The 57,671-nt window shown below is 71.4% G+C and carries 47 protein-coding genes and 3 pseudogenes (1 of these 50 running past the window's edge); 27 read left to right on the top strand and 23 right to left on the bottom strand.

The window, feature by feature from the left end; genetic code table 11:
* The 5 genes from ABT245_RS26850 to tkt all read right to left on the bottom strand — a co-directional run.
* Window positions 1-291: phosphoglucose isomerase-related protein (locus ABT245_RS26850; protein ID WP_502982198.1), on the bottom strand; the 291-nt coding region annotated here is incomplete at its 3' end.
* Window position 292: 1 nt separating this feature from the next.
* Complete coding sequence (opcA, locus tag ABT245_RS26855) at window positions 293-1,219, bottom strand: glucose-6-phosphate dehydrogenase assembly protein OpcA (RefSeq protein ID WP_351737825.1); 927 nt, start codon at window positions 1,217-1,219, stop codon at window positions 293-295.
* Entirely contained in the window at window positions 1,216-2,817 is a 1,602-nt protein-coding gene (gene zwf / locus ABT245_RS26860; protein ID WP_351737827.1) for a glucose-6-phosphate dehydrogenase, read from the bottom strand. Before zwf ends, opcA begins: the two co-directional genes overlap by 4 nt.
* Window positions 2,814-3,995 carry a transaldolase gene (tal, locus tag ABT245_RS26865; protein ID WP_351737829.1) on the bottom strand — a complete coding sequence of 394 codons (1,182 nt, stop codon included), beginning with the start codon at window positions 3,993-3,995 and terminating at the stop codon, window positions 2,814-2,816. Before tal ends, zwf begins: the two co-directional genes overlap by 4 nt.
* A gap of 19 nt (window positions 3,996-4,014) precedes the next feature.
* Window positions 4,015-6,090, bottom strand: coding sequence for a transketolase (tkt, locus tag ABT245_RS26870; RefSeq protein ID WP_351737832.1), 2,076 nt, complete (start codon window positions 6,088-6,090; stop codon window positions 4,015-4,017).
* Window positions 6,091-6,236: 146 nt separating this feature from the next.
* Here tkt and ABT245_RS26875 point away from each other — a divergent pair, with 146 nt between their 5' ends.
* Window positions 6,237-7,163, top strand: coding sequence for a helix-turn-helix domain-containing protein (locus ABT245_RS26875; RefSeq protein ID WP_351737835.1), 927 nt, complete (start codon window positions 6,237-6,239; stop codon window positions 7,161-7,163).
* Window position 7,164: 1 nt separating this feature from the next.
* On the opposite strand, the pseudogene ABT245_RS26880 reads toward ABT245_RS26875, so the two are convergent.
* Together ABT245_RS26880 and ABT245_RS26885 are read right to left on the bottom strand one after the other, a co-directional pair.
* A pseudogene (locus ABT245_RS26880) lies at window positions 7,165-7,392 on the bottom strand (carbohydrate-binding protein); the annotation flags it as partial.
* 65 nt (window positions 7,393-7,457) lie between these two features.
* Window positions 7,458-8,210: an IclR family transcriptional regulator gene (locus ABT245_RS26885; protein WP_351737838.1), complete on the bottom strand. Its 753-nt coding sequence runs from the start codon at window positions 8,208-8,210 to the stop codon at window positions 7,458-7,460.
* A 156-nt stretch (window positions 8,211-8,366) separates the two neighbouring features.
* Here ABT245_RS26885 and ABT245_RS26890 point away from each other — a divergent pair, with 156 nt between their 5' ends.
* The 9 genes from ABT245_RS26890 to ABT245_RS26930 all read left to right on the top strand — a co-directional run bounded on the left by ABT245_RS26890 (window position 8,367) and on the right by ABT245_RS26930 (window position 19,328).
* The gene (locus tag ABT245_RS26890) at window positions 8,367-9,527 is read left to right on the top strand and encodes a M24 family metallopeptidase (RefSeq protein WP_351737841.1); all 1,161 of its coding nucleotides are present in this window, start codon (window positions 8,367-8,369) and stop codon (window positions 9,525-9,527) included.
* 118 nt (window positions 9,528-9,645) lie between these two features.
* Entirely contained in the window at window positions 9,646-11,082 is a 1,437-nt protein-coding gene (locus ABT245_RS26895; protein ID WP_351737843.1) for an MFS transporter, read from the top strand.
* Window positions 11,070-12,344 carry an NAD(P)/FAD-dependent oxidoreductase gene (locus ABT245_RS26900; protein WP_351737846.1) on the top strand — a complete coding sequence of 425 codons (1,275 nt, stop codon included), beginning with the start codon at window positions 11,070-11,072 and terminating at the stop codon, window positions 12,342-12,344. Before ABT245_RS26895 ends, ABT245_RS26900 begins: the two co-directional genes overlap by 13 nt.
* Window positions 12,345-12,387: 43 nt before the next feature.
* Window positions 12,388-13,425: a C45 family autoproteolytic acyltransferase/hydrolase gene (locus ABT245_RS26905; protein WP_351737848.1), complete on the top strand. Its 1,038-nt coding sequence runs from the start codon at window positions 12,388-12,390 to the stop codon at window positions 13,423-13,425.
* Window positions 13,426-13,510: 85 nt separating this feature from the next.
* Window positions 13,511-13,912, top strand: coding sequence for a RidA family protein (locus tag ABT245_RS26910; RefSeq protein ID WP_351737850.1), 402 nt, complete (start codon window positions 13,511-13,513; stop codon window positions 13,910-13,912).
* Window positions 13,913-13,934: 22 nt separating this feature from the next.
* The gene (alr, locus tag ABT245_RS26915; protein WP_351737852.1) at window positions 13,935-15,095 is read left to right on the top strand and encodes an alanine racemase; all 1,161 of its coding nucleotides are present in this window, start codon (window positions 13,935-13,937) and stop codon (window positions 15,093-15,095) included.
* A 169-nt stretch (window positions 15,096-15,264) separates the two neighbouring features.
* Window positions 15,265-17,100 (top strand): CocE/NonD family hydrolase, encoded by a 1,836-nt coding sequence (locus tag ABT245_RS26920; RefSeq protein WP_351737855.1) that lies wholly within the window; start codon window positions 15,265-15,267, stop codon window positions 17,098-17,100.
* 234 nt (window positions 17,101-17,334) lie between these two features.
* Entirely contained in the window at window positions 17,335-17,994 is a 660-nt protein-coding gene (locus tag ABT245_RS26925; protein ID WP_502982199.1) for a DeoR/GlpR family DNA-binding transcription regulator, read from the top strand.
* A complete protein-coding gene (locus ABT245_RS26930; protein ID WP_351737860.1) occupies window positions 17,991-19,328 on the top strand; it encodes a 6-phospho-beta-glucosidase in 1,338 nt (445 codons plus the stop codon). The genes ABT245_RS26925 and ABT245_RS26930 overlap by 4 nt, the downstream gene beginning before the upstream one ends.
* Window positions 19,329-19,539: 211 nt before the next feature.
* Here ABT245_RS26930 and ABT245_RS26935 read toward each other — a convergent pair whose 3' ends face one another.
* The 4 genes from ABT245_RS26935 to ABT245_RS26950 form a co-directional block, all read right to left on the bottom strand.
* Window positions 19,540-20,643, bottom strand: coding sequence for an ATP-grasp domain-containing protein (locus ABT245_RS26935; RefSeq protein WP_351737863.1), 1,104 nt, complete (start codon window positions 20,641-20,643; stop codon window positions 19,540-19,542).
* 311 nt (window positions 20,644-20,954) lie between these two features.
* The gene (locus ABT245_RS26940) at window positions 20,955-21,182 is read right to left on the bottom strand and encodes a hypothetical protein (protein WP_351737865.1); all 228 of its coding nucleotides are present in this window, start codon (window positions 21,180-21,182) and stop codon (window positions 20,955-20,957) included.
* 185 nt (window positions 21,183-21,367) lie between these two features.
* Window positions 21,368-21,922, bottom strand: a complete 555-nt coding sequence (locus ABT245_RS26945) for a toxin-antitoxin system, toxin component (protein WP_351737994.1) — start codon at window positions 21,920-21,922, stop codon at window positions 21,368-21,370.
* 32 nt (window positions 21,923-21,954) lie between these two features.
* Entirely contained in the window at window positions 21,955-22,611 is a 657-nt protein-coding gene (locus tag ABT245_RS26950) for a helix-turn-helix domain-containing protein (protein ID WP_351737868.1), read from the bottom strand.
* Window positions 22,612-22,843: 232 nt separating this feature from the next.
* Between ABT245_RS26950 and ABT245_RS26955 the strand changes: the two genes are divergently transcribed.
* Window positions 22,844-23,515 (top strand): MmyB family transcriptional regulator, encoded by a 672-nt coding sequence (locus ABT245_RS26955; protein ID WP_351737870.1) that lies wholly within the window; start codon window positions 22,844-22,846, stop codon window positions 23,513-23,515.
* A gap of 113 nt (window positions 23,516-23,628) precedes the next feature.
* Here the strand turns inward: ABT245_RS26955 and ABT245_RS26960 are convergent, their stop codons facing one another.
* Window positions 23,629-24,042 carry a PDC sensor domain-containing protein gene (locus ABT245_RS26960; protein WP_502982200.1) on the bottom strand — a complete coding sequence of 138 codons (414 nt, stop codon included), beginning with the start codon at window positions 24,040-24,042 and terminating at the stop codon, window positions 23,629-23,631.
* A gap of 210 nt (window positions 24,043-24,252) precedes the next feature.
* On the opposite strand from ABT245_RS26960, the gene ABT245_RS26965 reads away from it, so the two are divergent.
* The 5 genes and pseudogenes from ABT245_RS26965 to ABT245_RS26985 all read left to right on the top strand — a co-directional run bounded on the left by ABT245_RS26965 (window position 24,253) and on the right by ABT245_RS26985 (window position 30,704).
* Entirely contained in the window at window positions 24,253-25,251 is a 999-nt protein-coding gene (locus ABT245_RS26965) for a LacI family DNA-binding transcriptional regulator (protein WP_351737873.1), read from the top strand.
* A 250-nt stretch (window positions 25,252-25,501) separates the two neighbouring features.
* Window positions 25,502-25,603, top strand: a pseudogene (locus ABT245_RS46185) (carbohydrate ABC transporter permease); the annotation flags it as partial.
* A gap of 30 nt (window positions 25,604-25,633) precedes the next feature.
* Window positions 25,634-27,241, top strand: coding sequence for a glycoside hydrolase family 13 protein (locus ABT245_RS26975; RefSeq protein WP_351737876.1), 1,608 nt, complete (start codon window positions 25,634-25,636; stop codon window positions 27,239-27,241).
* Between the two features lie 511 nt (window positions 27,242-27,752).
* Window positions 27,753-29,804: a phosphocholine-specific phospholipase C gene (locus tag ABT245_RS26980; protein ID WP_351737879.1), complete on the top strand. Its 2,052-nt coding sequence runs from the start codon at window positions 27,753-27,755 to the stop codon at window positions 29,802-29,804.
* 66 nt (window positions 29,805-29,870) lie between these two features.
* Complete coding sequence (locus ABT245_RS26985; RefSeq protein ID WP_351737882.1) at window positions 29,871-30,704, top strand: LURP-one-related family protein; 834 nt, start codon at window positions 29,871-29,873, stop codon at window positions 30,702-30,704.
* On the opposite strand, the gene ABT245_RS26990 is transcribed toward ABT245_RS26985, so the two are convergent.
* Both ABT245_RS26990 and ABT245_RS26995 read right to left on the bottom strand, forming a co-directional pair.
* Window positions 30,687-31,652, bottom strand: a complete 966-nt coding sequence (locus tag ABT245_RS26990; protein WP_351737884.1) for a DMT family protein — start codon at window positions 31,650-31,652, stop codon at window positions 30,687-30,689. The two genes, ABT245_RS26985 and ABT245_RS26990, sit on opposite strands and share 18 nt — an antisense overlap.
* Window positions 31,649-32,443 carry a phosphatase PAP2 family protein gene (locus ABT245_RS26995; protein ID WP_351737886.1) on the bottom strand — a complete coding sequence of 265 codons (795 nt, stop codon included), beginning with the start codon at window positions 32,441-32,443 and terminating at the stop codon, window positions 31,649-31,651. The genes ABT245_RS26990 and ABT245_RS26995 overlap by 4 nt, the downstream gene beginning before the upstream one ends.
* A 223-nt stretch (window positions 32,444-32,666) precedes the next feature.
* On the opposite strand from ABT245_RS26995, the gene ABT245_RS27000 reads away from it, so the two are divergent.
* Window positions 32,667-33,281, top strand: coding sequence for a TetR/AcrR family transcriptional regulator (locus ABT245_RS27000; protein WP_351737889.1), 615 nt, complete (start codon window positions 32,667-32,669; stop codon window positions 33,279-33,281).
* Window positions 33,282-34,171: 890 nt separating this feature from the next.
* Here the strand turns inward: ABT245_RS27000 and ABT245_RS27005 are convergent.
* Complete coding sequence (locus tag ABT245_RS27005) at window positions 34,172-35,185, bottom strand: DUF2510 domain-containing protein (protein WP_351737891.1); 1,014 nt, start codon at window positions 35,183-35,185, stop codon at window positions 34,172-34,174.
* A 250-nt stretch (window positions 35,186-35,435) separates the two neighbouring features.
* Between ABT245_RS27005 and ABT245_RS27010 the strand changes: the two genes are divergently transcribed.
* Window positions 35,436-38,117, top strand: coding sequence for an ATP-binding protein (locus tag ABT245_RS27010; RefSeq protein ID WP_351737894.1), 2,682 nt, complete (start codon window positions 35,436-35,438; stop codon window positions 38,115-38,117).
* Between the two features lie 248 nt (window positions 38,118-38,365).
* Here ABT245_RS27010 and ABT245_RS27015 read toward each other — a convergent pair whose 3' ends face one another.
* Complete coding sequence (locus tag ABT245_RS27015; protein WP_351737897.1) at window positions 38,366-39,436, bottom strand: ATP-dependent DNA ligase; 1,071 nt, start codon at window positions 39,434-39,436, stop codon at window positions 38,366-38,368.
* A gap of 89 nt (window positions 39,437-39,525) precedes the next feature.
* On the opposite strand from ABT245_RS27015, the gene ligD reads away from it, so the two are divergent.
* Window positions 39,526-40,551, top strand: a complete 1,026-nt coding sequence (gene ligD / locus ABT245_RS27020; protein WP_351737900.1) for a non-homologous end-joining DNA ligase — start codon at window positions 39,526-39,528, stop codon at window positions 40,549-40,551.
* 214 nt (window positions 40,552-40,765) lie between these two features.
* On the opposite strand, the gene ABT245_RS27030 is transcribed toward ligD, so the two are convergent.
* Complete coding sequence (locus tag ABT245_RS27030) at window positions 40,766-42,913, bottom strand: OmpL47-type beta-barrel domain-containing protein (protein ID WP_351737997.1); 2,148 nt, start codon at window positions 42,911-42,913, stop codon at window positions 40,766-40,768.
* A gap of 47 nt (window positions 42,914-42,960) precedes the next feature.
* Window positions 42,961-45,441, bottom strand: a complete 2,481-nt coding sequence (locus tag ABT245_RS27035; RefSeq protein WP_351737903.1) for a ThuA domain-containing protein — start codon at window positions 45,439-45,441, stop codon at window positions 42,961-42,963.
* 189 nt (window positions 45,442-45,630) lie between these two features.
* Here ABT245_RS27035 and ABT245_RS27040 point away from each other — a divergent pair, with 189 nt between their 5' ends.
* Together ABT245_RS27040 and ABT245_RS27045 are read left to right on the top strand one after the other, a co-directional pair.
* Entirely contained in the window at window positions 45,631-46,677 is a 1,047-nt protein-coding gene (locus ABT245_RS27040; protein WP_351737905.1) for a multicopper oxidase domain-containing protein, read from the top strand.
* 179 nt (window positions 46,678-46,856) lie between these two features.
* Window positions 46,857-47,894, top strand: a complete 1,038-nt coding sequence (locus tag ABT245_RS27045) for a LacI family DNA-binding transcriptional regulator (protein WP_351737908.1) — start codon at window positions 46,857-46,859, stop codon at window positions 47,892-47,894.
* Window positions 47,895-47,932: 38 nt separating this feature from the next.
* On the opposite strand, the gene ABT245_RS27050 is transcribed toward ABT245_RS27045, so the two are convergent.
* On the bottom strand, window positions 47,933-48,724 hold the full coding sequence (locus tag ABT245_RS27050; protein ID WP_351737999.1) for a VOC family protein: 792 nt from the start codon (window positions 48,722-48,724) through the stop codon (window positions 47,933-47,935).
* Between the two features lie 230 nt (window positions 48,725-48,954).
* Between ABT245_RS27050 and ABT245_RS27055 the strand changes: the two genes are divergently transcribed.
* Together ABT245_RS27055 and ABT245_RS27060 are read left to right on the top strand one after the other, a co-directional pair.
* Complete coding sequence (locus ABT245_RS27055) at window positions 48,955-49,239, top strand: WhiB family transcriptional regulator (RefSeq protein WP_351737911.1); 285 nt, start codon at window positions 48,955-48,957, stop codon at window positions 49,237-49,239.
* A 60-nt stretch (window positions 49,240-49,299) separates the two neighbouring features.
* Window positions 49,300-49,791, top strand: a complete 492-nt coding sequence (locus ABT245_RS27060; protein ID WP_351737913.1) for a peptidylprolyl isomerase — start codon at window positions 49,300-49,302, stop codon at window positions 49,789-49,791.
* 69 nt (window positions 49,792-49,860) lie between these two features.
* On the opposite strand, the gene ABT245_RS27065 is transcribed toward ABT245_RS27060, so the two are convergent.
* From ABT245_RS27065 to ssgD, 4 genes and pseudogenes are all read right to left on the bottom strand, one after another.
* Window positions 49,861-50,835, bottom strand: coding sequence for an acyl-ACP desaturase (locus ABT245_RS27065; protein WP_351737915.1), 975 nt, complete (start codon window positions 50,833-50,835; stop codon window positions 49,861-49,863).
* A 188-nt stretch (window positions 50,836-51,023) separates the two neighbouring features.
* Window positions 51,024-51,588 (bottom strand): annotated as a pseudogene (locus ABT245_RS27070) (N(G),N(G)-dimethylarginine dimethylaminohydrolase); the annotation flags it as partial.
* Between the two features lie 98 nt (window positions 51,589-51,686).
* Window positions 51,687-53,303 (bottom strand): ABC-F family ATP-binding cassette domain-containing protein, encoded by a 1,617-nt coding sequence (locus tag ABT245_RS27075; RefSeq protein WP_351737918.1) that lies wholly within the window; start codon window positions 53,301-53,303, stop codon window positions 51,687-51,689.
* Window positions 53,304-53,608: 305 nt separating this feature from the next.
* The gene (gene ssgD, locus ABT245_RS27080) at window positions 53,609-54,022 is read right to left on the bottom strand and encodes a spore wall synthesis regulator SsgD (RefSeq protein ID WP_351737921.1); all 414 of its coding nucleotides are present in this window, start codon (window positions 54,020-54,022) and stop codon (window positions 53,609-53,611) included.
* Window positions 54,023-54,621: 599 nt separating this feature from the next.
* Between ssgD and ABT245_RS27085 the strand changes: the two genes are divergently transcribed.
* The 4 genes from ABT245_RS27085 to ABT245_RS27100 all read left to right on the top strand — a co-directional run.
* Window positions 54,622-55,344 carry an endonuclease V gene (locus tag ABT245_RS27085; RefSeq protein ID WP_351737923.1) on the top strand — a complete coding sequence of 241 codons (723 nt, stop codon included), beginning with the start codon at window positions 54,622-54,624 and terminating at the stop codon, window positions 55,342-55,344.
* 135 nt (window positions 55,345-55,479) lie between these two features.
* Complete coding sequence (gene mmpA, locus ABT245_RS27090) at window positions 55,480-55,626, top strand: morphogenic membrane protein MmpA (RefSeq protein ID WP_351737925.1); 147 nt, start codon at window positions 55,480-55,482, stop codon at window positions 55,624-55,626.
* A 225-nt stretch (window positions 55,627-55,851) separates the two neighbouring features.
* Complete coding sequence (locus ABT245_RS27095) at window positions 55,852-57,006, top strand: CaiB/BaiF CoA transferase family protein (protein WP_351737927.1); 1,155 nt, start codon at window positions 55,852-55,854, stop codon at window positions 57,004-57,006.
* A 131-nt stretch (window positions 57,007-57,137) separates the two neighbouring features.
* A protein-coding gene (locus ABT245_RS27100) for an acetyl-CoA C-acetyltransferase (protein ID WP_351737930.1) crosses the window boundary here: on the top strand, window positions 57,138-57,671 show its start. Its footprint extends 681 nt past the window's final position; the window shows 534 of its 1,215 coding nt (coding positions 1-534); the start codon lies at window positions 57,138-57,140; the stop codon falls past the right edge of the window.

A 57,671-nucleotide genomic window follows, 5' to 3' on the forward strand; every position in this document is an offset into this window, starting at 1 on the left:
CACCGCCCGGTCCTCCGTGACATTGATCTTCTCCCCACGGAACATCGCGTCCCGCAGCCCGAACACATCACACGCCACGGCCAGTTCCTGGAGCAGCGCCAGGGTCTCGTCGGTGATCAGGTGTTTGCTGTAGTCGATCAGCAGGTCGCCGACGCGTACGGCATACCGCTCGGCCCGTCCGGGGTCGGCCGCGAACAGGTCGCGCAACTGCGGTTGCCACGCGGCGCGGTGGTCGGCGAGCGCGGCCCACTCGGGCCGCCGGGTGAGCACGGGGTGAGGGGACTTGGGCATGTCAGACGTTCTCCTTGGTGCCCTCGCCGCGCAGGGCGATGGCGTACATCTCGTCGGCGTCGAGGCGGCGCAGCTCCTCGGCGATGAGTTCCGAGGTGGGCCGGACCTTCAGGGCGAGGGTGCGCGGCGGCTGCCCGGGCAGGGTCAGCGTGGCGAGCGGGCCCTCCGGCCGGTCGATGACGATCTCGCCGTCCGTGGTGCCCAGGCGGACGGCCGTGACGACCGGCCCGGCCGTGACGATCCGTTCGGCCGGGACCCCGAGGCGTGCCTCCATCCAGCGGGCGAGCAGTTCGGCGCTCGGGTTCTCCGCCTCGCTCTCCACAACGGCCGAGGTGATCTTCACCCGGGCCTGGTCCAGGGCCGCGGCCAGCATCGAGCGCCAGGGGGTGAGCCGGGTCCAGGCCAGGTCGGTGTCGCCGGGCGCGTAGGAGCGGACCCGGGCCTCCAGCGCGTCCAGCGGATGCTCGACGGCGTACATGTCGGTGATCCGGCGCTGGGCGAGTGTGCCCAGCGGGTCCTTCGCCGGGTTGTCGGGGGCGTCCACCGGCCACCACACGACGACCGGGGCGTCCGGCAGCAGCAGCGGCAGCACCACGGAGTCGGCGTGGTCGGAGACCTCGCCGAACGTGCGCAGCACCACTGTCTCGCCGGTGCCCGCCTCGGAGCCGACCCGGATCTCCGCGTCCAGCCGCGACCGGGTGCGCTCGCGGGGGGTGCGGGCGTGCCGCTTGATCACGACGAGGGTGCGCGAGGGGTGCTCGCGCGAGGCGTCCTCGGCCGCCTTGACGGAGTCGTAGGCGTTCTCCTCGTCCGTGACGATCACCATCGTCAGGACCATGCCCACCGCCGGGGTGCCGATGGCACGGCGGCCCTGTACAAGGGCCTTGTTGATCTTGCTTGCCGTGGTGTCGGTCAGGTCGATCTTCATGGCCTGCGCCAGCTCCGTCCGTCTCGTGCGAGCATCTCGTCGGCTTCCTCGGGTCCCCAGCCGCCCGACGCGTACTGGGCCGGCCTGCCGTGCGCCGCCCAGTACTCCTCGATCGGGTCGAGGATCTTCCAGGACTCTTCCACTTCCTCGGTCCGGGGGAAGAGGTTGGCGTCGCCGAGCAGTACGTCCAGGATGAGCCGTTCGTACGCCTCCGGGCTGGACTCCGTGAACGACTCGCCGTAGGCGAAGTCCATGGACACGTCCCGGATCTCCATCGAGGTGCCCGGCACCTTCGAGCCGAACCGGACGGTCATGCCCTCGTCGGGCTGGACGCGGATGACGACCGCGTTCTGGCCCAGTTCCTCGGTCGCGGTGTGGTCGAAGGGGGAGTGCGGGGCCCGCTGGAAGACCACCGCGATCTCGGTGACCCGGCGGCCGAGCCGCTTGCCGGTGCGCAGATAGAAGGGGACCCCCGCCCAGCGGCGGTTGTCGATCTCCAGCTTGATCGCGGCGTAGGTGTCGGTCTTCGACCTGGAGTCGATGCCGTCCTCCTGGACGTAGCCGACGACCTCCTCGCCGCCCTGCCAGCCCGCCGCGTACTGCGCGCGGACGGTGTGCGCGCCGAGATCGTCGGGCAGCCGCACCGACCTGAGCACCTTCAGCTTCTCGGTGAGCAGCGACTCCGCGTCGAAGGCGATGGGCTCCTCCATGGCGGTGAGCGCCATCAGCTGGAGCAGATGGTTCTGGATGACGTCACGGGCGGCGCCGATCCCGTCGTAGTAGCCCGCCCGGCCGCCGATGCCGATGTCCTCGGCCATGGTGATCTGCACATGGTCGACGTACGAGCGGTTCCAGACGGGTTCGTACATCTGGTTGGCGAAGCGCAGCGCCAGGATGTTCTGGACGGTCTCCTTGCCCAGGTAGTGGTCGATCCGGAACACCTGGTCCGGTTCGAACACCTCGTGCACGACCTTGTTCAGCTCCTCGGCCGACTTCAGGTCGTGGCCGAACGGCTTCTCGATGACGGCGCGCCGCCAGGAGCCCTCCGGGGGGTCCGCCAGTCCGTGCTTCTTCAGCTGCCGCACGACCTTCGGGAAGAACTTGGGCGGCACGGAGAGGTAGAAGGCGAAGTTGCCGCCGGTGCCGCGGGAGGCGTTCAGTTCCTCGACGGCCTCGCGCAGCTGCTTGAACGCCGTGTCGTCGTCGAAGTCACCGGGCACGAACCGCATTCCCTCGGCGAGCTGCTGCCAGACCTCCTCGCGGAACGGCGTGCGGGCGTGCTCGCGGACGGCGTCGTGCACCTCCTGTGCGAAGTCCTGGTCCGCCCAGTCCCGGCGGGCGAAGCCCACCAGGGAGAAGCCCGGCGGCAGCAGACCCCGGTTGGCCAGGTCGTAGACGGCCGGCATCAGCTTCTTGCGGGACAGGTCGCCGGTCACACCGAAGATCACCAGGCCGGAGGGGCCGGCGATCCGGGGGAGCCGGCGGTCACGCGGGTCGCGCAGCGGGTTCACCCAGTCGGTGGTCGGTGGGGCATCGGCGGCCCGTGCGGCCGGGACGCGGGCAGCGGCCGGCGCCGGTTCCTGCTCGGGGGTGCTCATCGGGCGTCAACTCCCTTGCTGTCCAGTGACTTCGCGACGGCGGTCAGCAGCTCCTGCCAGGCCGCTTGGAACTTGGCGACGCCCTCGTTCTCCAGTTGGCGGACGACGTCGTCGTAGGAGATGCCGAGCCGTTCCACGGCCGCGAGATCGGCCCGGGCCTGTGCGTAGCCGCCGGTCACCGTGTCGCCGGTGATGTCGCCGTGGTCGGCGGTGGCGTCGAGCGTCGCCTCCGGCACGGTGTTGACGGTGCCGGGCGCGACCAGACCGTCCACATACAGGGTGTCCTTGTAGGCCGGGTCCTTCACGCCGGTGGACGCCCACAGCGGGCGCTGCTTGTTGGCCCGGGTCCCGGCGAGCGCGGTCCAGCGCGGGCCGCCGAACACTTCCTCGTAGGCCTCGTAGGCCAGCCGCGCGTTCGCCAGCGCCGCCCTGCCCTTGAGGGCGCGCGCCCGGTCGGTGCCGAGGAGCGTCAGCCGCTTGTCGATCTCGCTGTCGACCCGGGAGACGAAGAAGGAGGCCACGGAGTGTATGGCGGACAGGTCGAGGCCCGCCGCGCGGGCCTGCTCCAGACCGGCCAGATAGGCGTCCATGACCTGCCGGTGGCGCTCCAGCGAGAAGATCAGCGTGACGTTGACGCTGATGCCGAGGCCGATCACCTCGGTGACGGCCGGCAGGCCCGCCTCGGTGGCCGGAATCTTGATCATCACGTTGGGGCGGTCGACGAGCCAGGCGAGCTGCTTGGCCTCGGCGACCGTCGCCGCGGTGTCATGGGCGAGACGCGGGTCGACCTCGATGGAGACCCGGCCGTCCCGGCCGCCGGTCGCGTCGTACACCGGCCGCAGCACATCGGCCGCGGCGCGGACGTCGGCGGTGGTCATCATCCGTACGGCCTCGTCGACCGTGACACCGCGCACGGCCAGGTCGGCCAGCTGCTCCTCGTACCCCGCTCCGTCGTCGCTCCCGCCGGTGTCGGGGGACCCGCCCACGGAGCCGATGGCGGCCTGGAAGATGGACGGGTTGGTGGTGACACCCACGACATGCCTGTGGGCGACGAGTCCGGCCAGGTTGCCGCTGCTGATCCGGCCTCGCGACAGATCGTCGAGCCAGATCGACACGCCCTCCTCGGTCAGGCGCTGGAGTGCTCCCGCGGTCGCGGTTGCTTCGGTCACTGTGATCATCTTCTTTCTGGCGATCGGATCAACCGCGGGCGGCGGCCAGGGATTCCCGGGCCTTGGCGGCGACGTTCTCCGGGGTGAAACCGAACTCGGCGAACAGGGTCCGCGCGGCGGCGGAGGCACCGAAGTGCTCCAGCGAGACGATGCGTCCGGCGTCGCCGACGTAGCGGTGCCAGGTCAGTCCGACGCCGGCCTCGACGGCGACCCGGGCCCGGACGGCGGGCGGCAGGACGCTGTCCCGCCAGGCCCGGTCCTGCTCCTCGAACCACTCCACGGACGGCATGGACACCACACGGGTGCCGATGCCCTCGGCCTCCAGCAGGCCCCGTGCGGCGACGGCGAGCTGCACCTCGGAACCGGTGGCGATCAGGATCACCTCCGGAGTCTGGGTGGACGAGTCGTGCAGGACGTAGCCGCCCTTGGCCGCGTCCGGGTTGCGCGCGTACGTCGGCACGCCCTGACGGGTCAGCGCGAGTCCGTGCGGGGCGGGCTTGGTGGTGTGCCTCTTCAGGATCTCGGCCCAGACGGTCACGGTCTCGTTGGCGTCCGCCGGGCGGACGACGTTCAGGCCCGGGATGGCGCGCAGCGAGGCGAGGTGTTCGACGGGCTGGTGGGTGGGGCCGTCCTCGCCCAGGCCGATGGAGTCGTGCGTCCACACATGGACGACGGGCAGTTGCATGAGGGCGGCCATGCGGACGGCGTTGCGCATGTAGTCGGAGAACACCAGGAAGGTGCCGCCGTAGATGCGGGTGTTGCCGTGCAGGGCGATGCCGTTCATCTCCGCGGCCATGGAGAACTCGCGGATGCCGAAGTGGACGGTGCGGCCGTACGGGTCGGCCCCCGGCAGCGGGTTGCCCTTCGGCAGGAACGAGGAGGACGCGTCGATGGTGGTGTTGTTGGAGCCGGCGAGGTCGGCGGAGCCACCCCACAGTTCGGGCATCACCGGGCCGAGGGCCTGGAGCACCTTGCCGGAGGCGGCGCGGGTGGCGACGGACTTGCCGGGCTCGAAGACGGGCAGGGCGTCCTGCCAGCCGCCCGGGAGCTGACCGGCGACGACACGGTCGAACAGGCGGGCGCGCTCGGGCAGGGCGGTGCGCCACTCGGCGATCCTCTTGTCCCAGGCGGCATGGGCCTCGGCACCCCGGTCCAGGGCCCGCTGGGTGTGCGCGAGGACGTCGTCGGAGACGGCGAAGCGCTGCTCGGGGTCGAAGCCGAGCACCCGCTTGGTGGCGGCGACCTCCTCGGCACCCAGCGCGGAGCCGTGGGCGGCCTCGGTGTTCTGGGCGTGGGGGGCGGGCCAGGCGATGATCGTGCGCAGCGCGACGATCGACGGGCGCCCGGTCTCGGCCCGGGCCGCGTCCAGCGCCGCGTACAGGGCGGCCACGTCGACATCGCCGTTGTCCGCGGGCCGCACGCGCTGCACATGCCAGCCGTACGCCGCGTAGCACCCGAGCACGTCCTCGGAGAAGGCCGTGGCGGTGTCGCCCTCGATGGAGATGTGGTTGTCGTCGTAGAGGAAGACCAGGTTGCCGAGCCGCTGGTGGCCGGCGAGCGAGGACGCCTCGGCGCAGACGCCCTCCTCCAGGTCGCCGTCCGAGACGATCGCCCAGATGGTGTGGTCGAAGGGTGAGGTGCCCTCGGGGGCGTCGGGGTCGAACAGACCGCGCTCGTAGCGGGCGGCCATCGCCATGCCGACGGCGTTCGCGACGCCCTGGCCGAGCGGTCCTGTGGTGGTCTCCACGCCCGCGGTGTGCCCGTACTCGGGGTGGCCGGGCGTCTTCGAGCCGTGGGTGCGGAACGCCTTCAGATCCTCCAGCTCCACCTCGTAGCCGGCGAGGAAGAGCTGGGTGTAGAGGGTCAGCGAGGTGTGGCCGGGGGACAGGACGAAGCGGTCCCGGCCGGTCCACTCCGGATCGGCCGGGTCGTGGCGCATCAGCTTCTGAAAGATCGTGTACGCGGCAGGGGCGAGGCTCATCGCCGTGCCCGGGTGCCCGTTCCCGACCTGCTGTACGGCATCGGCCGCCAGGATGCGGGCGGTGTCCACGGCGCGCCGGTCGAGGTCGGTCCACTCGAAGCCGTCGGTTGGCTGCCTGCTCATCTTCAAGAAGTCCTCGATCCAGGCGAAGTTTGTGGCTGAACGCGTTCAAAAGTAAAAGTCTGACTTTTAAGGAGGAAGGTCGGGGTGTGTCAGCCTGTGGTGAAAATGGGACACCGGCGGCGGCGCAGAGGCAGCACAAGAGGGACATGGCGGGCAGAACAGTGCAAGGCGATGGCGGTCGCGAGGGCGGCGACGGGATCAGTGAGGGCGGCGACGGGATCAGAACCTTCCCCTTCCCGGTCGACCTGAGCGTCGGCGGCGTCGGCATCCAGGTGGGCCCGATGGGAACCGGCCGCACCTGGCACGCACACGCCCCGCTGCACCGCGTCCACCGCATCGACTTCCATGTGGTCATGCTCTTCGGCGACGGCCCCGTCCACCACATGATCGACTTCGCCGAGTACGAGGCGACGGCGGGCGATGTGCTGTGGATCCGGCCCGGACAGGTCCACCGCTTCTCCCGGGCGAGCGAGTACCGCGGAACCGTCCTCGCCATGCAGCCCGGTTTCCTGCCCCGCGCCACCGTCGAGGCCACCGGCCTGTACCGCTACGACCTGCCGCCCCTGCTGCGCCCCGACCCGGCGCGGCTCGACGCCCTGCGCGCCGCGCTCGACCAGCTGCGACGCGAGTACGAGGACACGGAAACCCTTCCGTTCAGCCTGCACACCGCGGTGCTGCGGCACTCCCTGACGGCGTTTCTGCTGCGCCTCGCCCATCTCGCGGCCAGCTCCGCGGAGGCGGCACGGCAGCAGGACGACACGACCTTCACCCTCTTTCGTGACGCGGTCGAGCAGGGCTTTTCCACCAACCACAGCGTCAGCGCCTACGCCGACGCCCTCGGTTACTCCCGCCGCACCCTCGTCCGCGCGGTCCGCGCCGCCACCGGGGAGACCCCCAAGGGCTTCATCGACAAGCGGGTGGTTCTGGAGGCCAAGCGGCTGCTGGCGCACACGGATCTGCCCATCGGCCGGGTCGGCGCCGCCGTCGGCTTCCCCGACGCGGCGAACTTCTCCAAGTTCTTCCAGCTGCGCACCGGCCGGACCCCGGCGGCATTCCGGGCCGAGCTGGGCTGAGGGAGCCGGTCACCGGGCCGATGCCGGCCGGGACCGTCCGCCAGGACTGCCGGCCGCCCGTGCCGGCTGGCGCGAAGCTGCGTATCGGGGCGCTCCTGCGGCTGTCCAGGCGCGCCTCCACCAGACCGCGCACCCCGCCCCGCTCACCGGCGCTCACCCCGCGCACCCCGCCCCGCTCACCGGCGCTCACCCCGCTCGCGGCACCGCTCGCCACCCGGGCGTAGAACCGGCCGGGCGACGAAGGTGCATCGGGCCGACCGGAGCGGCGTGGCACGGCCACTGTCCAGGCCATGTCTAGGCCGTGCTTCCCAGTCGCTCGGAGAGTTCGGCGGCAGTGCGTGCCACCAGTTGTCCGAGTTCCACAATCCGCTCGGCTGGTGCCCGGAACCGTGGTGCTGTCACCGACACCACCGCGTCCAGGCTGTTGTGCAGGCCGTAGACGGGGGCGGCGATTCCCACCGCGTCATCTGTGTCCTCGCCGTCATTGACCGCGTAGCCGCACTCGCGCACCTTCGCCAGCTCCGCGAGAAGAGGGCCCGGCTCGACGATGGTCCTGGCGGTCTTGCGAGGCAAACCCCTGCTCAGTATCCGCTCGCGTTCGGCATCGGAGGCGAACGCGAGGAAGACCTTGCCCGACGCGGTGGAATGGGCGGCCATGCGCGCGCCGACGGTGGCCATATGCATGACGGCGCCCGGGCCCAGGACCTGGTCGAGGTTGACCGCCTCTTCCTGGTTCCACACCGCGAGGCCCGCGGTCTCCCTGGCCGTCTTGGCGAGTTCCTCCAGATAGGGCCGCGCGCTGTTTCGAATGTCGGAGTTGGCGAGCAGGGGCCAGGCCAGTGCGACGACTCCGGCCGCCAGCCTGTACCGGCCGCTGAGTGGTTCCTTCTCGACCAGACCTTCGTGCTCAAGTGTCGCCACGAGCCGCGAGACGGTGCTCTTGTGTGTGCCGATGCGTCGTGCGACCTCGTTGACGCCGAGCAACGGATCGTCGGCGCTGGCCAGCGCGCGTAGTACGCGGATCCCCTGCTGAAGTGTCGATGACAAACGCGGGCCTGCCAAGCCGTCCGTGGAACCCCCACCGTTTGGCACCGCTACCACCGCCCTTTCTATTGACAGCCCATTATGCCCGTCGTAACGTTCGCAATAGTAAGACAGTGTTTCACATATGGCAACTGTCAAAGATGGCGACTAGGAGCTCCGGTGGCGAACATCGAACGACGAACTGCCCCTGAGACCCTCGCGTTCTCGCTCGCCGAGTACGACGAGCGGCTGGCGAAGGTCCGGGCCGGTATGGACCGGGCGAATCTCCCGGTCCTGGTGCTGCACCTGCCGGACACCCTCTGCCACCTGTCAGGGCTCGACCTCGGCCACAGCGGATACTTCGCGTATCACGCGCTGATCGTTCCGCTGGAGGGCGAGCCGGTGCTCGTGTTCCGGGAGATGGAGCGTCCGCCCGTGGAGGCGACGGTCTGGACGGCCCGGGTGTCGTACGCGGACACGGACGAACAGCCCATCGGGACAACCAAGAAGGTCCTCGACGCCATGGGGTTGGCCGGTGGCCGGATCGGTGTCGATCAGCATGCCTGGAACCTGACCGTCGACAGGTTCCAGACCCTCCAGCGTCTGCTTCCCGACGCGACGTTGGTCAAGGAACCGCTCATCGCCGAGCACGTACGACTGGTCAAGTCCGCGCAGGAGATCGAGTACATCCGTCGCGGCGCTCGTGCGGCGGAGGCGGGCATGCGGGCCGGCATCGATGCGATTGCCGCCGGAGTCCCGGAGCTCCACCTCGCGGCCGCCATCGCCGGTGGCCAGGCCCGAGGCGGCAGCGAGGACCACCTCGCCGGTGTGGTCGGCTCCGGCGAGAAGGCCGCCTGGTTGCACAGCACCTGGACCGATCGACGGCTCGAAGTCGGCGATCCCGTCAAGTTCGAACTCAGCGGTGTCGAGAAGCACTACTGGGGCAGGCTGATGCGGACCACGATCGTCGGCGAGCCCACCGACGACCAGAAGCGCATCGCCGACGTGCTCAGGAACGCCCAGGACGACGGCATTTCGCGCATGGCCCCGGGCGTGACGGCTTCGCAGATCGACGATGCCTGCCGCCTCCCGGTCATGAAAGAGGGCATCCTCGACAACTACCAGAACCGCGTGGGCTACGGGCTCGGTGTGCTCTTCAGGCCGATGGCAGGCGAGTTCACCCGCGAGTTCATGCCCGGCGCCGGCTGGACCCTGGAGTCGGGGATGGTCTTCCACATGCTGACCCAGGCCCATGGGCTGGCCTTCAGTGAGACCGTGCTCGTGACCGAGAACGGTCACGAGATCATCACCGACTTCGACCGGGAGCTCTTCGTCCGGTGACGTGCGTGCCGCTGTGGCGTCGGGACGCATCCACAGCCGAGCCGGCACTCCATGACACGTGTGTCGGCAGAGCTGAACAAGCAACTACGAAGCAACCAGATCGAAGGAGGGTACAGCGATGAGAAACGGTGCGGAGGTGACGGCCGAGACGGATCGCTCGATGCTGAGAAGAGTTGTCGCCGGAGGCGGAATCGGCAACTTCGTCGAGTGGTTCGACTACGGGGTCTACGGGTATCTCGCGACGACGCTCGCCACGGTGTTCTTCCCCTCGGACAACCGCGCCCTGTCCCTGCTGGCGACGTTCGGCGCTTTCGGCGTGTCGTTCCTGCTGCGGCCGCTGGGCGGGCTGTTCTTCGGCAAGCTGGGCGACCGGGCCGGCCGGCAGCGCACGCTGGTCACGGTCATCGTCATCATGTCCGCGTCGACGTTCGTGATCGGCCTGCTGCCGACACACGAGCAGATCGGCTTGCTCGCTCCGACACTGCTCGTTCTGGTGCGCTGCGTCCAGGGCTTCTCAGCGGGTGGCGAGTACGCGGGGGCCTCCTCCTTCGTGATCGAGCACGCTCCCGCCAACAAGCGCGCCACCTACGCGAGCGCGCTGCCGATGAGTACCACGCTGGCGTTCATCGCCGCGGCGGGCCTCACCGCCCTGCTGTCGGCCTCGCTTTCCGCGTCGGACTTCGAGTCCTGGGGCTGGCGTGTGCCCTTCCTGATCGCCGGGCCGCTCGGACTGATCGGTCTCTTCGTCCGGCGCAATGTGGAGGACACCCCCGCGTTCCGCAAGGTGCAGGCCGAGGGCAAGGTGGCCGCTGCCCCTCTGCGGGAGAGCCTGCGGACCCAGGGCAAGCCGATTCTGCTGCTGCTCGGCTTTCTGATGACGAACAGTGTCGGGTACTACATGCTCGCCACGTATCTGCCGTCGTACTTCCAGGAACAGGTCGAGCTGAGCAAGGGCACCGCGCTCCTGACGAACATGGCCGCCCTGTTGCTGCTCGTGGTGTTCATCGCGGTCTTCGCAGTCCTGGCGGACCGTGTGGGACGCAAGCCGATCATGCTCGGTTCCTGTCTCGCGTTCGCCGCGCTCACCATCCCGGCCTTCCTTCTGGCACAGCAGGGGACGGTCGGTGCGCTCCTCGGGGCTCAGGCGATCATCGCCGTCGCACAGGCCGGCACGTCCGCGGTGACCAGCCTGCTGCTCGTGGAGATGTTCCCGACCCGGGTGCGGTACACCTCGGCCTCGGTGAGCTACAACCTCGCGTACATGCTCTTCGGCGGGACCGCGCCCTTCGTGGCGACCTGGCTCGTGTCCCAGAGCGGCAGCGGGCTGGCACCCGCCGTGTACATCACCGTCATCGCCGTGATCTCCGTGATCGCCGTCCTGCAGATCAGGGAGACCAAGAACGTCTCTCTGCTGGCTGACACAGACGAGCAGGAGCCGGCGCGCTCAGCCGCACTCGTCGTCGAGCAGATCGATCAGCCGGACGCTCCCGCGCATCCCGGCGGACGATCGGCAGTCCGGCAGATCAATGACAACCAGGCAAGGTGGGAACACTGAAGATCACCGTTATCGGAGCGGGAGTCATCGGGCTCTCCTGCGCCTACGAGCTGACCGACGTCGGACACGAGGTCACCGTCGTGGACGCCGGAGCCGTCGGCGCCGGCGGCTCCGCGGGGAACGCGGGATGGGTCACCCCGTTTCTGTCGACTCCCCGAGCGGCCCCCGGTGCCGTACGGGACGCGGTGCGCAGCTTCACCAGCGCCGAGGGCCCGGCCCGTATGCGACCCCACGCCGAACCCGGGTTCGCCACATGGGTGTTCCAGTTCCTTCGCGCCAGCTCCAAGGCACGCAGCGAGCAGGCCACCGCTTCCCTACAGGCGTTCTCCCGTCGAGCCATCCGGCACTTCGACTCTCTGGCTGAACGAGGCGTCGGTTTCGATCAGTACACCGCCGGCCTCGCGGTGGTTTTCAAGCAGCCGCACAACCTCGACCACTACGCGCAACTGCTGGCCAGGATACGGTCGTTGGGCTACGACGGTGAGGTCAGCGTGCACCGCGGCTCGGACGCAGCTGACTTCGACCCCGCCATCCGTCGCGACATGGCCGGCGTGATGCACCTGGAAAGTGAGCGCCATGTACGCCCCGAGACGCTGACCGACGGTCTCGCGAAGGCGATCCTGGCGGGGGGCGGGCAGATCGTCGAGCATGAGCGAGTCGTCCGGCTCGCTTCCTCCGGACGGGGCCGGTGGACGGTCGTCACGGCCGATGGCCGGGCGATCCCTTGCGACCAGGTCGTCGTGGCGGCCGGCTACCCCTCACGGGCGTTGCTACGGCCGCTGGGGGTGACGGTCCCGCTGGAAGCCGCCAAGGGCACCAGCATGACCGCCCGCGGCGAAGGCACGGTCCCGTCACACCCGCTCAAGCTCTACGAGAACATGGTGGCCTGCTCGCCCTTCGGAAAGACAGTGCGGCTGTCCGGAACGTTCGACCTCGGGCGTCGCGACAGCACACTCGACCGCAAGCGGCTCGACATGGTCGTACGCCAAGGGCTTGGCTACCTCCAGGACTGGCGCCCGACCGACATCGACATCGAATGGGCCGGCCACCGTCCCACCTCAGTCGACGATCTGCCGGTCATCGGACCGGCCCCCGGCCACGAGGGCCTCTACCTCGCGACAGGGCACGGAACCCTGGGCATCACCTTGGGCCCCCTCACAGGAGCACTCGCGGCCCAGGAAATCGCCCACCGGCAGCACCAGCCCTGCCTCGATCCCTTCCGCCTGACGCGCTTCGCGAACCGGACGAAGCGCAGAGTGTGAACCGGCGAAACTGCCCGCACGCCCGCACAGATACAGGACTGCAGTGAACGACATACTGGAACTCACCGGAACGGCTCGAGAGCGGGGCCGCGCCCACGGAGAAGCACTGCGTGACGTCATCCAAGAGCGCATCGCGACAACGCTGAACGGCGTCACCGAAGACGACGTCGCCCCGTGGTGGCAGGCCACGCGGACCGCCGCGCCGGCGATCGCCGAGGAACTGTCCGGCATCGCGGAGGGAGCCGACTGCCGACTCGCCGAAGTCGTCCAGATCAACGTCTTCGAGGCCCTCGACTTCGCGAAGCAGGCCGCCGTGGGCGCCGGCGGTTGCACAGTCGTCGGCATTTCCCGCCCCGGCCGTGGCCCGGTCGTCGCGCAGAACTGGGACTCCAACCTCTCCTCGTCAAGCGCCCTGCGCACCCAGATGCACCGTGCCCTCCGGCCCCACCTGCACCACGGACCGGACACCCTGAGGACGCTGGTCCTGGCCTCGCCCGGCGGCATCGGATGGAACGGCATGAACGAGGCCGGCGTGGCCCTCGTCAACGCCGACCTGTTCACCCGCCGCCTGCGCATCGGCGTTCCCAGCAAGGTGATGCGGCGCATCATCCTGGCCGAGTGCAGCCGGGCCGACGGGCTCCGCAAGCTGACGGAGCACGGTGGCGTCGGTGGCCGGACCTACCTGGTGGGCGACCCTGCGGGCGCCGACCTGATCGAGGTGTCCGCCGACCGACCGCAGCCCGTTCACCTCCCGCGGACCGGCCGGGGATGGGTACACACCAATCACGCGGTGAACAGCCGAATCGCAGGCGAGGAAGACCTGCCGAACGTGCCCGTCTCGTCGCATGCCCGGTACACGCGCGCCGGCGAACTCCTGGAACACCTCGAAGGCGACTCTCTCGACGAGATCGCCGCGCTGCTTGCCGACCACCGCGGTGACCCGTACTCGGTCTGCTGCCATGTGAACGACCGGCAGCCGTCGATCACTGCCGCGTCCGTGGTCTTCGACTGCGAGGAACGCCGCGCTCATGTGGCGATCGGCAATCCGTGCACCGCGGACTTCCGCACCTACCAGCTCTGAACACCGAGCCGACACCATCCGATCCGTCAACGGACCGGCAGGCCAGGGCATAGGGCCCAAGCCGATACGAAAGGGCAATTGAACGATGACGGCTGAACCCGGGCTCGTGCGCGAGCTCATCCAACTGGACTCCACCCCCCAGAACGCCCCCTACTCGGCCGGGGTCGCACTCGGCGAGTTGGTCTGGACGAGCGGTGCCCTGCCGATCGAGTCCGACGGCAGTGTGGCGGACGACTTCGCAACCCAGGTCCGCGCTGCATTGCGCAATCTCGAAACGTATCTCGAAGCGGCGGGCGCCGACTGGTCGACGGTGGTGAAGGTCAACGGCTACGTCGCGGACATCGATCAGCTGCCGACGCTCAACGAGGTCTACACCGAAGTGGTGTGCCGCGACGGTGCACCGGCGCGAACGACCGTCGAAGTGAGCAGGTTCCGTGGCGCGGTCAAGGTCGAGTTCGACGCTGTCGCCCATCGCCGACAGCGATGAGACGGAACAGGCACTGACGTCGATGAGAACCCGGCGGAAGACCCTCCACAGCACGCCGCAGACCGATGAGCGGCCTCCTCGCGCCGAGGCCGTCATCGACTTGGCCGCAATCCGGCACAACGTCGCCCTGCTCTCCGCGCTCGCCAGGAGAAACGGGGCAGCCACCATGGCCGTCGTGAAGGCGGACGCGTACGGTCACGGGCTGCTGCCGGTGGCGGAGGCAGCCTTGGCCGCAGGCGCCACCTGGCTGGGCACGTGCGATCTGGCCGGCGCCTTCGAACTGCGCGAACACGGGGTCTCCGCACGCCTGTTCAGCTGGCTGGAGACCTCCACCGCCGACATCGGCCGAGCGATAGCCGAAGACATCGACGTATCCGTCAGCTCACTCGACGAACTCGAGGTCATCGCGCGCGCCGCGCGCCGGTCGAATCTCACCGCGCGCATCCATCTGAAGGTCGACACCGGACTGTGGCGCAACGGATGCCCGCCCGAACAGTGGCCGCAGCTCACCAGAGCGGCCGCGGCGGAACCAGCGGTGCAGACCGTGGCCATCTGGTCCCACCTGGCCTGCGCTGACGAGACCGACCACCCGGTCACCCACCTCCAGGCCCGGCGGTTCGAAGAGGCGTACCAAGTGGCCCGTGCCGCCGGCCTCGACCCGAAACGGCACATCGCGAACTCGGCGGCAACCCTCACCCGGCCAGACCTCCACTTCGATGTCGTCCGGGTCGGCATCGCGGTCTACGGACTCGACCCGATCGTGCGCGGACACACCGCCGCCCTGCGGCCCGCAATGACATTCCGGTCGAGCGTCGTGCTGACCAAGACGATCCCACCGGGTGAATCCGTCTCCTACGGGAGCACATGGACCGCCGAGCGCGAGACCACCCTGGCCCTGGTCCCTGTGGGCTACGCGGACGGCGTACCGCGCGCGCTCTCGGGCCGTATGTCGGTGTGGCTCGACGGCGAGTTGAGGAACGTGGTCGGACGCGTGTGCATGGACCAGCTGGTCGTCGACTGCGGCGACGACCGTCCGCCGATCGGCAGCGAAGTTGTCCTCTTCGGCAGCGCGAAGGGAGTGCCTACCGCTCATGACTGGGCGGATGCGGCGGGCACCATCGACTACGAGATCGTCACCGGAATGTATCGTCCGCGCGTTCACCGCCGCTACGTCAACAGCTAGTCCAATCAGTGCCCCCATTCCCGGACATTGCAAACCGGAATGGAATTCCTCACGTCAACCGGCGTGGGCATTTACCACCGAATCAACGGCTCTGGAGCGCGACAAGTCCCCATCGGCACAGCAGGGGCTCCACCGTCACGGCAATCCCGTCTCAACCTAGGAGAACCGTATGAGCATCTCTCGCCGCTGGCTGCTTCGAGGCAGCGCGGTCGCCGCGTCCGGCACGCTCCTTGTGCCGAGGAATGTCGCCCACGCGGCAGACGCGCCAAACACAGCGACACCCACGCCAGACTCCATTTTCCGATTCGATCTCCGTGGCGAAGCTACGTTGCCGCATAAAGTCGGCCCTCTGGAATCGGTTTATGTGACGATGGGCGACGGCGTGAAGATCGCCTTGGATATCGTCCGCCCAGCGGGTGACGACGCCAACACCAAGCGCGGCACCATTCTGGTGATGACGCGCTACTGGCGCGGCAGAAAGGGTCAGCCGTCAAACTCGATGGCCGAACTGTTCGTTCCACACGGGTATGCCGTGGTGGTGGGAGACTGTCGCGGCACCGGCGCTTCATTCGGGGTGTCGCTCCATGAGCGTTCACTCGCTCAAGTAAAGGACTTCAGCGAAGTGCTGGACTGGATCGCCGCACAGCCCTGGTCCACGGGCAGCGTGGTCGGCTACGGCCATTCCTCCCCCGGCAACATGGCGGAATTCATGGCGGTGCACGGCAATCCGGCATTGAAAGGCATCATCCCGGAGTCTGACGACTACGACGGTTATGAAACCATCTTCCCCAACGGAGTGCCCAGCACCGTCACTTGGCCGGCCTGGAGCAAAGGAATCTACGACCAGGACCACAATATCGGCTCCCCGGGAGTTCGTCCCGTCGGAGCGGACGGCGAGGCGGACCTCGAGGCAGCCGTGCGTGAGCACACAGCAGCCCCTCTCTGGGAGGGTTTGAAGCAGATAACGTTCCGAGACGATCGGCCCACAACCTGGGCAGGAGCCTCCCTGCTTGAGGGGTACATCCAGGAATTCGCGGACAAGGCCTCTCGCTCCGGCACCCCAACCCAGTACTGGGCCGGCTGGTTCGATGCCGCCACGCCGGAAGGGGCGGCCCGCCGCTTCGTGCAGATGTCAAATCCGATGAGCGTGATCATCGGCCCGTGGCCCCATGGCTACGACAAGCCGTATGACCCCCTCCGTCCTGACAACGAGGCGATCCTTCCAACAGTGGCGACACAGAAGGCAAATGTCATGCACTTCGCGGACTTGTGCCTCAACGGCCAGGCCGCCCGTGAGCAAGGCAAGGTCCTCCATTACTACACTCTCGGGGAGGGCGCGTGGAAATGGACCCGCTCGTGGCCGCCTCCGGCCATCCGCCGCCGCTGGTACATGGCAAGCGGCTTCCGCCTGACTTCCTCGCCTGGCAAGACGGGCTTCGACTCGTTCCAGGTCGACCCCGAACTGGGGGATGTCCCCGCCGACCGATGGACCAGCACCAGCAGTACAAAAGTGAACTATGGAGATCGGCGACAGTTCGACGCCGCTCGGCTTGCGTACACCAGCGAGCCGCTGACGCGTGACCTTGAGATCACCGGACATCCCGTCGTCCACCTGAACATCACCTCCACCCGCGAGGACGGAAACTTCTTCGTGTACCTCGAAGCCGTGAGGCCGGACGGAGTGTCCTGTTATCTCACCGAAGGCCAGCTGCGCGCCCTGCACCGGAAGGTGTGGGCCGACTCCCCCTTCGACGCGCTGGGACCTCAGCACAGTTGTTTGGAACGCGACGCCGAACCACTCACTCCGGGCAAGCCCGCCACCTTGGATTTCGCCTTGCAGCCCATCTCCGCTCGGCTCCCGAAGGGGTACCGCCTGAGGGTATGTCTCGCCGGGAGCAACAAGACCAGGTTCGCCCATGTGCCCGCCGACGGCGCGCCGCCTCTCCTCAACTTTCGTCGTGGCCTCGCCGGTTGCTATATCGACCTGCCCGTTGTTCGGGCCTGAACTCCGAACGCCGAGGGGGCGGAGGAAGAGCTGAGAGGCGTGGCGTGACACATGACGAGCGGAGTGCACCTCTGACAGAGCGTGTGCTTGTCTGCCTTCCAGCCACGTAGTCCCGTCCCGGGGCGCGCCGCGGCACGACGCCCCGGGACGCCGGGGAAGGCCGGGCCGGGCGGGGCCACGCGCAGGGCGACGTGCTCGATGTCCGAGCAGCACTGCGCGTGGAAACGATTGAAGATGACGAGTACTGTGCGCGTCGTGCCGGCAGAACGACGACGTCAACGCGGCCTGCGGGCCCTGCGCTCCGGCGGTCCCGCGGCCGTGACCGATCTGTCCGAGCAGCTGGGCGTGAGCCCCGCCACCATCCGGCGCGACCTGCTCAAACCGGACGAGGACGGCCTGCTCACCCGGGTGCACGGCGGCGCCGTCGCCGAGGCGGGCGAGAAGCCCTTCGCCGAGGTCGCCGAGGTGCGCCTGCCCGCCAAGGACGCCATGGCCGAGCGCGCCGCGGCGCTCGTCCGGGACGGCCGGTCGGTGCTGCTCGGCGGCATGGCGCGCCGCGAGTACCGCTCCCTGGTCGGCATCCTCACCGAGGACAACCTGCGCCGACTGCACGCCGGCCGGCTCTTCCTCGGGACCAGCGGAATCCGGCCGGGCGGCCAGGTGATGGACACGACGCTGGTCGAGGTGCCGGTCAAGCGGGCCATGATCGGGGCGGGTGACAAGATCGTGCTGCTCGCCGACGCGGCGAAGTTCCCCGGCACGGGAACGGCGAAGGTCTGCGGCGCGGAGGACCTGGACCTGGTGGTGACCGACGCGCCGGTGGACACGGTGACCCGCTCCGCGTTGCAGGATGCCGGGGTCGAGGTGCTGATGGCGAAAGAGGTGACGGTGTGAGACTCACGATTCTCGGCGGCGGAGGATTCCGGGTGCCGCTCGTGTACGGGGCGCTGCTGACGGACCGCGCACCGGGCCGGGTCACCCGTGTCGTACTGCACGACCTGGACGCCGCACGGTTGTCCGCGGTGACCCGGGTGCTCGCCGAACAGGCCGCCGGGGTGCCCGGCGCACCCGAGGTGAGCGCCACCACCGACCTCGACGAGGCGCTGCGCGGCGCCGACTTCGTCTTCTCCGCGATCCGCGTCGGCGGCCTCGCGGGCCGGGCGGACGACGAGCGGGTGGCCCTCGCCGAGGGCGTCCTCGGCCAGGAGACGGTCGGCGCGGGCGGCATCGCCTACGGCCTGCGCACCGTCCCCGTCGCCGTGGACATCGCGCGCCGGGTGGCCCGGCTGGCCCCGGACGCCTGGGTCATCAACTTCACCAACCCGGCCGGCCTGGTCACCGAGGCGATGTCCCGCCACCTCGGCGACCGCGTCATCGGCATCTGCGACTCACCGGTCGGCCTCGGCCGGCGCATCGCCCGTGTGCTCGGCGCCGACCCGCGGCAGGCGTGGATCGACTACGTCGGCCTCAATCACCTCGGCTGGGTGCGCGGCCTGCGCGTCGCCGGACGCGACGAACTCCCGCGCCTGCTCGCCGACCCCCGGCTGCTCGGCTCGTTCGAGGAGGGCAAGCTGTTCGGCGCCGACTGGCTCAGGTCGCTGGGCGCGATCCCCAACGAGTACCTGCACTACTACTACTTCAACCGGGAGACCGTCCGCGCCTACCAGGAGGCCCGGCAGACCCGCGGCGCCTTCCTCCGCGACCAGCAGGCCCGCTTCTACGCACGGGCGAAGGACCCGGCCACCGCGGCCCTCGCGGCCTGGGAACACACCCGGGCCGAGCGCGAGGCGACGTACATGGCCGAGAACCGGGAGACGGCGGGCGCGGGCGAGCGCGACGCCGACGATCTGTCCGGCGGGTACGAGAAGGTGGCCCTCGCCCTGATGCGGGCCATCGCCCGGGACGAACGCACCACCCTGATCCTCAACGTCCGCAACCGCGCCACCCTGTCCGTGCTGGACGCCGAGGCCGTCATCGAGGTGCCCTGCCTGGTCGACGCGAACGGCGCCCACCCGGTCGCCGTCGACCCGCTGCCCACGCACGCCACCGGCCTGGTCTGCGCCGTCAAGGCGGTCGAGCGCGAAGTACTGTCCGCCGCCGAGTCCGGCTCCCGGGCGCGGGCCGTGACGGCGTTCGCGCTGCATCCGCTGGTCGACTCGGTCAACGTGGCCCGCAGGCTGGTGGAGGGATACACCGAGGTCCATCCCGGCCTGGCCTACCTCAAGTAAGCGCCGTCCGGCCCCGCTCTCCGGAGACTTCCCATCTCCGGAGACTTCCCACAACCACCCACTACGCCCCGCACCCCACCAGGATCGGGCGGGCCCCGTCAGGGGGCGCGGGGAACTGCGCGAGCAACCACAACCCAGCCGCACCCGCCGGACCCCGCTGACACCCCCACCGCCGGAGCGCTACCGCCCCGCCCCGCAGGGAACCGCGTGCTCAGCCCAGCGGCAGTGCCACGGCCGCGGAAACCGCCGGAGGCAACGGCTCGGTCTCCTCAGGCCGTTGCCGGTCGACCGGAACGGCCCGCACCGGACGCGGCCCCGACATAACCGTGTAGTCCTGCCCGAGGAACGGCGGCACGATCTGGCCGGGATCCTCCCCGAGCGCCAACTGCACCGCCGCCCAAGGGGCGTTGATGCCGCACAGGGACAGCTGGTACAGGCCGCCCGCGGGCCGGGTGTTGACGTCGAGCAGCACCGGCCGGTCGCCGTACATCCGGAACTGGATGTTGGACAGATGGTGCAGCCCGAAGCCCTCGGCGATCAGCCGGGCCGGCTCAAGCCACTGCTCCTGGAGCGTGAACCCGCGACGGCGGCCGTTCTTGGTGCGGCCGACGGCCAGCCGGACCCGGTTGTCCGGCCCGGTCAGGCAGTCCACGGACACCTCCGGCTGCTCCAGGCGCGGCATCACCAGCCAGTCCACCGGCTGGTCGGCCCGGCGGAGCGCCGAGACGACCAGGTCCAACTGGATGTAGGGCCCGGGGAACCCGCCGAGGTGCAGCAGCGAGAAGGGGCTGCGGGTGATCACACGGAAGCCCACCCCGCCGGCGCCGGCGGCCGGTTTGAAGCAGGCCGTGTGCCCGCCCGCCTCCAACTCCTCGACGGCGGCGATGAGTTCGTCGGCCGTCCGGACCCGCTGGAACGGGGGCACCGGCACCCCCACCGAGCGGACCGCCTCGTAGGCGGTCGCCTTGTCCTCGAAGACGGCGATCGCCTGCGGGGTCGGCGCCAGCAGCGCCGTACCGGCCGCCTCGAACTCGGCGCGGTGCGCCACGATCGCCGCCTGGTGCAGCCGGGGCACGAACACGTCGATGCCGCGCCGGGCGCACTGGTCCAGCGCGTACTCGACGTACCCGGCCGGGGACAGGCCCTCGGGTTCCAGGTCGGCGGTGTCGGCGGCGGCGAGCACGGGGGAGTCGGCGTCCCCGTGCGTGGCATGGATCTCGACCGCGCGGTCGCTCGGATTTCTGCGCAGCTGATCCACGAAGAACACGTTCTCCGCGTACGTGCGGTTGAGCCAGACGCGTACGCGAGAGAGCATGCAGGCCGCCTTTCGGGGTTTTCGGGCAGGGCGCAGCGGCCCGTGCCCGGGCAAGGTGGTGGGAGGGACACCGAACCGCCCGTGCCGAGGGAGATCGGGACGGTGATGTTGGGGCGATCATACGGCTTTCCGGAGGCCCGTCTGCAACGCGCGTGTTACGGATTCCCCCATGCCGGGTGTCGGTTCTTGCACAACCCGCAACCCGCAACCCGCCGTCCGGACGCCCGCCGTCGACGCCGGTCCGGACGGCGGGCGGTGTCACCGAGACGCCCGGCGGGCCGCGACCCGCGCGGCGCGGGCGCCGCCGCTCCTCAGGGCCGCGGGCACCAGGTGTGCAGCAGCCGGAAGAACGCCTCCTCGTTGCCGGCGAGCCCCGCGTCCGTCATCGCCTGTTCCGCCTCGGCGAGCACATGGGGTGGGACCAGGAACGGCAGGCCGCCGTCCGGTGGGCCGTCGAAGGCCGCGCGCACCGTATGGAGCAGCCGGAGATAGGCCTGTACGGCGGTGCGCTCGCGGTCGGTCAGTACGGCGGTGGGCATCGGTCGGCTCTCCCCGGGTCGGCTCTGCGGTCCCGCGCCAGGACGGCGCGTACGCCGCGCGTGGCGGCGGCGCCCCTCCAGCTTGCCGTCCACCACTGACAACGCCGTCCGGCCACACCCGTTGTCGCCCGCTCGGCCGAGCCGGAACCTCGGTGGGACCCGCCGCGGGCCGTGCGGCGGTGGGGTCAGCCCTGCGGGCCGCGGTAGCCCAGGGACGCCTCGATCCGGCCCGCCAGGTGGTCGCGTTGCACGGGGCCGCGCAGCGCCGAACCCGTCAGCCACGTACGGCACTTGCTGGCGAGGAGCAGGCCGAAGGTCTCGGCCTCGCGCTCGTCGTGGAGGTCGAAACGGGTGCGTGCGGCGACCCGGTGCACCGCCGCCTGGAGGGCGGCCCGGCCGGCGTCGCCGAGGCTGTCGCCGTCGCCGAGCAGCCGTGCGGTCACGGCCGCGCCGCCGACCACGTGGCCGCGGTGTCCGGCCTGCATGTGCCACAGCTCATGGCCGAGGATCACCAACTGGTGGCCGGGCGCGGTGCGTTCCTCGATCACGATGAGGTCCTGGTCCGTCATGTCCAGCCACAGCCCGCTGGCCGTCCCGGCCGGGAAGACGGCCGTACGGAAGTGGACGGGGCGGCCGCGGCGGCGGCTCATCGCATCGCACAGCGCGGTGTAAAGGTCCTGCGGACGGGCAGGCGCGGGCAGTGTCAGTTCTCCGATCAGCGCCCCGCACAGCCGCCGCATGTCCTTGCCGATGCCCACGTTCCTCCCCCGGCTCACGACTCGGGCCGCTTGACGCTCTCCAGGAGCATGTCCAGCCACTCGGCGACCTTGTCCCGGTGCTGGTCGGTGGGCAGCTGCGCGGCGCGCCAGGCGATGCCCCGCACGCCGTGGTCCTGCAGCAGCCGTTCCAGCGGGTCCGCGGCGGCCTCGGCCGCCTGCCGCTCGCGGTCGGCGAGCTTTTGCAGCAGTTCCTGCTCGGCGCGCTGGAGGGCGCCCGCGACGGCCTCGGGGTCCTCCGCGGTGAGGAATCCGGCGTGCACGCGGAAGAAGCGCTGGAGGGCGTCGCAGTGCTCCATGGTGGGCCGGCGGTCGCCGTTGATGAGGGCGCCGGCCTGCTGCCGGGACATGCCCGCGCCGTCGGCGATCTCCTGCTGGGTGTACTTGCGTCCGTTGGGTTTGAGCCGGGTGCGGCGCAACAGGTCCAGGCGTTGCAGGAAGCGGGCCTGCACATCGGGTTCGCCCGCGCACCGGCCGCTCAGCAGGGCCCTGACGACGGGCTCGGGGACGCCGCAGGCGACGGAGAGCCGCCCGACGTCGAAGACTTCGGGGTGCGGCACGCCGAGCCGGTCGGCGAGCGCGGTGACGCGGGCGACGACGGCCGGCAGCTGGGCGGTCGCCGCGGCGCCCGGATCCTCGTAGCCATCCGTCACCGACAGAACTCCTACGTCTCTCAAGGGATTCAGTGCCCTGTCACCAGAGATTGCCGTGAACTTCCCGGAGGGTAGCCCGTGCCTCGAACCCACATCCAGGTCTCGCCACAACTGTGGCCAATTTCAGCCGTCAATGGCCCCGAAATGCCACGATAGTTGACATGGCTGTCGTCGGGGCAGCAGGATCACATCGCCGCGTGAAGGCCGCATAGGCAAGAGGGGTGACCTCCCGATGGCATATCAGGCAGGTGGGAAGCGGCCGACGCCGCGGCCGGTCCCCGAGAGCCGCGAGGCCCAGGCGTACCTCCAGGACTACGCCACACTCCTCGAATCGGTCCCGTTCCCGTCCCTCGTCGTGGACCGCCGCTGGGACGTGGTCCTCACCAACGGCGCATTCGAGACGCTTTTCCGCGGGATCGGCCCGCATCCCACGGCCATGCCCGGTGACAACTTCCTCCGCTTCGTCCTGTTCCACCCCGACGCGGGCACGGTCCTCAGGGAGCACGAGTCGAGCTGGGGCCTGCCGATGCTGGCCCAGTTCAAGTGCGCCCTGGAGCGGTACGCCCATGACCACGGACTCCAGGCGATCCGCCGGGAGATCGCCCAGGACCCGATCATGGAGGCGGCCTTCCGGCAGGGCCTGCCGCACTGGATCCGCGCGGTCGGCGAGGGGGCCGCCGAGCACGACGGCGCGATCCGCCCGCTGCTGCACCCGGACCCGCGCTGGGGCGCCACCGACTGCCGGATCGTGAACGACACCCCGAAGACCCTCCGGGAACTGGGCTACACCCGTCTCACGCTCGTGCTGCGCGACTCCCGCCGCCCGGCGGTCACCGCGCGCCGCCCGCGCCGCGCCCCCCGCACGGCCACCCATCTGACCGTCGTACCCACCCCGGAGCCCTGACCCGGCACCGCCGGCGTTCAGGTCGCCGACGGCGCCGGGCGGGTCTACCAGGCGCCGGCCCAACCCACCCTCACGCCGTCCGGCGGCTCAACCCATCCTCACGCCGTCCGCCGTCACGGCCGGCACCAGTGGCACGTCACGGCAGGGCACCAGCCGTGTCGCGACGTACCGCTCGGCCCGCGCCCGCTCCAGGGCGGCCGCGAAGTCGAGCCCCCTGATGAGGGGTCCGCCCAGATGGGCCGGGTCCGCGGAGGCCGGCGCAGCAGGGGGAGCGCGGCGGCCTCGACGTCGCGCGGGCACACGTCGGCCGCGGCCACGCCCGCCAACCGGTCGGCCACCGGCGCGGACAGGGTGAGGACGTACTCGTCGGAGCAGAGGTGGTCGACGTACGGCCCGACCACGGCCCACAGCCCGGTGTCCCGGGGCAGCGCGAACCAGTACCCGTGTGTGTGGTCCGTGTACGCCGACCGCTCCGGGTCGAGCAACAACGCGAGCGGCCGTACCTCCCCCTCGGTGGTCGTCTGCACCACTCCAGCCAGGCGGGTACGTCGTCCGGCAGGCCGGGCGCGGCGATGAAGCCGACACCGGAGACCAACTCCTTTCCGGCAACCCGCAGTTGTAGTCCCGGCCGGAGCGCGGCCTGCTCGGCGGCCGCGCTGCACACCCGCGGCGGGGCGGGGCGTTCGCGTGGGACTCCTATGAAAGCGGCTTGCGTGACTTGCGTTAGCCTTGCGGGCATGGCGCGACGACTTGCGGAAGTGGCCAAGAAGGTCGGGGTCAGCGAGGCCACGGTCAGCCGGGTGCTCAACGGCAAGCCCGGAGTCTCCGAGGCCACCCGGCAGGCGGTGCTGTCCGCCCTCGACGTCCTCGGCTACGAGCGGCCCACCCAGCTGCGCGGTGAACGGGCCCGGCTCGTCGGCCTCGTCCTGCCCGAGCTGCAGAACCCCATCTTCCCGGCGTTCGCCGAGACCATCGGGGGCGCGCTGGCCCAGCTCGGGCTCACCCCGGTGCTGTGCACCCAGACCAAGGGCGGGGTCTCCGAGGCGGACTACGTCGACCTGCTGCTGCAACAGCAGGTCTCCGGCGTCGTGTTCGCCGGCGGCCTGTACGCTCAGGCGGACGCGCCGCACGACCACTACCGGCGGCTCGCCGACCGCAACATCCCGGTGGTGCTCGTCAACGGGGCCATCGACGACCTCGGTTTCCCCGGCGTGTCGTGCGACGACGCGGTCGCCGTGGAGCAGGCCTGGCGGCACCTGGCCTCCCTCGGGCACGAGCGGATCGGCCTGGTGCTCGGGCCGGGCGACCACGTTCCGTCGGCGCGCAAGCTAGCGGCCGTCCGCGCCCTCGTGGGCGAACTGCCCGACGCACACGTGGCCCGGGCGATCTTCTCCATCGAGGGCGGTCACGCGGCCGGGGCCAAGCTGATCGACCGCGGGGTCACCGGCTTCATCTGCGCCAGCGACCCGCTCGCGCTGGGTGTCGTACGGGCCGCACGGCGCAAGGGGCTCGACGTGCCCAGGCAGGTCTCCGTCGTGGGCTACGACGACTCCGCGCTGATGAACTGCACGGAACCGCCGCTCACCACGGTCCGCCAGCCCATCGAGTCGATGGGCCGGGCCGCGGTCGAATTGCTCAACGCGCAGATCGGCGGCACCTCCGTACCGGCCGACGAGCTGCTGTTCGAACCGGAACTGGTGGTCCGCGGCTCCACCGCGCAAGCACCGCGTGCCTGAGATCCAACAGATCCTGTCGTGCTGTCGAGTAATTACAGATTCTGCGCAATCTCTTGCGAAGATCTGTCACCGGTGATTGAGTGTGCGGCGGCCACAACTCCTGTCCAGAGGGTCCACCGATGTCAAGCACCGGCTTCCGCCGCGCCTGCCCCGCTACGGTCGCCGATCTGCCGCTGATCCACACGAGCCTGCTCAACGACCCCCTCGCGATCCGGCTGCCGGTCCTCGCGTGGCCTCGATCTGCGCGCCGGTCGCCGCCATGGTGATCGCCGGCATTCCCACGGTCGCCCTGTTCCTCGTCTTCCAGCGGCACATCACCGCCGGGATCAGCGCCGGCAGCACCAACGGCTGACACGGCCCCCTCGACAGAAAGGCACGTACTGTGGGACAGCCCGCCCAGGCCCGCGAACAGACCGACTGGTGGCGCTCCGCCGTCATCTACCAGGTCTATGTGCGCAGTTTCGCCGACGGCGACGGGGACGGCACCGGGGACCTCGCGGGAGTCCGCGCGAAGCTCCCCTATCTCGCCGAACTCGGCGTGGACGCACTGTGGTTCAACCCGTGGTACCTGTCGCCGTTGAAGGACGGCGGCTACGACGTCGCCGACTACCGTGCCATCGACCCGGCCTTCGGGACCCTCGCGGAGGCGGAGAAGCTGATCGCGGAGGCCCGGGAACTGGGCATCCGCACCATCGTCGACGTCGTACCGAACCACGTATCCGACCAGCATCCCTGGTTCCTTGCCGCGCGCGCCGCGCCACCGGGCAGCCCCGAGCGCGAACTGTTCCACTTCCGGCCCGGGCGCGGCGAAGACGGCGAACTGCCGCCCAACGACTGGCCGTCCCAGTTCGCCGGCTCCACCGGACCGGTGTGGACCCGGCTGCCCGACGGCGACTGGTACCTGCACCTGTTCACGCCCGAGCAGCCCGACCTCAACTGGGCCCACCCGGCGGTCCGTCAGGAACACGAGGACATCCTGCGGTTCTGGTTCGAGCGGGGCGTCGCGGGTGTCCGCATCGACTCGGCGGCCCTGCTCGCCAAGGACCCCGCGCTGCCCGACCTCACCGAGGGGCAGGACCCGCACCCGTTCGTCGACCGCGACGAACTCCATGACATCTACCGCTCCTGGCGGTCCGTCGCCGACGCCTACGACGGCGTCTTCGTCGGCGAGGTGTGGCTGCCCGACCCCGAGCGCTTCGCCCGCTACCTGCGGCCCGACGAACTCCACACCGCCTTCAACTTCTCCTTCCTGGCCTGCCCCTGGGACGCCGGGCGGCTGCGGGACTCGATCGACACGACGCTCGCCGAGCACGCCCCGGTGGGTGCCCCGGCCACCTGGGTGCTGTGCAACCACGACGTGACCCGCACCGTCACCCGTTACGGCCGTGCCGACACCGGCTTCGACTTCGCCGCCAAGGCGTTCGGCACCCCGACCGACCTCGCCCTGGGCACCCGGCGCGCCCGGGCCGCCGCGCTGCTGTCCCTGGCCCTGCCCGGCGCGGTCTACCTCTACCAGGGCGAGGAACTGGGCCTGCCCGAGGCGGACATACCGGTCGACCGCATCGACGACCCGATGTACTTCCGCTCCGGCGGCACCGCCCCGGGCCGCGACGGCTGCCGGGTGCCGCTGCCCTGGGCGGCCGAGGCGCCGTACGCGGGCTTCGGATCCCGGCAGGAGCCGTGGCTGCCGCAGCCGGCCGGCTGGGCCGGCCACGCCGCGGACCGGCAGCAGCGGGACCCCGCCTCGATGCTCGCCCTCTACCGTGCGTCGATCCGGCTGCGCGCCGCCTTCGGGCACGGCCCGCTGACCTGGCTGCCCGCCCCCGAGGGCGTCCTCGCCTTCACCCGCGCGCAGGGCGCCACCTGTGTGGTGAACCTCGCCGCGGCCCCCGCCGACCTGCCCGCGCACAGCGAACTCCTGCTCACCAGCGGCCCGTTGGACGAGGAGGGCCGACTGCCCCAGGACACGACGGCCTGGCTGCACACCTGAGCCACCGGTCGCACGGGCCGCGCACCAGCACCGTGCGGCCCGGCCCCAAACCGTCGCACACCCGGTCCGACCCCGCCCCGTCCGATCCGCCCCGACCCCCGGCTCCCGCAGCACCGCGATCCGCCGGGTCAGCCGCCCGGCGAGTACGGCCGCTCCGGCCCCGGACCCAGACGACACCGATGAGTGCGCTCGGCTCCCGGACCGCGGCGGCTCGCCGACCCGGGGCGTGACACCCACAGCGGCGGGGCAAGCCGGCTGCTGCCCGGCGCAAGCGCACCGCGGCCGGGCCGACGCCTCGTCGGCCCGGCCATGACGGCCCACAGGGGCGCTGGCTGGTCCGGGCTGTGGGCCGGTTGGAGGCGTCGGGGGACCGCTCTCGCCTGTACCGCCGACTTTCACGTCGACGCCATCACGCCCTTCCCTGACGTTCGCCGCTCTTGGAACACTCGCACCGCGCACCTTCCGTCACGCCCCTGACGTCCCGTGCGCCAGAGATGAGAGGTTCCTTCCCATGCCTGAAGTCAACCGGCGCAGATTCCTCCAACTCGCGGGCGCCACCTCGGCCTTCACCGCACTGTCCGGCAGCATCCAGCGGGCCGCCGCACTGCCCGCGAACCACCGCACGGGCTCGGTCGAGGACGTGGAGCACATCGTCGTCCTCATGCAGGAGAACCGCTCCTTCGACCACTACTTCGGCTCGCTCAGCGGCGTGCGCGGCTTCGGCGACCCGCGCCCGGTGGCGCGGCCCGACGGCAGGCCCGTCTGGTACCAGTCGGACGGCAAGAAGGACCTCCTGCCCTTCCATCCCGACGCCGACGACCTGGGACTCGCCTTCATCCAGGACCTGCCGCACGGCTGGAACGACACACAGGCCGCCCTCGCCCAGGGCAGGTACGACCAGTGGGTGCCGGCCAAGGGCACCACGACCATGGCGTACCTCACCCGGGACGACATCCCCTTCCACTACGCACTCGCGGACGCGTTCACCGTCTGCGACGCCTACCACTGCTCGTTCATCGGCTCGACCGACCCGAACCGCTACTACATGTGGACGGGCCACACGGGCAACGACGGCCGTGGCGGCGGCCCGGTCCTCGGCAACGACGAGGCGGGCTACTCCTGGACGACGTACCCCGAACGCCTGGAGCGGGCCGGGATCTCCTGGAAGATCTACCAGGACATCGGTGACGGCCTCGACGCGAAGGGCGGCTGGGGCTGGATAGAGGACGCCTACCGCGGCAACTACGGCGACAACTCGCTGCTGTACTTCAAGCAGTACCAGAACGCCGAGCCCGGCGACCCGCTGTACGACAAGGCCCGCACCGGCACCGACGCCCGTAAGGGCGAGGGCTTCTTCGACCGGCTGCGGGCGGACGTGGCGTCCGGCGGCCTGCCGCAGATCTCCTGGATCGTCGCCCCCGAGGCGTTCACCGAGCACCCCAACTGGCCCGCGAACTACGGCGCCTGGTACATCGCCCAGGTCCTCGACGCCCTCACCTCGAACCCCGAGGTGTGGTCGAAGACCGCCCTGTTCCTCACCTACGACGAGAACGACGGCTTCTTCGACCACCTGGTCCCGCCGTTCCCGCCGGCCTCCGCCGCGCAGGGCAAGTCGACCGTCGACGCCGGCCTCGACCTGTTCAAGGGCGACGGCGGCCATGTCGCCGGACCCTACGGGCTGGGCCAGCGGGTGCCGATGCTGGTCGTCTCCCCGTGGAGCAAGGGCGGCTTCGTCTGCTCCCAGACCCTGGACCACACCTCGATCATCCGGTTCATGGAGCGCCGCTTCGGCGTGCACGAGCCGAACATCTCGCCCTGGCGGCGCGCGGTCTGCGGCGACCTGACCGCCGCCTTCGACTTCTCCCGCAGGGACACCCGGCCGGTCGCCCTGCCCGCCACCGACGGCTATCTGCCGCCCGACCGCGACCGGCACCCCGACTATGTGCCGACCCCGCCCGCCGACCAGGCGCTGCCGCGACAGGAGCGCGGCCTGCGCCCCACCCGCCCGCTCGGCTACGCCCCCGTGGTGGACGGCTCGGCCGATCCGGCGGCCGGGAAGTTCACGCTTCGCTTCGCCTCCGGCGCGCGGGCCGGCGCCGCCTTCCTCGTCACCTCCGGCAACCGCACCGACGGACCCTGGACCTACACCACCGGGACGGGCACGTCCGTCGCCGACACCTGGAACTCGGCGTACTCTAAGGGCTCGTACGATCTGACCGTGCACGGCCCGAACGGCTTCCTGCGCGTGTTCAAGGGCCCCGGCAGGAGCGCGGGATGCGAGGTCACCGTGCGGCCCCTCGGTGACGACGTACAGCTCACCTTCACCAACAAGGGCTCCGGCACGGTGCGGCTGAAGGTCGCCGACGGGTACGGCGGCAAGCCGTGGACGGTGACGGTGCGGGCCGGGGCCACCGTCCGGCGCACCGTGGACCTCTCGGCGAGCCGGCGCTGGTACGACCTGACCGTGACGTCCGAGGCCGCCCCGGGCTTCCTGCGCGGGTTCGCCGGACATGTCGAGAACGGACGCCCCGGGGTCAGCGATCCGGCGATCGGCGCGAAGTGACGCCCGGATGACGGCCGCGACGGACGGACCGGCCGGGTACCGGTGGGATCGGGGTAGTGTGCCCCGGTGACCACGCAATCGAACACACCCGCGGGCTGGTACCCCGATCCGCACGGAGCGCCCCAGACGCTCCGTTACTGGGACGGCGCGCAATGGACCGACCACACCAATCCGGACCAGCGGGGCGTCCAGCAGGCGGTCGCCCCGCAGTCCTCGGTGCCGCAGCAGCCCGCCGCCGACCCGCGCGTCCAGCAGCAGGTGCAGCAGCAGGCCGGGGTCGCGGGCGGCGCCGCCGGCGGCGGGACGCTGTTCACCGAGCCGGTGCTGGTGGTGAACCAGAAGGCCAAGCTGATCGAGCTGACCAACGAGTACAAGGTCATGGACCAGCACGGCCGCGACCTCGGCGCCGTGGTCGAGGTCGGGCAGAGCGCCCTCAAGAAGGTCCTGCGCTTCGTCTCCAGTCTCGACCAGTTCATGACGCACCGGCTGGAGATCCGCGACCCCCACGGGCAGCCCCAGCTGGTGCTCACCCGGCCCGCGAAGGTCTTCAAGTCCCGGGTGGTCGTGACCCGCCCGGACGGCTCACCGGTCGGTGAGATCGTCCAGCAGAACATGATCGGGAAGATCAACTTCGCGATGACCGCGGACGGCCGGCAGGTCGGCGCGATCAAGGCGGAGAACTGGCGGGCCTGGAACTTCGCGATCGTCGACCACGCGGACAACGAGGTGGCCCGGATCACCAAGACCTGGGAAGGGCTCGCCAAGACGATGTTCACGACCGCGGACAACTACGTCCTGCAGATCCACTACCAGCTCCCCGAGCCCCTGCTGAGCCTTGTGGTGGCCACGGCCCTGACCGTCGACACCGCGCTCAAGCAGGACTCACGGGGCTTCGGCTGACCCTCCCGACAGGGGGGTGAGGTGTCCGGGATCCGGGCGACCGGCTGCGAGGGGCGGTTCGGCCGAGCCGGTCCGCGGCTCCAGAGCCAGCACCACGGCCACCGGGTGCGCCCCGGCCTGGGCGGCGACGGGCCGCGGCACCCGGGTCAGTACCACCACGCCCCAGGACGCCACCGCCGCCCCGGCCAGCGCCAGCAGCACACCGCCGACGCCGCCCCTGAGGCCCTGCCCGAGCAGGGCGAGGCCGATCACCGCGGCGGCCACCGGATTGGCCAGCGTCACCACGGCGAGCGGCGCGCCCAGGCCGTCCCGGTAGGCGGTCTGCGAGAGCAGCAGCCCGCCGGTGGCGAACGCGGCCACCAGCAGCGCCACCACGATCACCGGCGGGCTCAGCACCGGTCCCGTGCGGTCCGTCGCCGCCACCGTCACCGTCTGGGTGAGCGCCGAGGCCACGCCCGAGGCGACGCCGGAGGCCGTCGCGTGCCGCAGGCCCGGCCGGGCGCCGGGCCTGGCCAGCACGCCGACCAGGGCGGCCGTCGAACCGGTCACCGCCAGCGCCTCGGTCAGGGACAGCACCCGGTGCGGCGCCGGTCCGGACGCCGTGACCAGCAGCGCCGCGAGTCCGAGCAGCGTCAGGGCGGTGCCCCGCCACTCGGCGGCGCCGACCCGCCGCCCCGCCAGCCGGGCCCCCATCGGCACCGCGGCCACCAGGGTGAGCGCGCCGAGCGGCTGCACGACGGTCAGCGGACCGTATGTGAGGGCCGCCACGTGCAGCGCCGCGGCGCCCCCGTTCAGCCCGACCGACATCCACCACGCGCCGGTGCCCAGCAGCCGCAGCAGGCCGGCACCGGAGCCGCGGGCGGCCAGCCGTTCCTGCGCGACCGCGGCGGCCGCGTACGCGACGGCGGAGACCAGGGAGAGGGCGACGGCGACCAGGGCGGAACTCATCGGTCCGCTCCCGCCAGGACCCGCTCCTTCGGCACGGAGCGCCGGATGACGCGGCCCGCCGTCCCGGTGCCGCGCCGTGGGCGAGGGATCACGGCGAGGGCGAGGCCGAGCATGGCCGCGGCGACGATCGCGTCCAGCCAGTAGTGGTTGGCCGTCGCGACGATCACGAAGAGGGTGATCAGCGGGTGCAGCAGCCACAGCCGACGCCAGGGCGAGCGGGTCGCCGCGATCAGCCCGATCGCCACCATCAGGGCCCAGCCGAAGTGCAGCGACGGCATCGCCGCGAACTGGTTGGACAGGTGGTCGCTCGACGGCGGGCCGTACACCGACGGTCCGTAGAGGCGGGCGGTGTCCACCAGGCCGGTTGCGGCCAGCATGCGCGGCGGGGCGAGCGGGAACGTGAAGGGCAGCACCAGGGCGGCGGCGGTGACCGCGGCGAGCACCCGGCGGGCCCAGAGGTAGTGCGCCGGACGCCGCAGATACAGCCAGACCAGGAAGGCCAGCGTGGCCGGGAAGTGGACCGTCGCGTAATAGGCGTTCGCCAGGTGGACGAGCGGGGCGCCGTGCAGCAGTGCGGACTGCACGGCGCCCTCGCCGGGCAGGCGCAGTGTCCGTTCCAGGTCCCAGACGCGGTGGGCGTTGTGGAAGGCCTCGCCCGTGTGGCCCGTGGCCAGTCGCCGGCCGACCTTGTACACGAGGAAGAGCCCCGCGACGAGCAGGAACTCACGGACGAGCGGGGGCCGGGCTATGGAGTCCGGCTCCGCTTCTGCAGGCTCGGTTCGGGCATTCATCCCCCGGCCCTTTCGCTGACGGTCGTGCGTGTGGCGGTGCGAAGCCCCGGACCCCCGGCCAGGACTCATCGATACGTACGCGTACCGAAACGACAGTGTACCGATACGCCCGTGTACCGGTACACTGACGTATCGATTGATGTGCGACACACTGGGAACAGATGGTGGACCCGCCCTTCGAGCGCAGCCCCGGGAGCGGGCCGAGGAGTGAGGAGAGCAGCGCATGACGTCGCAGGCCGCGGACGGACCGGAGACGGTCGCCGCCTCGCGCCGCTCCAAGATCACGCCCGAGCGTGAGCGGGAGTTCTTCGACGCCGTGCTCGAACAGATCCGCGAATGCGGCTATGACTCCGTCACCATGGAGGGCGTCGCCGCCAGCACACGGTGCAGCAAGTCCACGCTCTACCGGCAGTGGAAGACGAAACCCCGGTTCGTGGCGGCGGCGCTGCGTGCGAACAGCCGGGTGCGGTTCGGCGGGATCGACACCGGATCGCTCGCGGACGACCTGCGCGAGGCCGCGCACGCCGCGGGCGACTGGTCCGGCAAGGACACCCGGCTGCTGCAGTCGCTCGGCCATGCCATCACGGCCGACCACGAACTGAAGGGCGTGCTGCGGGAGGCACTGGTCGACCCCGAGATCGCCGCGCTCCGGGAGATGCTGCGGCGCGGGGTCGAACGCGGCGAGGTACGCGCGGACAACCCGGCGCTGGAGTACGTGCCCGCCATGATGTTCGGCGTGCTGCGCATCCGGCCCGTGCTGACCGGCCAGTACGCCGACTCCGCCTATCTCGTCGGGTTCGTGGAGGCCGCCGTGCTGCCCGCGTTGGGCCTGACCTGAGACTCAGGCCACCGTCCTCGGGATGACGGGACGGTGGCCTGTGCGCGCCGCACCGTGGGGACGGGGGCGGCGCACCCCGGCCGGGTGGGGCACCCCTTGAGCGGAGGGCCCCCACCCGGCCGGCCACTTCCCCGCGTCCCCCACCGACCCGCCAGCGAGGCACCCCCGGACGGCCGTCCCGCGTGGCGCGCGCGAGCCGCCCCGGATCGTCGTCCCGCGTGGGCGGCAGACCGGGATGGTCGTCCCGCGCGGGCGAGGCCCCTTCGACGGTCCCTCCGCGAACAGGGCGCTCTGGACGGCCGTCCCGCGCCCCGGCGGGCTGTCCGCGCGCGTGGTGTTCCGGCCGGCGCGTCCCGCGCGGGTGAAGGCCCCCGAGACGATCGTCCGGCGTGAGCAGCGGGCCCGGGACGATCGTCGGGTGTGAGCACCAGGCTGGGGATGGTCGCCGGCCGGGAGCGATGTGTCCGGGGCGGCCGTCCCGCGTGGCGAGCTGCACCGGACGGCCGTCCCGCGCGGGCGAGAGGTCCGGGACGGTTTCACGCGCGCGGTACCCCCGGACGGCCGTCCCGCGTGGCGAAGGGCCAGGAGGGTCGCCCCGCCTCGATCACCACGTACGCCCCGAGCCCGTCCGCCAGGTCGGCGACCGACTGGACGGGTCTTCACGGCCGTCGGCGAGCGCGGCCAACTGCCCAGGACCGCTTCCCGCGTGGCGAACTGCCCCGGGGCGGCGTCCCGCGCGCGTGGTGCTCCGTACGGTCTTCGCGCGCGGGTGAGGGGGCTCGCGCACTGGGCGTACCCCTGGCACCTGTTGAGACGGTCTTCGCGCGCGGGTGAGGGGGCTGCGACGGTTGTCGCCGGCGTGCCGCGGCTGGGCGCTCGGTGTCGGTGGGTCAGACGTTCTGGCCGTTGCCGCCGCCCGACGACACCTTGATGCCCCGAGTGATGTCGTCGATCACCGATGCGTTCTCCCCGACGTCGACGCCGAAGCGGACCACCACGATCTGCCGGGCGTTGGCGGGGGAGGGGAACGCGAGCGATTCGACGTAGCCGTCGGCGCCCTTGCTGGTGACCGCCTTCCAGCGGACCATGTAGCCCTTCTGCCCGGCCACGGTGACCGCCTTGGCGGCCAGCACGTCGTGCGAGGTGATGCCGCCGTAGGTCTTGCCCCCGTACGACTCCTCCGCGTTGGCCGTGATGTCCGCCTTGGCGACCTCCTCGGCCGTGCTCCCGTCGGTGCCGAGCGCCAGCGCCGGCGCCGAGTAGGCACCGCCCTTGGTGCACGTCTGGGAGGTGTCGCCCGGGCACTTGTAGGAGTGGCCGGACGTCAGCTGCGCGCCCGCGTTGAACGCCTGCCCGGTCCAGCCGTCCGGCACCGGCAGGCTGATGCCGTTGACCTGGTCCGACACCGTGCCGCCGCCCTCGACCTTCGGTGCCTCGGACTCGCCCGGCGTCGGCGAGCCGCCACCGGAACCGCCCGACCCGCCGGATCCGCCTCCCGAGCCGCCGCCCGGCCCGCCGAAGGGACCGCCCTGCCCGCCGCCCTGCCCGCCGCTCTGCCCCTCGGTACCGCCCGGGCCACCCGGCCCCTGCTGGGAACCGGCCCGGTCGCCGCCGGAGCCGCTGTCGGACAGCGCGTACACGCCGACCCCGATGCCCGCGAGCACCGCCGCCGCCACGCCGACCGCGATCCCGGTGCGCAGCCCCCGCCGGGGGCCGGCCGGCGGCTGCGCGGGATAGGGCGGATAGAGCCCGGCCGGCTGCGTCGGGGGACCCCATGCGGCGGTCGGCCCGGCGGGGCGGGTCTGGTCCGTCCATGCCTTGCCGTCCCACCAGCGCTCGGTGGGCGGACCGTCATTCGTCTGCCCGGGGTCGGGGTACCACCCGGGAGGAGTCACCTGCGTCATGACCCCACCGTATGAGGCGTCGGTGAAAGCCGGATGAGAGGCCCCGGGACCATCGCCACCGCCCGGCCGCTCCGGGCCCGTCGACCGCCCGTTCGCTCGACACCGGGCCGCCGGGGCCGGGGCGTGCCGCCCGGTCGGGACCCGTTTCCCCCGTCATGGCAAGAGCTGCGCGGACGCTCCTGCGTGCGACCCGTCGGACGGCTACGCTCGGGATCCGTACGTCGTTCGGGCGACTTGGGGAGGCAACGAGATGACGCAGGTAAGGCCCCGGTTGGCCGCCTCCGCCTCCCTGTGGGAGCGCGACGCGGAGATCGCCGCCGTCACGCGGGCGCTCGACGTCCTGTGCGCCGACCGGTCGTCCGAGGGAAGCCTGCTGGTGTTCCAGGGCGAGGCGGGACTCGGCAAGACCGCGCTCCTGGCCGAGATTCGGCGCATCGCCGAGCGCCGCGGCTGCACGGTGTGGTCCGCCCGCGGCAGCGAGACACTGCGGTCCGTCCCGTTCAACGTGGTACGCCAACTGCTGCAGCCCGCCCTGGTGTCGATGCGGCCCGAGGAGGCGCGCGACCACCTCGGCGACTGGTACGACATCGCCGGCCCCGCCCTCGGCATCGCGGACCCCGTGGCGGGGCAGCCCGACCCGCGGGCCGTGTACGACGGACTCGTCGCCACGGTGGGCCGGCTGGCCGAACGGGACCGGCCGCTGGTGCTGCTGATCGACGACGCCCACTGGGCCGACCAGGAGACCCTGTGCTGGCTGGCCGCCTTCACCCAGGGCCTGTACGACCTGCCCGTGCTGGTCGTGGTCGCCCAAAGACCCGGCGGGGTGAGCGGCGAGAGCGCCCGGCACCTCGACGCCGTGGCCGCCGTCGCGGGCAGCCCCGTCGCCCGCCTCAGCGCCCTCAGCCCGGACGCCACGGCCGGACTGACCCGCGCCACCCTCGGCCCGCACGCCGACGCCCCGTTCTGCCGCGAGGTCTGGGCGGTCACCGGCGGCAACCCGTACGAGACGGTCGAACTCCTCGCCAAGGTCCAGGACAGCGAACTCGAACCGGTCGAGGCACGGGCCGGCGACCTGCGCCCGCTCAACCGCTCCGCCCGCGGCGGCGAACTCGTCGCCCGGCTGGAGGGCCTGGGCATGGACGCCACCCGGTTCGCCTGGACCGCCGCCGTCCTCGGCACCGGCATCACCGTGGACCAGGTCGCCCGACTCGCCACCATGAGCGTCGAGGCGGCGGAGCGCTGCGCCGACCTGCTGCGCGCCGCCCGCATCCTCACCCGGCCCGACCCGGCGGACGCCCACCCGGGCGAGGGCGACCTGGAGTTCGTCCACCCGCTGATCGCCTCCGCGGTCTACCACTCCATCCCCGAGGCGCTGTGCACCGCCATGCACGGCATCGCCGCCCAGGTCGTCACCGACTCGGGGCGCGGTGCCGCCGCGGCCTCCCGGCACCTCCTGCGGGTGCACCCGGACGACGACGAGGAACTCGTCGAGCAACTGCGCGAGGCCGCCCGGGAACACCTCGCCGTCGGCGCGCCCGACGCGGCCCGTCGCTGTCTGGAGCGCGCCCTGCTGGAGCCGCCGCTGCCCGAGGTCCACGCCCATGTGCTCTTCGAACTGGGCTGCGCCACCCTGCTGACGGCGCCCGCCACCACCATCGACCATCTGCAGCGTGCCCTGGCCATGCCCGGTCTCGACGGTGCCACCCGGGTCGACGCCGTCGTCCGGCTCTCCCAGGCGCTCCTGCACAACGACCAGCTGGAGGACGCCGTGCGCACCGTCGAGGCGGAGGCGGCGCGCCACGAACCGGGTCCCGCCCGGATGCGGCTGCAGGCGGTGCGCTCCATGTGGGAGGTCGTCCACGGCGAGGCCGCGGCGCCCGGCCGCTCCCAGCGGCTCGCCGATCTGGCCCGGACCTGCACCGGCCGCGACACCTCCGAACGGGCCCTGCTGATCCTGCGCGGATGGGACGCGATGACGCACGGTGAGAGCGCCGAGGAAGTCGTCGAGTGGTGCGACCGCGCCCTGGTCGACGGCCGTCTGGCGCCGGGCCTCGGCTGGACCGACACCGAGTGGAGCATCGAACTGCTGATCATGCTGGGCAGTTCGTACGCCTGCGCCGACCGGCTCGACCGTGCCGAGAGCCTGTTCGCCGAGGCGCTGCGCACCTATACGACCGCGCGCTGGAGCGGTGGCCACCTCATCCTGGCGAACGCGGGCCTCGGACTCGCCCTGCGCAGACAGGGCCGGCTGAAGGAAGCGGAGGCCGTCCTGCGCGATGCGCTGGAACTGGCCGAGGGGATCGGCCGACGGCTGCCCCTGCACTGGTCGGCCACCTGCGGACTCATCGATACGCTGCTGGCCCGCGGCCAGGTCCAGGAGGCATGGGCGGTCGCCGAGCAGTACGACTTCGCGCCGCCCCATACGTCCACCATCGTGCTGCCCGACACCCGCTGTGTGCGCGGCCGGCTGCTGCTCGCCGTCGGCCGCACCGAGGAGGGCATCAACGAGCTGGAGGCCGCCGAGAAGGCCGCCGCGTCCCGCGGGGGCCACAATCCGGTGCTCGCGCCCTGGACCGTCGACCTGGCCAGGGCGCTCGCCGTGACGGACCCGGCGCGGGCCGCCCGACTGGCCACCGACGCCCGTCGGCAGGCCGAACGGTTCGGCACCGACACGGCGATCGGCGAGGCCCTGCGCTGTGCGGCGGCCCTGGAGACCGGGCAGCGCGCGGTGCGCCTCGCCGCCCGGGCCGTGGCGCATCTGGAGGCATCGCCCTGTCGGTACGAACACGCGGCGGCCCGCATCGAGTACGGCATCGCTGCCCGCTCGGCCGCCGAACTCGACCGGGGCCTGTCACTGGCGCGTTCCTGCGGCGCGGACGGACTGGTGGCCCGGGCCGAAGCGGCACTGAGCGCTCCGCCGGGGGCGCCGTGAGGCGTCGGCGGTCGTCCGCGGCGCCGTCGTGGCCTGCCGCGCAGTTCCCCGCGTCCCTACCGCTTCGGGGCGCTGGTGAACCGGAGCGGATTTCGCCGGGCCCGCTTGTCACACTGTGAGGAGTTGCTCGGTGGCCGCCGTCGGGTGTTTGCGCACCTCGGGGTCGGTGGAGAGCGAGGCCAGGAAGATCTGGCCCATCCGGGCCCCTGGCCGCTTCGGGCCGGCCTCGGGCGTGCGGGAGGCGTACGTCAGGGCCGGGGGCCGAAGATTTCCGCGAGGTCGTAGCGCACCGGTTCCTCCAGCTGGGCGTAGGTGCAGCTCTCGGCGGTGCGGTCCGGGCGCCAGCGGCGGAAGCGGGCCGTGTGCCGGAAACGGGCACCGCTCTCCATGTGGTCGTACGCCACCTCCGCCACCCGCTCCGGCCGCAGCGGCACCCAGGACAGATCCTTCTTGCCCGACCAGCGGCTCGGCGCCCCGGGCAGCCGGGCCGTCTCGTGCGCGGACTCCTCGGACCAGGCCGCCCACGGGTGCCCGGTCACCTCGGTCATCCGCAGCGGCTCCAGCTCCTCGACCAGCTCAGCGCGCCGCTTCATCGGGAAGGCCGCGGACACACCCACATGCTGGAGCGTGCCGCGGTCGTCGTACAGGCCCAGCAGCAGCGAGCCCACCACCGGACCGCTCTTGTGGAAGCGGTAGCCGGCCACCACGACATCCGCGGTGCGCTCGTGCTTGATCTTGAACATTACCCGCTCGTCCTGCCGGTAACGCCCCGCCGGCGGCTTGGCGATGACGCCGTCCAGGCCCGCGCCCTCATACTGCTCGAACCACTGCCGCGCCACCTCGATGTCCGTGGTCGCCGGCGCCACATGCACCGGAGCCGTGGTCCCGGACAGCGCCCGCACCAGCAGCGCCCGCCGGTCCGTCAGCGGCACGTCGAGCAGCGACTCGTCGTCCAGCGCCAGCAGGTCGAAGGCGACGAACGAGGCCGGTGTCCGCTCGGCGAGCGTACGCACCCGGGAGTCGGCCGGATGGATGCGCTCGGTCAGCGCGTCGAAGTCCAGCCGCCCGTTCAGGGCGATCACGATCTCCCCGTCCAGCACACACCGCTTGGGCACCCGCTCCTTGAGCGCCGCGACCAGTTCGGGAAAGTACCTGGTCAGCGGCTTACCGGTGCGGCTGCCCAGCTCCACTTCGGGCCCGTCGCGGAACACGATGGCGCGAAAGCCGTCCCACTTGGCCTCGTAGTGCATGCCCGGCGGGATCCGCGCCACCGGCTTGGCGAGCATCGGCTTCACGGGCGGCATGACCGGTAGATCCATGTACTGATTCTGCGCGTGTGCGCGACTTCGCGCATACGCCGGGTGTCTCCCGGTGTGCGAGGTGTGCCCGGTACGCCTACCGTGGCCGCATGGCTGACGCGGTGGAACTGGAAGCGGGCGACCGGACGGTGCGGCTGTCCAGCCCGGACAAGGTCTTCTTCCCGGAGCGCGGTTTCACCAAGCTGGACCTCGCCCGGTACTACCTGGCGGTCGGCCCCGGCATCCTGCGCGCCCTGCGCGACCGCCCCACCACCCTGGAGCGCTACCCCGAGGGTGTGACCGGCGAGTCCTTCTTCCAGAAGCGGGCGCCCAGAAACATGCCCGACTGGATCCCGACCGCCCACATCACCTTCCCCAGCGGTCGCAGCGCCGACGAGATGTGCCCCACCGAGGAGGCCGCCGTCGTGTGGGCGGCGCAGTTCGGCACGCTCACCTTCCATCCCTGGCCGGTGCGCCGCGACGACGTCGACCGGCCCGACGAACTGCGTATCGACCTCGACCCGCAGCCCGGCACCGACTTCGCCGACGCCGTGCGCGCCGCCCACGAACTGCGCGCGGTGCTCGACGAGTTCGGGGGACTGCGCGGCTGGCCCAAGACCTCCGGCGGACGCGGTCTGCATGTCTTCGTGCCGATCGAGCCCCGCTGGACCTTCACCCAGGTGCGGCGCGCTGCGATCGCCGTCGGCCGGGAACTGGAACGCCGCATGCCGGACCTGGTGACGATCAGATGGTGGAAGGAGGAGCGCGGCGCGCGCATCTTCCTCGACTACAACCAGACCGCGCGCGACCGCACCATCGCCTCCGCCTACTCCGTGCGTCCCCGCCCGCACGCACCGGTCTCGGCCCCGCTGCGCTGGTCCGAGCTGGACGAGGTCAGGCCCGAGGACTTCGACCTCGCGACCATGCCCGCGCGCTTCGCCGAACTGGGCGATGTGCACGCGGACATGGACGACCACGCCTTCTCCCTGGAGGCCCTGCTCGACCTGGCGCGCCGGGACGAGCACGAGCACGGCCTGGGGGACCTGCCGTACCCGCCCGAGTACCCGAAGATGCCGGGGGAGCCCAGGCGGGTGCAGCCGAGCCGGGCGCGCAAGGAGAAGCCGGCCGGGTCCTGACGGCCGGCCGGCTCTCCTCGCCGCACGGTTCCCCGGTGCGCGGCTCCTGGCCGCACGGTTCTCCGGTGCGCGGTTCCTGGCCGCACGGTTCTCCGGTGCGCGGTTCCTGGCCGCACGGTTCTCCGGTGCGCGGTTCCTGGCCGCACGGTTCCCCGGTGCGCGGCTCCTGGCCGCACGGTTCTCCGGTGCGCGGTTCCTCAGTGCGTCGCGTCTCCTACAGGTCCTTGATCCGGACGTCCCGGTAGGAGATCACGTCCGTCGTGCTGTGCACCTGGAGTCCGATGTAGCCGGAGGCGAACCGCCGCCCGTCCGTGCCCGGGTCGTCCGAGCGGGGCGGGGAGAAGTCCTGGCCGCCGATGTTGTCGAACTCGTTGAGCAGCACACCGTTGCGGTAGACGGAGTAGTGCTGGTCGACCACGCGGATCTCGTAGTCGTTCCAGGTGCCCTTCTGCGTCACACCGGCACCGGCCAGCCCGACCCGGTCGAAGCCGTAGATCGAGCCGGTCTTGTACATGTCGCCGTCGGGCCGGTCGAACACCTGCACCTCGTGCCCGAACTTGATGGCGACCCACTCCGGCCGCGACTCCTCCGGATGGTCGTGGACCTGCGGGAACCGCACGAACACCCCGGAGTTGGCGTTGCCCGTGCCCGGAGCGTCGTCACGCCACTGCAGCCGCAGCGAGAAGTCGCCGTACTTGCGCTGCGGGTACCACAGCATGCCCAGGCCGTCCCTGCTGGTGCCGCTGGTGATCGACCCGTCACCGTTGCGCGCGAAGGAACCGCCGCCCACGTGCTCCCACTGGGCGAAGGAGTCGGCGGTGCCGTCCAGGATCGTGCGGTAGCCGGTCGTCTGGCCCGGCTTGCCGATGCCGGACTGGCGGGCGGCCTTCTGGACGGTGTGGTATTCCCGCCGGTCGATCACCCCTTCCTTGCGGAGCCGGTCCAGGACCGTCTTCACATGCTTGAGGAACAGCGCCTGGGACGTCCACTCCTTCTCGTCCTCGATCAACTCGTTGATGCGGCACCGGTTGTCGGTCACCCGGTTCGGCACACCCGAGTCCACCGTGCCGACGATCACCGTCAACCGCTCGTCGTACTCGGGGCAGTTGGGCGCGGGCACGCCCCCGCCCGCGACGACCGTGAAGCTCACGGAGCGCGGTTCGGAGGTGTTGCCCGCCTTGTCGCTCGCCCGGTACGCCACCGTGTGCGCAGCGGCCCGGTCCACCAGCACGGGGCCGGTGTACGCCAGGTAGGGGCCGGCGTCGAGCGAGTACTCGATGCCGGCCACCCCGGAACCGCCCTCGTCCGCGGCGGTCACGGTCACCTTGGCGTTGCCCACGTACGCCCCGTCCGAGTTGCGCGTGCCGTCGACGCTCACACCCGTGACCGGCGGGACGGTGTCCTGCGGCGGGGCGGAGACCACGGTGAACCCGACGCTCTTGCCGGCGGACACATTGCCCGCCTTGTCGGTGGCCCGGTAGCGGACGGTGTGGGTGCCTGTCCGGTGCACCATCACCGGTCCGGTGTACGGCTGCCAGGCGTCCGTGCCGACCGCGTACTCGATGGTGTTGACCCCCGATCCGGTGTCCGATGCGGTGACCGTGACCGTCGCCATGTCGATATAGGCGCCGTCGGCGTTGCGTTCACCGCCGACGGTCGCCGAGGTCTCCGGCGGGGTCGTGTCGTCCGAGGGCTGGGCGACGACGGTGAACCCGACGCTCTTCTCCGCGGACACATTGCCCGCCTTGTCGGTCGCCCGGTAGCGCACGGTGTGGCTGCCCACCTGGTCGATGACCACGGGGGCGGTGTACGGCTGCCAGGCGCCGTCGGGGCCGATCGCGTACTCGACGCGGTCCACGCCCGAGCCCTCGTCGGTGGCGGCGATCGACACGCTTGCCGAACCGACGTACGCGCCCTGCGCGTTACGGGCGCCGTCGACCGTCGCCGAGGTCTCGGGCGCCGTCGTGTCCGAGCCGCCGCCCTCGGTCACCACCAGGATGCCCTGCATCTGGCCGTGGCCGGGGATGGTGCAGTGGTAGAAGTAGCGGCCCGGCGTCAGGGTGACCTCGGCGGTGTGCCGGCCGCCCTGGTCGTCGAACGGGTTGGCGAGGATGTTGACCTGGACGTCGTCGTTGAACTCCGGGTCGGTGGTCACGAAGGTCAGTGTGTGCGGCATGCCGGTGGTGTTGCCGGTCGCCGCGCTGTTCTCGAAGACGATCGTGGCCTGCCCCGCGACGGCCGTCGTGGGCGCCGAGAGGTACTTGGTGATGTCGTCGCCCGCGGTCCAGGAGAGCAGCTGCTCGGCCGCCGCCGCGGGGGTGTCCTGGCGTCCGGCGGCCGGTGTCGCCTGGAGCCCGAGCATCACGAGGACGGCTGCCAGCAGCGCCGTCAGGATTCTTCGTGGCCGTATCACTGTGCCCCCCTGGCGAGTTGGTCGGCGGGCGGTGTCGGACCGCCGCCGGTGTATGTCACCCGCCACAGCGCCGACCTGCCGTCCGAGGTGAAGAAGCCGCGCCCGTAGTCGAGGACGTACAGCGCGCCGTCCGGACCGAACTTCCAGTCCATGAGGTTCTTGATGCCGTCGTTGCCGATCGGCACGATCTTCTTCAGGGTCTCGGAGTGCACCGGCAGCCCGCCGTCGCCCTGGGTCCTCGGATCCATGAGCACGGCGTTGCGCGGCTGGTCGGCGTCGTAGAAGTCGCCGATGAACCACTTGCCGTCCCAGTAAGCGGGCCACTTCACGGCGCTGTCGCTCGTCGCGTCATAGCGGTAGACGGGACCGTTCATCGCGGCCTGCCCGCCGCCCTTGAGCCACGGCAGCCGGTAGGTGGCCTCCTCCTTCTTGTACGAGGGGATGCCGTTCGCGTCACGCGGGTAGTCCGGGCCGCCGCCCTGGGGCGAGTACCAGACGTTGTTGCCGGTGACCGGCGGGATGGTGACGAGCCCGTCGTTGTTCGGCGACTCGTTCTTCGGGTGGTCGCAGTCGTACCAGCCCAGCGGCTTCGACGGGTCGGGCAGATTGCGGTCCCGGTAGGGCTGCTTGTTGCCCATGCAGTACGGCCAGCCCCGGTTGCCCGCCTCGGTGATGACGGCGAACGTGTCGTACTTGGCCGGACCCCAGGTGGCCGACGGCTCGCCCGCGTCCGGGCCGACCCAGCCCGCGTACAGGATGTCCGTCGTCCTGTCGACGAAGATGCGCGCGGGGTTGCGCACACCCATCACATAGATCTCGCCGCGCGTCCTGCCACCGCCCTCGTCGGTCTCCTCGCCGGTGAAGAGGTTGCCCTGCGGCAGCGTGTACGTCCCGTCGGGCTCCGGGTGGATGCGCAGGATCTTGCCGTTGAGGTTGTTGGTGTTGCCCGCGGTACGGCGCGCGTCGGCGAACGACACGCCCTTGTAGCTGGGCTGCGGGTTGTTGCCGGAGTAACCGTCGCTGAACCCACTGGAGTTGTTGTCACCGGTGGCGATGTACAGGTTGCCCCGGGAGTCCCAGGCCATCCCGCCGCCCGCGTGGCAGCAACTGTGCACCTGTACCGGCCACTTGAGCAGCACCTTCTCACTGCTCAGGTCGAGCTTGTCCGTGGCCGGGTCGAGGGTGAAGCGGGAGACGCGCCGCTCCGCCATCTGTGTGTCGCGGTTGAGCCGAGAGTGGGGTGTGTAGTGCAGGTACACCCAGCCGTTCTGCTCGAAGCTCGGGTCGAGTTCGATCCCGAGCAGGCCCTCCTCGACCTTCGTCAGCTCGTCGCCGCCGCCCTTGTTGCCGAAGACGGTCAACTCCCCGGCCAGGGTGACCTTCTTGGTCTTCGGGTCGTAGACGTGGATCTGCCCCTTGCCCTTGCCCACGTCCGGGTTGCTCCAGTCGGTGATCACGGGCTGCGAGGAGTCCGCGCCGCCGCGGCCGATGTACAGCACCCGGCCGTCGGGCGCGGCGACCAGGCCGTGCGGCTCGCCGATCTGGTCGTTCTGCCCGGGCTGGTTGGCCTGGGTGAGGCGCTCGGCCCGGTAGTTGGCGTCGATGGTCGCCTTGCAGTCGGCCTGGCTGAGCCGGGTCGTCCACAGCAGGGCGCCGCGCAGATGGGCACGGAAGTCGCTCTCGTCGTACGACGAGACGGTGCCGCCCATGCCGGTGTAGAAGGACCGGCCGCCGTCGTAGTCCCGGCACCAGCTGACCGGGTGGTCCGCGCCGTTGGCGCTCGCCCCGGGCTGGTACGTCGACTCGCGCACCCGGGCCACCGTGTGCACGGCGCCGGACGGGTTCTTCACCCAGTTGAACCACTGGTCCGGCCGCTTCCACTGGAGCGGCAGGTCCTTGGTGGCCGGATGCCGGCGGTCGCCCACCTCGACCGTGGCCCGCTGGACCGCCGCCGGGCCCAAGGCGGCCGGGCGCGCGCCGATCAGACCGGTGAACCAGTCGGAGTACGGCTCGGCGCGGGCCGCGTCATGGATGCCGACAAAACCGCCGCCCGCCTCCATGTAGGCCTCAAGGCCGGCCTCCTGGTCGGGATCGAGCACGTCACCGCCGCCGGTCAGGAAGACGACGGAGTTGAAGCGGCCGAGTTCTGTCGCGTCGGTGAACACGGCGGCGTCGTCCGTCGCCTCGACCGCGAAGCGCTCCTGCGCGGGGCCGGACAGCCCGATCTTCTCGATCGCCTCGATCCCGGCGTTCACCAGCGGTGACTCGACCCCGGCGGCTGCGGAGCCGTAGAAGAGCAGCACTCTTACGTTCGCGCCGCCCGGCGGCGACTTGATAGACATCGTTGTCAGGGAGGGGTCCTGCCGCGCGTTCGCGGCCGGGCCCGAGAGCAGTCCGGCCGTGATGACCCCCGCGGCAACGGTGGCCGCCCAGGCCCGTCTCCTCCTGCTTGTGGCGCTCAACCCTCGTAAGTGCATGGGCACCTCCTCGGTCACGGCAACAGCGCCAAGAAAGCTAGGCCCCTTTGCGCGGCCCGCCAATACCTATGACCGCAATCAAACGAACTTTGTCCTGAGAGTGGATAAACGGGCGCGGGGCCGGTACCGTCGCACAGGTTCATCACAGGTACGCCTCCGCAAAGTCCTTATGAGGGTGGGGAGTTCCGCATGGACAGACGCGCGTTCAACCGGAGGGTGCTGCTGGGCGGCGCGGCGGTCGCGACATCGTTGTCCCTGGCGCCCGAGGCCGTCAGCGCGGGCACGCCGCCGCGCACCGCACCGGTCGGCGGCGAGGTCAGACACATCAAGCTGTACGCCGAGAAGCTGGCCGACGGGCAGATGGGCTACGGCTTCGAGAAGGGCAAGGCGACGATCCCCGGGCCGCTCATCGAGCTGAACGAGGGCGACACACTGCACATCGAGTTCGAGAACACCATGGACGTGACCGCGAGCCTGCATGTCCACGGCCTCGACTACGAGATATCCAGCGACGGCACCAAGCTGAACAAGAGCGATGTCGAGCCCGGTGGCACCCGCACCTACACCTGGCGCACCCACGCCCCCGGCCGCCGGTCGGACGGCACCTGGCGTTCCGGCAGCGCGGGCTACTGGCACTACCACGACCATGTCGTCGGCACCGAACACGGCACCGGCGGCGTCCGCAAGGGCCTGTACGGCCCGGTGATCGTGCGCCGCAAGGGCGACATCCTGCCCGACCGCACCCACACGATCGTCTTCAACGACATGACCATCAACAACCGCCCGCCGCACACCGGGCCCGACTTCGAGGCGACGGTGGGCGACCGGGTCGAGTTTGTGATGATCACGCACGGCGAGTACTACCACACCTTCCATATGCACGGTCACCGCTGGGCGGACAACCGGACCGGCCTGCTCACCGGGCCCGACGATCCCAGCCAGGTGATCGACAACAAGATCGTGGGACCCGCCGACTCCTTCGGGTTCCAGGTGCTGGCGGGGGAGGGCGTCGGCGCGGGCGCCTGGATGTACCACTGCCATGTCCAAAGCCACTCCGACATGGGAATGGTCGGCTTGTTCCTGGTCAAGAAGCCGGACGGGACGATTCCCGGATACGAGCCGCACGATCCGCACGGGTCGCACGATCCGCACGGGTCGCACGGGTCGCAGGGGTCGCACTCATCGGCCCCGTCGTCTTCGTCGTCCTCGTCGGACGGGGGCCACGCCGGTCACTGAGCGCTGAGCGCTCCGCTCGGTGGGGCCGTTGGACCGTTGCCGTTCGTCCGCGGGGCGGTCGGGTGGCCGGTCGCGCGGTTTCCGCGCCCCTGCGGGGCGTGGTGGGGCCGGTCGAGAGCGCTCTCGGCGGGGGTGGCTCGGAGCTATTCTGAGGCGGAGTCGCCGAGGGGAGTTCCGTCGTGCCCGAGACAGCGCCGCGTCCCACGCTGGAGGCCGTCGCCGCGCTGGCCGGGGTGTCCCGGGCCACCGTGTCCCGGGTGGTCAACGGCGGCGACGGGGTCAGGGAGCCGCTGGTCCAACGGGTGCGGCGGGCGGTCGAGGAACTCGGCTATGTCCCCAACCAGGCGGCGCGCAGCCTGGTGACCCGGCGGCACGACGCCGTCGCCGTGGTCATCGCGGAACCGGAGACCAGGGTCTTCGCCGACCCCTTCTTCGGTCTTCAACTCCGCGGGATCAGCAAGGAGCTGACGGCACACGACAGTCAGCTCGTGCTGCTGCTGACGGAGGGCCGGGACGACCACGCCCGCGTGGGCCGCTATCTCACCGGCGGCCATGTCGACGGGGCCCTCGTCTTCTCGCTGCACCTCGACGACCCGCTGCCCGGTCTGATCCGGGGCGCGGGGGTGCCTACGGTCTTCGGCGGCCGGCCCGACTGGAGCGACGCGTCGGGCGGTTCGGTGTACGTCGACTGCGACAACCGCGGCGGGGCCCGCGCGGCCGTACATCATCTCGTCGGTCTCGGCCGGACCCGGATCGCGCACATCACCGGCGCCCTGGACCAGACCTCCGCGGTGGACCGGCTCGACGGCTTCCGGGACGTCATGGGGGACCCCGATCCACGGCTGGTCGTGGAGAGCGACTTCACCCCGGCCGGCGGGGAGCGCGCCATGCGGGAACTCCTCGACCGCCGCCCGGACGTGGACGCCGTGTTCGCCGCCAACGACCTCACCGCCTCCGGTGCCCTGCGGGCGCTGCGCGAGCGCGGCCGGCGCGTGCCCGAGGACATCGCGGTGATCGGTTTCGACGACATGCTGCCGCTCGCCGAGCAGACCGACCCGCCCCTGACGACGGTCCGTCAGGACATCGAGGAGATGGGCCGGCTCATGGCGAGCCTGCTGCTGGCCGGCCTCGACCGCGGCCACCACGAGCAGACCGCGCCTCACGCACCGCCCGGCGTGATCCTGCCGACGACACTGGTACACCGCGGCTCGGCCTAGGGCTGCCCTAAGACTGTCCTAGGACACCGACCCGCCGCTCACTCCGTCGGGGGTTCACCGCGGATCACCGCGAAGCGGGCACCCTGGGGGTCGGCGAGCCGGGCCATGCGGCCGACGCCCTCCACCGTGACGGCGGGCACCCGCACCGTGCCGCCCAGCTCCAGTGCCCTCGCGACCACCGCGTCCGGGTCCTCGACCGCGAAGTACGGCAGCCAGTACGCGCCGGCCGCCGCCTCCGTGGAGTCGTCGGCCAGCGGGACCATCCCGCCGAACATCGCCTCCTCCCCGCCCTCGGCCGGATTGACGCAGGTGTACGTGCCGCCGGGGAAGGGCACGGCCGAGGTCTCCAGGCCGAGCGTGCGGTAGTAGAACGCGGCGGCCGCCGCGACATCCGGCGTGTACAGCTCGACCCAGCACAGCGAACCCGTCTGACCCGCCAGGTCCAGTCCCTCCAGGCGCTGGGGCTGCCAGATCCCGAAGGGCACACCCGCGGTGTCGACCAGCACCGCCATGCGGCCCTGCCCCAGCACATCCATCGGCGGGCAGGACACCCGGCCGTGCGCCCGCTCGGCCGCGTCAGCGGTGGCCTGCGTGTCCCCGCTGCGGAAGTACACCGTCCAGGACGGCGGGCCCTGCTCCGCGGCGACGGGCGCACCGCCGGCGACGGTTCTGCCGTCCAGCTCGAAGAAGCCGTAACCGCCGGCCTCGGGGCCCGCCGACCGGAACCGCCAGCCGAAGAGGCCGCCGTAGAAGGCGGCGGTGCCGTCGATGTCGGACGTGGTGACGTCGATCCAGTTCGGAGCGCCGTCGACGAAACGGGTGGTGAGCATCATCGCCCTCCTCGGAAGGGTCCCGTCCTGTGCACAGCCGAGTCTCGCACCGCCCACTGACAATCGCCGCCCGGCGCCGCCGCCCGCCGGGACAGGTACACGGTCACCCAGCGTGACCGGCGGCGATCCCGTTGTTTTCGGCCGGCTCCCGCGCGCCGCCGTGCGCCACGGCGGGCCCGTGGCGCATCATCGGGGCGGCCCGGGGCCCAGGCCGCGGCGTTGAGCCGGCGTTGATCGAACGTTTTTCGCCGGACGGCACCATCCTGGTCATGCACTTCGACACGATCACCTCGCCCGACCTGGCCTGGCAGGAGGAGGCGTTGTGCGCGCAGACCGGGGCCGACTTCTTCTTCCCCGAGCCCGGCAGCTCCGTGCGTGAGGCGAAACGGATCTGCGGCCTGTGCCCGATCCGCTCCGCCTGCCTGGAGTTCGCGCTGGACCACGACGAGCGCTTCGGCGTCTGGGGCGGCATGTCGGAGAAGGAACGCCTGGAGCTGCGGCGCACGCCCCGCTGACAAGCGGGTGGCGAGACCGTCGTCGCGGGCCGGGTGCCGCCGGGCGATAGATTGATCGCCATGAGTGACAACGTGTACTTCGACATCACGATCGACGAGCAGCCCGCCGGCCGGATCGTGTTCCGGCTCTTCGACGACGTGGTGCCCCGCACCGCGGAGAACTTCCGGCAGCTCGCCACCGGCGAGCCCGGCTTCGGCTACGCCGGATCGGCGTTCCACCGGGTGATACCCGACTTCATGCTGCAGGGCGGCGACTTCACCGCGGGCAACGGCACCGGCGGCAAGAGCATCTACGGCGGCACCTTCGAGGACGAGAACTTCTCCCTCAAGCACGACCGCCCCTACCTGCTGAGCATGGCGAACAGGGGGCCCGACACCAACGGCTCGCAGTTCTTCATCACCACGGTCGTCACGGACTGGCTGGACGGCAAGCACGTGGTCTTCGGCGAGGTCGTCGAGGGACAGGAGATCGTGCAGCAGGTCGAGGCCCTGGGCAGCCACACCGGCAGGACCCGCGCCACCATCAAGATCGCCGAGAGCGGCGTCTGCTGAACACCGGCCCCCGGGCGCGGGCCGCGGACAGGGCGCACCGATAGCTCGGTGCGCCCCCGGCGGTGCCGGTCAGCGGGCCGCCCGCGCCGCCATCCGGGCCTTGCGCGTGGCCAGTTTCTCGTCGAACTTCATGGCCTCCGCGTCCAGGCCGCCCATGAACAACCCCAGTTCCTCCTGCGCCCGAAGCCCCTCGGGGCCGAGCCCGTCGATCTCCAGGACCCTCAGGAAGCGCAGGACGGGCTGCATCACGTCGTCGTGGTGGATGCGCAGGTTGTAGACCTCGCCGATCGCCATCTGGGCGGCGGCCCGCTCGAAGCCGGGGATGCCGTGGCCGGGCATGCGGAAGTTCACGACGACGTCCCGGACGGCCTGCATGGTCAGGTCGGGTGCGATCTCGAAGGCCGCCTTCAGCAGATTGCGGTAGAAGACCATGTGCAGGTTCTCGTCGGTCGCGATCCGGGCCAGCATCCGGTCGCAGACCGGATCGCCCGACTGGTGACCGGTGTTGCGGTGCGAGATACGGGTCGCCAGCTCCTGGAAGGCGACATAGGCGATCGAGTGCAGCATCGAGTGCCGGTTGTCGGACTCGAAACCCTCGCTCATGTGGGCCATCCGGAACCGCTCCAGCTTGTCCGGGTCCACCGCGCGCGAGGCGAGCAGATAGTCGCGCATCACGATGCCGTGCCGGCCCTCCTCGGCCGTCCAGCGGTGCACCCAGGTGCCCCAGGCGCCGTCCCGGCCGAAGAGCGTGGCGATCTCGTGGTGGTAGCTGGGGAGGTTGTCCTCGGTCAGCAGGTTCACCACGAGCGCGGTCCGGCCGATCTCGGTCACCTTCGACTGCTCCTTGTCCCAGGGCTCGCCGTCGGCGAAGAACTCGGGGAAGTTGCGGCCGTCGCTCCAGGGCACGTACTCGTGCGGCATCCAGTCCTTGGCGGCCTTCAGATGGCGGTTGAGTTCTTCCTCGACCACGTCCTCCAGGGCGTACAGCAGCCGCTCGTCGGTCCACACGGACGGGCTGCCGAGGTGGGGAGAGGTGATCGTCACAGGAACTCCAGGGGGACGGCGAACAGGGGGAGTCGAACGGCTCGGACCGGCGAGCGGTGCCGAAACCTACGTGATCGTAGGCTACGAGACCGTAGGTTACGAAACCGTAGGTTAAGCGCGCCGTAAAGAGCGCTGCTCAGCCGCGTACATGGGCAAAGAGGGGACCACGAAAAGGTCCTGGGAACCCCAAGGATCCCGGAGCCGGCACGGCGCACCACATGCGCTCCGGACTCCTCGGGCACCGTCAGAAACCCGGGGAATCCGGGGAATCCGGGGAATCCGGGGAAGAGGCAGGGCCGGTTTCCGTGCGGAATGTGCCCGAGCCCCGTGCCCTCGGGCAGGGCGGTCACCGCCGACTTCAGATGCAGCGCCTCGCGCACCGGAACGGCGACCACCCGCGCGCCCAACCGCTCGAAGGCGGACCGCAGTTGCCGCACTCCGGCGGCGTTGGTGCGTCCGCTCCGGCCGACGTGGACAGAAGGTCTCGGCGCGCCGTGACTCGGCGCCGGGCCGGGCGATCAGCGCCACGTTCCGGAACATCACCACAGTGTCCTCGACGAACACGGAGTCCGGGCAGTCGTCGGCCGGGTCCACCTCGATCGTCTCCCAGCCGTGCGCGCGCAGCGTCCCGACGTACGCCTCCCACTGCTCCACGGCGAGCCCCCCATCGACCGTCGTGCGCTCGATGTGCGTCACCAGACCTTCGGCGAGGCGCGGGCCAAGGCGGCGGACGAGGGCCTTCTTGCTGGGCACGGCCGGTCTGCGTATCGGCGGGGCGGTGTTCGTTGTCCATCATGCGGTGCCGGTCCGCCGTGATGCAGGACGGGCCGCCCGGCCGACCCCCCTGGGGGTCACCCGACGGCCTCCGGCGTGATCTGACGGAGTTCGCCGTCCTCCAGGAGCAGCCAGCGGGTGATGCCGGCCGACTTCAGGAACGGCACATCATGACTGGCCACCAGCAGGGCGCCCTCGTACGACTCCAGGGCCGTGGTCAGCTGCCGCACGCTCGCCATGTCCAGGTTGTTCGTCGGCTCGTCCAGCATGAGCAGCTGCGGTGCGGGCTCCGCCAGCAGCAACGCGGCCAGCGCGGCCCGGAAGCGTTCCCCGCCGGACAGGGTGGCCGCCTTCCGGTCGGCCCGGGCGCCGCGGAACAGGAACCGGGCGAGACGGGCCCGGACCCGGTTGCGGGTGGCGCCGGGCGCGTACCGGGCCACGTTCTCGGCGACGGTCAGCTCATCGTCGAGGACGTCGAGCCGCTGCGGCAGGAAGCGCAGCGGGACATGCGCCGTCGCCTCGCCCGCCACCGGAGCCAGCTGCCCGGCGATGGTGCGCAGCAGCGTCGTCTTGCCCGCGCCGTTGCGTCCGAGCAGCGCGATCCGCTCCGGCCCGCGCACGTCGAGGACACCGCCGACACGTGCTCCGTACGTCAGCTCCAGGTCCCGCAGGGTGAGGACGTCCCGGCCCGGCGGGAGGGCCGTGTACGGCAGCTCGACGCGGATCTCCGCGTCGTCGCGTACGGCGTCCACCGCCTCGCCGAGCCGGTCCCTGGCCTCGGCCAGCCGTTCCTCGTGCAGGATGCGGTGCTTGCCCGCGGACTCCTGGGCGGCCCGCTTGCGCGCCCCCATGACGATCTTCGGCTCGCGTTTCTGCTCGAACATCTTCTGCCCGTACCGCTTGCGGCGGGCCAGCTTCATCTGGGCGTCGGTCAACTCGCGCCGCTGCCTGCGCACATCGGCCTCCGCGACCCGCACCATGCGCTCGGCGGCCTCCTGTTCGGCGGCGAGGGCTTCTTCGTACACCGAGAAGTTGCCGCCGTACCAGGTGACCCGTCCCGCCCGCAGGTCGGCGATCTGGTCGACCAGGTCGAGGAGTTCGCGGTCGTGGCTGACCACGACCAGCACGCCCGGCCAGGACGCGACGGCCGAGTGCAGCCGCCGGCGCGCGTACAGGTCGAGGTTGTTGGTGGGCTCGTCGAGCAGCAGCGCGTCCGGGCGGCGCAGCAGCAGCGCGGCCAGCCGCAGCAGCACCGACTCGCCGCCGGAGACCTCGCCGACGGTGCGGTCGAGACCGATGTGGCCGAGGCCGAGTTCGCCCAGGGTGGCGAGCGCGCGCTCCTTGACGTCCCAGTCGTCGCCGAGCGTTTCGAAGTGCCACTCGGCGGTGTCGCCGGCCTCGATGGCGTGCAGCGCGGCCCGGCGGGCCGCGATGCCCAGCGCCTCGTCGACGCGGAGGGCGGTGTCGAGCGTGACGTTCTGCGGGAGGTAGCCGATCTCGCCCGTCACCCGGACGGTGCCGGCCGACGGGGTCAGCTCCCCGGCGATCAGCTTCAACAGGGTCGACTTGCCTGATCCGTTGACGCCGACGAGCCCGGTCCGGCCGGGGCCGAAGGAGAGGTCGAGGCCGTCCAGGACGGGCGTGCCGTCGGGCCAGGCGAAGGACAGGGAGGTGCAGATGAGGGAGGGTGACATGGAGCCTCGCGGTTGTTCGGTGCGGTCGGGGCACACGCGTGTCGAGGCACCGCGGGGCGGCAACCGGGGGACCGGGGCCGTGGAAAGGCCCTGTGCCGGGGGACGGCTCGGACGCCGAGGTCGCACGCGACGCCCACACCTCAGGTGTGGAACGCGGTGACTCAGGACCTCAGACGAGCAACGTCCTTCTCCCATCGACGGCAACAGAACCGCGGGAAACGCTACGAGGGGGGTCAGAAGGCTGTCAACGCGATTAAACGCGCTGCATCGCCGCCGCGCCGCCGTGCGGCGCGCGGCGGCGGCCGTCAGGCGCCCCGCATCAGCTCGGCCAGATCGTGGTCGAGGTCGAACTGGAGGTGCTCAAGGCCGAGCGGCACCAACTCGCTGGTGGCGTCGAGGAACCGGCGGATCTCGGCGGAGTGCACGTGCACGACGGCCGTGCCCTCGGGGGCGTGGAACTCCAGGACGGTCCGGTCGTACCCGTACGGCCGCACGCGTACGTCGCCGTGCCCCTGCGGGCCGTGCAGGCCGGCCGTGAGGAGGTCGCGGGCGAACGTCCAGCAGACCTCCACGCCCTCCAGGGTGGCCGGGGCGGGGAACGACATGCGGATGGCGAACGGGTCGCGCCGGTCGTAGTGCAGCGTGGCGGGAATGCTGGGCATGCGCGGGGCCGCGGCGACGAGACGGGCCTGTACGGAGTGCTCGATGACGGTGGACAACGCCTTGCTCCCTCGTGACGGCTGGACGAACGTCCGGGTGGACGCGGCCTGGCACTGGAAGAGACGACGGAACGGCCTCCTGAGTGCACAGAAAATCCGAGTGACCTCTGTCACCGCTTTCATGCACCCACATTCCCCCCACGCCTTCCGCGGACCGCGGGCGGGTTTGGATGGTGAGGTGGGGGTGGCTGTGAGTGGCGGGTGCCTGGTGATGTCCACGCCGAGGGACGCCTGGCCGTGCACGGCCGGCGTCGCCCACGCGCGTGTGCCGCCTACGCCCGTCGTCGCCCACGCGCGTGTGCCGCCTACGCCCGGAGTGGCCCACGCGCGTGTGCCGCCTACGCCCGGAGTGGCCCACGCGCGTGTGCCGCCTTCCGGGGACCGCGGGGCGGGTTGGGCCGCCCGGGGCGCGTCGGTTCCGGGCGGCTACCCGGTGCGCGGTTTTTTCGCCCTCGCCTTCCGCGCCCGCGCCCGCGCTCGCGGCCACGCCCTCGCGATCGGCGGCGGCCACCGTCCCGGCCGGCCCCCGAGGGGTGCCGCGTAGGCTTGTGGTCACCATGGCGACCGGCCCCCGGGGGCCGCGTAGGCTCTTGGTCACCATGACGACCGTATCGATGCCCGGGGGGCGGCCCGCGACCGAGGAACAGGCCCGCGCCGTGCAGGACGCGCTGCGCGGGCGGGTGGTGCTGGACGAGGCCGGGCCGCCGCCCGGGACCGGCCGGGTCACCGGGGTCGACGTCGCCTACGACGACGAGCGCGACCTCGTGGTGGCGGCGGCCGTCACACTCGACGCGGCCACCCTGGGCGTACTCGCCGAGGCGACCGCCGTCGGCAGGGTCGCCTTCCCGTACGTGCCCGGACTGCTCGCGTTCCGCGAGATTCCCACCGTGCTGGCCGCCCTCGACACGCTGCCCGGCCCGCCGGGTCTGGTCGTCTGCGACGGCTACGGGCTGGCCCACCCGCGCCGCTTCGGGCTCGCCTGTCATCTGGGCGTGCTCACCGGCCTGCCCACCATCGGCGTCGCCAAGAACCCGTTCACCTTCACCTACGACGCCCCGGCCGGCGAGCGCGGCAGCGCCTCGCCGCTCCTCGCGGGCGACGAGGAGGTCGGCCGCGCCCTGCGCACCCGGGACGCCGTCAAACCGGTCTTCGTCTCCGTCGGCCACCGGGTGAGCCTCGACAACGCCTGCGCCCACACGCTCGCGCTCACCCCGCGCCACCGGCTCCCGGAGACGACGCGCCGCGCGGATGCCCTGTGCCGCCGAGTGCTTCAGGCGGCGACGATCCGCCACGCTCCGGCCTCGCGCCACCCGCGGTCGTAGACGACCGAGCCGGCTCCGGGTCCGAGGGCGGCGAGACGGAGCGCGCCGCGACCCCGGCAAGTCCCGAATGCCGGTACGCCGTCTGAGTATGTGTACGGATGTGGCGAACGGCGCCGCACCAGCAGGCTGGGCCGTATGACAACGCACCCCCGCCCGCGCACCGTGGCGCGACGCCCCGGCCCCACCGGTCCCTCCGCCGCGGCCGTGCTGGCCCTCGCCGTTCTGGCGGGGCTCGGCTGGACGGCCGCAATGATCTACACCCTGCTGCGGTGGGCCCTGTGAGCGCGGTGGGCGAGCGCCGTGCCCGCCGCCGCCCCGGACGGTACGGATGAGTACGCGAGCAACCTCTCGCGTCGGTCCGGCCGGGTGCCGCCCGCGTGCCTGGCCGGGCGTACCGACATACGGGTAACCTGGCCAAGCGCTTGCTCTTTCGGCCTTGTGCCGGGTGGAGCGCGTTCCTAGCATCGCTGGTGTCACATCGGTTGTGTCATCGACTGGGGGCCGCCCATGACGACGGCAGGGACGCCGACGCGGGGAACCGGCCCGCTCACGGGCGTGCGCGTGGTGGAACTGGCCGGCATCGGCCCCGGCCCGTTCGCCGCCATGCTCCTCGCCGACCTGGGCGCCGACGTCGTCCGCGTGGACCGGCCCGACGGCCCCGCTTTCGCCGTCGACCCGGCCCACGACGTCACCAACCGCAACAAGCGCTCGGTGATCGTCGACCTGAAGTCCGCCGACGGCCCGGCCCGCGTCCTCGACCTGGCCGAACGGGCGGACATCCTGATCGAGGGCTATCGCCCGGGCGTCGCCGAGCGGCTCGGTGTCGGCCCCGAGGACTGCCGCGCCCGCAATCCACGGCTCGTCTACGGCCGGATGACCGGCTGGGGACAGCAGGGCCCGCTCGCCCAGCGGGCCGGCCACGACGTGGCGTACATCGCCGTCACCGGTGCCCTCGGCATGATCGGCCGGCCGGACCAGCCCCCGGCCGTCCCCGCCAACCTGGTCGGCGACTACGCGGGCGGCTCCCTCTACCTGGTCGTCGGCGTGCTCGCCGCGCTCCACCACGCGCGCGTGACCGGCGCCGGCCAGGTCGTCGACGCGGCCATCGTCGACGGCACCGCCCACCTCACCGCCATGATCCACGGCATGCTCGCCGCCGGCGGCTGGCAGGACCGCCGCGCCGCCAACCTGCTGGACGGCGGCTGCCCGTACTACGGCACCTACGAGACCGCCGACGGCGGGTACATGGCGGTCGGCGCCCTGGAACAGCGGTTCTACGAGGAGTTCCTGCGGCTGCTCGGCCTCGCCGAGCTGATCCCGGCCCGCACGGACCCGGCCCGGTGGGGCGAGCTGCGCGAGGGGATCGCCGCCCGCTTCAAGTCCCGTACCCGCGACGCCTGGACGGCCGTCTTCGAGGGCTCCGACGCGTGCGTGGCGCCCGTCCTGTCGCTGCGCGAGGCCCCCCGGCATCCACACCTGGCCGCCCGGGACACCTTCACCGAGCACGCCGGCATCACCCAACCGGCCCCGGCACCCAGATTCTCCGCGACCCCCACCGCCGTCCGCAGCGCCCCCGCGCCGCCCGGCACCGGCACCGCGGACGTGGCCCGCGACTGGGACGTGCCGCGCCTGCTCTGCGACCCCGCCGCGGACGACGCATGATGGAACCGCCGTTCCCCCTCGGCCGCGTGCCGGGCCCGGCAGGCCCGGGCGGGCGAGCCGAGGAACGGCCGTGACCCCCTGGCCGCCCCGATCACCCCAGCGCTTGGAAACCCTCGTGGAAAGGCCTGCCAGTGACCACCGAAGCGTACGTGTACGACGCGATCCGCACCCCGCGCGGCCGCGGCAAGGCGAACGGCGCCCTGCACGGCACGAAGCCCATCGACCTGGTCGTCGGCCTCATCCACGAGATCCGTACCCGCTTCCCCGGTCTCGACCCCGCGGCCATCGACGACATCGTGCTCGGCGTCGTCGGCCCGGTCGGCGACCAGGGTTCGGACATCGCCCGCATCGCGGCGATCGCGGCCGGGCTGCCGGACACGGTGGCGGGCGTCCAGGAGAACCGCTTCTGCGCTTCCGGCCTCGAAGCCGTCAACCTGGCCGCCGCCAAGGTCCGTTCCGGCTGGGAGGACCTGGTGCTCGCCGGCGGCGTCGAGTCGATGTCCCGGGTGCCGATGGCCTCCGACGGCGGCGCCTGGTTCAACGACCCGATGACCAACCTCGCGGTCAACTTCGTGCCGCAGGGCATCGGCGCCGACCTGATCGCCACCATGGAGGGCTTCACCCGGCGCGACGTCGACGAGTACGCCGCGCTCTCCCAGGAACGC

This window comes from Streptomyces sp. NPDC001508, assembly GCF_040298665.1.
Taxonomy (GTDB): domain Bacteria; phylum Actinomycetota; class Actinomycetes; order Streptomycetales; family Streptomycetaceae; genus Streptomyces.

What these genes read in the sequence shown, in the direction of transcription:
- opcA (WP_351737825.1), bottom strand. Translation starts at nt 1,219, where the DNA reads ATGAAGATCGACCTGACCGACACCACGGCAAGCAAGATCAACAAGGCC.
- zwf (WP_351737827.1), bottom strand. Translation starts at nt 2,817, where the DNA reads ATGAGCACCCCCGAGCAGGAACCGGCGCCGGCCGCTGCCCGCGTCCCG.
- tal (WP_351737829.1), bottom strand. Translation starts at nt 3,995, where the DNA reads ATGATCACAGTGACCGAAGCAACCGCGACCGCGGGAGCACTCCAGCGC.
- tkt (WP_351737832.1), bottom strand. Translation starts at nt 6,090, where the DNA reads ATGAGCAGGCAGCCAACCGACGGCTTCGAGTGGACCGACCTCGACCGG.
- ABT245_RS26875 (WP_351737835.1), top strand. Translation starts at nt 6,237, where the DNA reads ATGGCGGGCAGAACAGTGCAAGGCGATGGCGGTCGCGAGGGCGGCGAC.
- ABT245_RS26895 (WP_351737843.1), top strand. Translation starts at nt 9,646, where the DNA reads ATGAGAAACGGTGCGGAGGTGACGGCCGAGACGGATCGCTCGATGCTG.
- ABT245_RS26910 (WP_351737850.1), top strand. Translation starts at nt 13,511, where the DNA reads ATGACGGCTGAACCCGGGCTCGTGCGCGAGCTCATCCAACTGGACTCC.
- alr (WP_351737852.1), top strand. Translation starts at nt 13,935, where the DNA reads ATGAGAACCCGGCGGAAGACCCTCCACAGCACGCCGCAGACCGATGAG.
- ABT245_RS26920 (WP_351737855.1), top strand. Translation starts at nt 15,265, where the DNA reads ATGAGCATCTCTCGCCGCTGGCTGCTTCGAGGCAGCGCGGTCGCCGCG.
- ABT245_RS26925 (WP_502982199.1), top strand. Translation starts at nt 17,335, where the DNA reads ATGACGAGTACTGTGCGCGTCGTGCCGGCAGAACGACGACGTCAACGC.
- ABT245_RS26935 (WP_351737863.1), bottom strand. Translation starts at nt 20,643, where the DNA reads ATGCTCTCTCGCGTACGCGTCTGGCTCAACCGCACGTACGCGGAGAAC.
- ABT245_RS26940 (WP_351737865.1), bottom strand. Translation starts at nt 21,182, where the DNA reads ATGCCCACCGCCGTACTGACCGACCGCGAGCGCACCGCCGTACAGGCC.
- ABT245_RS26945 (WP_351737994.1), bottom strand. Translation starts at nt 21,922, where the DNA reads ATGCGGCGGCTGTGCGGGGCGCTGATCGGAGAACTGACACTGCCCGCG.
- ABT245_RS26955 (WP_351737870.1), top strand. Translation starts at nt 22,844, where the DNA reads ATGGCATATCAGGCAGGTGGGAAGCGGCCGACGCCGCGGCCGGTCCCC.
- ABT245_RS26965 (WP_351737873.1), top strand. Translation starts at nt 24,253, where the DNA reads ATGGCGCGACGACTTGCGGAAGTGGCCAAGAAGGTCGGGGTCAGCGAG.
- ABT245_RS26980 (WP_351737879.1), top strand. Translation starts at nt 27,753, where the DNA reads ATGCCTGAAGTCAACCGGCGCAGATTCCTCCAACTCGCGGGCGCCACC.
- ABT245_RS26990 (WP_351737884.1), bottom strand. Translation starts at nt 31,652, where the DNA reads ATGAGTTCCGCCCTGGTCGCCGTCGCCCTCTCCCTGGTCTCCGCCGTC.
- ABT245_RS26995 (WP_351737886.1), bottom strand. Translation starts at nt 32,443, where the DNA reads ATGAATGCCCGAACCGAGCCTGCAGAAGCGGAGCCGGACTCCATAGCC.
- ABT245_RS27000 (WP_351737889.1), top strand. Translation starts at nt 32,667, where the DNA reads ATGACGTCGCAGGCCGCGGACGGACCGGAGACGGTCGCCGCCTCGCGC.
- ABT245_RS27005 (WP_351737891.1), bottom strand. Translation starts at nt 35,185, where the DNA reads ATGACGCAGGTGACTCCTCCCGGGTGGTACCCCGACCCCGGGCAGACG.
- ABT245_RS27010 (WP_351737894.1), top strand. Translation starts at nt 35,436, where the DNA reads ATGACGCAGGTAAGGCCCCGGTTGGCCGCCTCCGCCTCCCTGTGGGAG.
- ABT245_RS27015 (WP_351737897.1), bottom strand. Translation starts at nt 39,436, where the DNA reads ATGGATCTACCGGTCATGCCGCCCGTGAAGCCGATGCTCGCCAAGCCG.
- ligD (WP_351737900.1), top strand. Translation starts at nt 39,526, where the DNA reads ATGGCTGACGCGGTGGAACTGGAAGCGGGCGACCGGACGGTGCGGCTG.
- ABT245_RS27030 (WP_351737997.1), bottom strand. Translation starts at nt 42,913, where the DNA reads ATGCTCGGGCTCCAGGCGACACCGGCCGCCGGACGCCAGGACACCCCC.
- ABT245_RS27035 (WP_351737903.1), bottom strand. Translation starts at nt 45,441, where the DNA reads ATGCACTTACGAGGGTTGAGCGCCACAAGCAGGAGGAGACGGGCCTGG.
- ABT245_RS27040 (WP_351737905.1), top strand. Translation starts at nt 45,631, where the DNA reads ATGGACAGACGCGCGTTCAACCGGAGGGTGCTGCTGGGCGGCGCGGCG.
- ABT245_RS27050 (WP_351737999.1), bottom strand. Translation starts at nt 48,724, where the DNA reads ATGCTCACCACCCGTTTCGTCGACGGCGCTCCGAACTGGATCGACGTC.
- ABT245_RS27060 (WP_351737913.1), top strand. Translation starts at nt 49,300, where the DNA reads ATGAGTGACAACGTGTACTTCGACATCACGATCGACGAGCAGCCCGCC.
- ABT245_RS27075 (WP_351737918.1), bottom strand. Translation starts at nt 53,303, where the DNA reads ATGTCACCCTCCCTCATCTGCACCTCCCTGTCCTTCGCCTGGCCCGAC.
- ABT245_RS27085 (WP_351737923.1), top strand. Translation starts at nt 54,622, where the DNA reads ATGACGACCGTATCGATGCCCGGGGGGCGGCCCGCGACCGAGGAACAG.
- mmpA (WP_351737925.1), top strand. Translation starts at nt 55,480, where the DNA reads ATGACAACGCACCCCCGCCCGCGCACCGTGGCGCGACGCCCCGGCCCC.
- ABT245_RS27095 (WP_351737927.1), top strand. Translation starts at nt 55,852, where the DNA reads ATGACGACGGCAGGGACGCCGACGCGGGGAACCGGCCCGCTCACGGGC.